Origin of the sequence: Achromobacter sp. ACM03 (genome assembly GCF_014851665.1) — a bacterium.
GTDB lineage: Bacteria > Pseudomonadota > Gammaproteobacteria > Burkholderiales > Burkholderiaceae_B > Achromobacter > Achromobacter aegrifaciens.
In genome coordinates this window covers 1-56,758 of the sequence record NZ_JACVAD010000013.1, presented here as the reverse complement: position 1 = coordinate 56,758, position 56,758 = coordinate 1, and the positions used below count along the sequence as shown (strand labels likewise).

The window sequence follows — 56,758 nt, the reverse complement described above, 5'->3', positions numbered from 1 at the left end:
GAAGCGTCAGCGAGGACAGGCGCAATTGGCCGGAACAGGATGCCTTCAGGTCGGCATCCAGCCCGTCCGGGCCGCCGACGAGAAAAGCAACATCCTGACCGCCGGCGCGCCATTGTTCCAGCTTCTGCGACAACGCCATGGTGGTGAGGTCGCGTCCGCGTTCGTCCAGCGCCAGGCGCAAGACGCTGGCGGGCAGGGCGGCGTCGATCCGCTTGGCTTCCGCCGCCATCATCTGGGCGGGCGTCTTGCCGGTGGTGCGGGGTTCAGGCTTGATTTCGCGCAGTTCCAGCGCGCAGTCGGCCGGCAGGCGCTTGGCGTAGTCGTCCCAGGCGGTTTGCACCCAGTCCGGCATGCGCGTGCCCACGGCCACGACGATCAGCTTCACGGCGCGCTCAGTACTCGGCGTCGTGCGCGCCGTCGTTGGCGACCGGCGCGGGGCGGGTGGACTCGGGCAGGAGCTTCACGCGCACCGGCTTGCCGCCCCAGATCTCTTCCAGGTTGTAGTACTGGCGGATGGCGGGCTGCATGATGTGCACGACCACGTCGCCCAGGTCGACCACGACCCATTCGCCCGTGTCTTCGCCTTCGATGGTGATGCCGGAGAGATCGAGCGCACGGCCGCGATCCGCCACGCTGGAAGCGAGGGCGCGGGTCTGGCGGTTGGAGGTGGCGCTTGCAATCACGACGCGATCGAACAGGCTGGTCAGATGCGTGGTGTTGTAGACCTTGATGTCTTGCGCCTTGACGTCTTCGAGGGCGTCGATGACGGCGCGTTGGAGTTTTTGTATATCCATAGTCAGTAAATATAACCCGCGGGCGGACAGCGGATGCTGGCCCCGTGGCGCTTTCAGCGCACCGCGGGTGTAGGTTTATCGGTAAAGATGGTGCGCCGCAATATACGCGGCCACCGGAGCGGCAAGCAGGCCTTCGGTGGATTCGCCTTGCGCCAGGCGCTGGCGGATCTGCGAGGCCGAAACCGGCATGGGAGCAAAAGGCAGTTCCTGCAGTTCGCGTCCCTGGCCGCGCAGGTGTTCGGCCAGCGCCGGCGGGGCGCTGAGCGCCGTGCCCGGGCGGGTGGCCACGGCCAGGTCCACCAGGCTGGCGATGTCCTGCCAGTCGCGCCAGGTACAGAAATTCGCCAACTGGTCGGTGCCCAGCAGCCAGACGTAGCGCGCGTCCTGGGGCAGGGCGCGCAGCGTGTCGATGGTGTAGGTCGCGCCGCCGCGGTCGATTTCGATGGGATTGACCACCAGGCCCGCATGGCCGGCGATGGCCAGTTGCAGCATGTCGCGGCGTTGTTCGGCCGTGGCGTGCAACGCTGCGCGTTGCCAGGGATTGGCCGCGGGGATGAGCTGCACCTCGGCCAGGCCCAACGTCTGCAAGGCGTTCTGCGCCAGGGCGATGTGCGCGACGTGGACGGGGTCGAAACTGCCGCCCAACAGGCCGATGCGCTTCAAACCCAGTCCCGCGGTTTGAGGTAGGCGGCCAATTCGGCCTCGGGCGTGCCTGCCTCGGGCTGCCAGTCGTAGCGCCACTGCGCCAGCGGCGGCATGGACAGCAGGATCGACTCGGTACGTCCGCCGGACTGCAGGCCGAACAGCGTGCCGCGGTCGAAGACCAGGTTGAATTCCACATAGCGGCCGCGGCGGTAGGCCTGGAAATCGCGCTCGCGCTCGCCGTAGGCCTGGTCGCGGCGGCGTTCCACGATCGGCATGTAGGCCGGCAGGAAGGCGTCGCCCACCGATCGGGTCAGCGCGAACGAGGCGTCAAAGCCGGGAGCGTTCAGGTCGTCATAGAAGATGCCGCCCACGCCGCGCGTTTCATTGCGGTGTTTTAGGAAGAAGTACTCGTCGCACCAGCGCTTGTAGCGCGGGTAGTAGTCGGCGCCATGGCCGGCCAGGGCATCGCGGCAGGTGGCGTGGAAATGGCGGGCGTCTTCCTCGTAGGGATAGTAGGGCGTCAGGTCGATGCCGCCGCCGAACCAGAAGACGTCGGCCTCGTCGTGGCCGGGCCGGGCTGCCGCCAGGAACATGCGCACGTTCATGTGCGTGGTGGGCACGTAGGGATTGCGCGGGTGCAGCACCATGGACACGCCCATGGCTTCCCAGGACCGGCCGGCCAGTTCCGGGCGGTGCGCGCTGGCCGAGGGCGGCAGCTTGCTGCCCTGGACATGGCTGAACAGCACGCCGGCCCGTTCGAACAGCGAGCCGCCTTCCAGCAGGCGCGACAGCCCGCCGCCGCCCTCGGGGCGGACCCATTCGTCGGTACGGAAGGCCGCGCCCTCGGCGGCTTCCAGGGCGCCGACGATGCGGGCCTGCAAGCCGGTGAGGTAGTCCCGGACGGAAGAGACGGGCAAGGCGTTCATCGACGGTTCCGGCTAGGCGTTGGGCTTGGACTTCTGCTGCGAAGGCTTGAGCGCGCGCCAGCCGATGTCGCTGCGATACTGGCGGCCGTCGAAGTGGATGCCGTCGATCGCTTCGTAGACGCGGTCGCGGGCCATCTTGACGGAGTCGCCCAGCGCCGTGACGCACAGCACGCGGCCGCCGGTGGTCTTGACTTCGTCGCCGTCGAGCTTGGTGGCGGCGTGGAACACCATGCAGTCCTCGGCGTCGGCGGGCAGGCCGCGGATGACGTCGCCGGTGCGCGGCGTGTTGGGGTAGTTGTGCGCGGCCAGCACGGCGCCCAGGGCGGTGCGGCGGTCCCAGGTGATGTCGGCCTGGTCGAGCGTGCCGTCGACGGCATGCTCCAGGGCGTCCAGCAGGTCGCTCTTGACGCGCATCATGATGGGCTGGGTTTCAGGATCGCCCATGCGGCAGTTGAATTCCAGGGTCTTGATCTCGCGGTCGGGGTCGTCGCCCGGGGCGATCATCAGGCCGGCGTACAGGAAGCCCGTGTACGGGATGCCATCGCGCGTCATGCCCTGCACGGTCGGCAGGATGATTTCGCGCATGATGCGGTGGTGCAGTTCCGGGGTGACGATGGGCGCGGGCGAATACGCGCCCATGCCGCCGGTATTGGGACCCTGGTCGCCGTCCTGCAGGCGCTTGTGGTCCTGGCTGGTGGCCAGGGCCAGCACATTGCGGCCGTCGCACATGACGATGAAGCTGGCTTCTTCGCCCACCAGGCATTCCTCGATGACGACGCGCGCGCCGGCGGCGCCCATGGAGCCGTCGCCCAGCATGGCGTCCACGGCGGCATGCGCCTCTTCCAGCGTGGCGGCGACCACCACGCCCTTGCCGGCGGCCAGGCCGTCGGCCTTGATCACGATGGGAGCGCCTTCCTGGTCGATGTAGGCGTGCGCCTTGGCCGGATCGGTGAAGGTTTCGTAGCGGGCGGTCGGGATGTTGTGCCGGACCATGAAGGCCTTGGCGTAGTCCTTCGAGCTTTCCAGCTGCGCTGCGGCCTTGGTGGGGCCGAAGATCTTCAGGCCGCGGGCGCGGAACACGTCGACGACGCCAGCGGCCAGGGGGGCTTCAGGGCCGACGACGGTCAGGGCGACGCCTTCGCGTTGCACGAAATCGGCCAATTCCTCGGCATTGGTGAACGGGACGTTCTCGATCTGTTCGGCGCGTTGCGTGCCGCCGTTGCCGGGAGCGACGTATACCTTGTGGACGCGCGGGGAGCGGGCCAGCCGCCAGGCGAGGGCGTGTTCTCGGCCGCCAGAGCCAATTACCAGGAGTTTCATGTTGCGAGGTTCTTTAGGTTGCCAGTCGAGCGCCGCAAGGCGCCAGCCCGTGGAGTAGGCCAGGATCCAGGCGGACCCGGATCCGGTGACAGCGTGGCGCCGGGCAGGCAAGGCCCGCCCGGCGCCGGGGTAATGGAGTTACTGCGCTTCGTCGAAAACGACGTTCGTATAGACTTCCTGCACGTCGTCCAGGCCTTCCAGGGCGTCGAGCAGTTTCTGCATCTTGATGGCGTCTTCCCCGGCGAGTTCGGTCTCGTTCAGGGCTTTCATGACGATGCCGTCCACTTCGGCCTTCAGGCCGGCGGCGTCGAAGGCGCCGCGCACGGCGGCGTAGTCAGCCGGGGCGCAGACCACTTCGATCACGCCTTCCTCGTCGGTCGTCACGTCTTCCGCGCCGGCTTCGAGGGCGGTTTCCATGACCTTGTCTTCCGAGGTTCCGGGGGCGAAGACGAATTGGCCGCAATGCTTGAACATGAAGGCGACCGAGCCTTCCTGGCCCAGGTTGCCGCCGTTCTTGGCGAAGGCGTGGCGCACTTCGGCGACGGTGCGGGTGCGGTTGTCTGTCATGCAGTCGACGATGACGGCTGCGCCGCCGATGCCATAGCCTTCGTAGCGGACTTCTTCGTAGGCCTCGCCGTCGGCGCCGCCCGCGCCGCGCTGGATGGCGCGCTGGATGTTGTCCTTGGGCATGTTGGCGTCGGTGGCCTTGTCCCAGGCCATGCGCAGGCGCGGGTTGCTGTCCGGGTCAGGGCCGCCGGCACGCGCCGCCACGGTGATTTCACGAATGATCTTGGTCCAGAGCTTTCCGCGCTTGGCGTCTTGGCGCCCTTTGCGGTGCTGAATATTGGCCCATTTGCTGTGTCCGGCCATGGCTTCCCAGGGTAATTTGTCTGCAAAAATGGCATTTTACCGTGCCAGCGCCCGGCGCGCCCGGGGGCGGACCGCATGTGTCCATATTGCCACGCGCACAAGCGGCGCGGCAGGCTCTACACTTGGGCATCCATCTGATTCCCTGGTCCGGAGAGCTGCACATGCCCAACCCCATCGTCATCGCCAAGAATGCACAGACCGAATTGGCGCTGCTACCCGCCCTGGCAAACCGCCACGGCTGCATCACGGGGGCCACGGGCACCGGCAAGACCGTCACCTTGCAGGTTTTGGCCGAATCCTTCTCCCGTATCGGCACGCCGGTGTTCATGGCCGACGTCAAGGGCGACCTGACCGGCATTTCCCAGGCCGGCGCCGCGACTCCCAAGCTGCTGGAACGCCTGAAGAACCTGGGCCTGAACGAACCGGCCTGGGCGGCCAGCCCCGTCACCCTGTGGGACGTGTTCGGCGAGCAGGGGCTGCCGGTGCGCGCCACGGTATCGGATATGGGGCCGCTGCTGCTGTCCCGCATCCTGGAATTGAACGACACGCAGGAAGGCGTGCTGACGCTGGTCTTCAAGGTTGCCGACGACGAAGGCCAGTTGCTGCTGGACCTGAAGGACCTGCGCGCCATGCTGCAGAACGTCGCCGACCGCGCTTCGGAGCTGAAGACACGTTACGGGAATGTGTCTTCCGCCAGCATCGGCGCCATTCAGCGCGGCTTGCTGGCGCTGGAATCGCAGGGTGCGGAGAAATTCTTCGGCGAACCCATGCTCGACGTGGCCGACCTGATGCGCACGGATGCGCAGGGCCGAGGCATGGTCAACGTGCTGGCCGCGGACAAGCTGATGCAGGCGCCGCGCCTGTATGCAATTTTCCTGTTGTGGCTGCTGGCGGACCTGTACGAGAAGCTGCCCGAAGTCGGCGACATGGACCAGCCCAAGCTGGTGTTTTTCTTCGATGAGGCCCACCTGCTGTTCAACGATGCGCCCGCCGCGCTGCTGAACAAGATCGAGCAGGTGGTGCGCCTGGTCCGCTCCAAGGGCGTGGGCGTCTATTTCGTGACACAGAACCCGCTGGACATCCCCGACACCGTACTGGGCCAATTGGGCAATCGCGTCCAGCACGCCTTGCGGGCATTCACGCCGCGTGACCAGAAGGCCGTGAAGACGGCGGCCCAGACGATGCGTCCCAATCCGGGGCTGGACATCGAGGCCGCCATCACCGAGCTGGGCGTGGGCGAGGCGCTGGTTTCCTTGCTGGATCCCAAGGGGCGGCCGATGCCGACCGAACGCGCCTATATCGTGCCGCCGGCCAGCCGGATCGGCCCGGCGACCGACGCGGAGCGGCAGGCGTTGCGCCAGGGCAGTCCGCTGGCGTCGAAGTATGAGAAATCCATAGACCGCGAGTCCGCCTATGAAGTGCTGGCCGGGCGTGCGGCCAAGCCGGCGGACCAGGCCGGCGCGGCCGGGAACGGTTCCGCGCAGCCCGCAGGCAAGGGCGCTGCCGAGGAATCGGGTGGCGGCCTCATGGACAGCCTGAACGAGGTCTTGTTCGGGTCGACGGGGCCGCGCGGCGGCAAGCGCGACGGCGTGGTGCAGACCATGGCCAAGAGCACGGTCCGGTCGATCGCGCGTGAACTGACCCGGGGCATTTTGGGCTCCTTGCTGGGCTCGAAAGGCCGGCGTTGAAATCCTGATCCTGCGTGCCTGCCAGCAGTGGCTGGCGCGTCCGATTCGGGGCCGTATCGAGTAACATTTCCGTGCAATGATATGGAGGCTGCGCGTGGCCGCTCAGACCCGCGGCGCGCATAGTGCATCCAAGGAAAACAAAGGAAGACGTGGTGGCAAAGAAACACAAGATTGCGGTGATTCCTGGAGACGGCATCGGCAAGGAAGTCGTGCCTGAGGGCTTGAAGGTGCTGGACGCGGTCGCAACGCGATTCGGCATCGATTTTCAGTGGGACCATTTCGACTGGAGCTGCGACTACTACGCCAAGCGCGGCAAGATGATGCCGGACGACTGGCAGGCGCAGATCGGCCAGCACGAAGCGATTTTCTTCGGCTCCATCGGCTGGCCCGCCACGGTGCCTGACCACGAAGCGCTGTGGGGCTCGCTGTTCAAGTTCCGCCGCGAGTTCGACCAGTACATCAACCTGCGCCCGGTGCGCCTGATGCCTGGCGTGCCCTCTCCGCTGAAGGACCGCCAGCCCGGCGAGATCGATTTCTTCATCGTGCGCGAGAACACCGAAGGCGAATACTCCAACAGCGGCGGCCGCCTGTTCGCGGGCACCGAACGCGAAGTGGTCATCCAGGAAAGCGTCTTCACGCGCATCGGCGCCGACCGCGTCCTCAAGTTCGCCTTCGAACTGGCGCAGAAGCGCGGCAAGCACCTGACCGCCGCCACCAAGTCCAATGGCATTTCCATTTCGATGCCCTGGTGGGACGAGCGCGTGGCCGAGATGGGCGAGAAGTACCCGGACGTGCGCTGGGACAAGTACCACATCGACATCCTGTGCGCGCATTTCGTGCAGCATCCCGACTGGTTCGACGTGGTGGTGGCTTCCAATTTGTTCGGCGACATCCTGTCCGACCTGGGACCGGCCTGCACGGGCACCATCGGCATCGCGCCTTCGGCCAACCTGAACCCGGAACGCAAGTTCCCGTCCCTGTTCGAACCGGTGCATGGTTCGGCGCCGGACATCTACGGCAAGGGCATCGCCAACCCGATCGGCCAGATCTGGAGCGGCGCGCTGATGTTGGACTTCCTTGGCTATCCGGACGCTTCGGCTGCGGTGGTCAAGGCCATCGAAACCGTCCTGGCGGAAGGTCCGCGTACCCGGGACATGAAGGGCACTGCCTCCACCGCCGACGTCGGCAGCGCGATTGCCGCGCTGATCGCGGCGGGCTGAGGCAAGTCCTCGCCAGACCCTTCGGCTAGTCAATGGACGAATCTGGCTTTTCCTTCTCCGCTGCCCACGTGGGTAGCGGGCGGGCCGACCGTTTCGTGCGCAAGCTGTACCGCGTGCTTCGGTCGCGCACGCAGAGGCATAACCAGCACTTGTGGCCTTTCGTCCGGATCCGCAGGGATAGGTCAGGCGCCATCTGCGGCTTTCGCGCCTTTGGCCGACCGCAGCCAGTCACGCCGTTGGCTCAAGGGTACGATTCCGCCGACCAGGAAGTACATCTGATCCTGAGCGGCCCGTCGGTCACGCAGATACCTTACGACCGGCTCGACATCCGGGTCGCGATGGGCGTGAATGGCGCCATCATGCTGGCGCGCAAGTTCGACCTGCCGTTCAAGTATTACTGCATCATCGACCAGAACTTCGTGCGCGAGCGTATCGAGCTGGTTCGCGAGATCGTGTCGCGCGACCTGACGCTGTACGTCTTGCCCGAGGTTCTGCGCTACATCATGCAGGGGCTGCCGCAGGAGTCGATCCGCTGCCGCATCTGCGTCATTGAACTGATCTCCGCACGGGCCTACCAACGCATCTCCGCGCCAGCCGTGCTCCAGCGCATGGCGGCGGCCTCGCCCGACGTGCAGTTGCTGGACGCAAAACAGGCCATGGGCTTCAGCTTCAACGTGGCCTTGGGCGTGTTCGACGCCGATACAGTGGCCTATGCCGCCTTGCAGGTGCTGGTGTCCAGCGGCGCCCGCAAGGTCTACGCGCACGGGCTGGATCTGACGTTGCAAAATGGCGTGCGCTTTTATGATGAAGGGACCTCGCGCCAGTCGAGCAGGCTAGCGCGCAAGTTTTCGCAGTTGATTGAGCCGTCGTTCCGCTTCGCCGCCGCGCAATGGCGCGCTCGTGGCATCTCGGTGTTCAACCTGTCGCCCACCAGCGCCTTGCCGGCCGACGTCATCGAGCGCGCCGACTGGCAGGTCTTGCTGAAGGAATAGCGTTCTTGTGCCGCCAGGCCCTGGACGCAGATCGGTCCGGGGCCTGGCGCTGCGCCTCAGTGGGCGCCGGCCGCCGCTTCGGCCGCGCCGCCGCCGCCCGCCTTGGCCGACCGGGGACGAGCGAACCAGACCAGGCCGGTGAGTGCCAGGAAGATGATCGCGGAGGCGTAGAACACGTCTACCGCGGACATCGTGAAGGCTTGCGCATTGATCAGTCCGTCCACCATCGTCAGCGCTTGCTGATGCGTCACGCCCAGCCCGTTCTGCAGCGTCGCCATGGTCTGGTCGAACGCCTGCTGGCCGGGCTTGGCGACTTCGGTGAGCTGCGCGTGATGCATGGTCGCGCGGTTTTCCCACAGGGTGGTGGCGATGGACGTGCCGAACGCGCCCGCGGTCAGGCGCAGGAAGTTCGACAGACCCGAGGCCGCGGGAATGCGCCACGGCTCGATGCTGGACAGCGTGATCGACGTAAGCGGCACGAAGAACGTCGCCATGGCCGCGCCCTGGATGATGGTCGGCACCATCAGCGTGCGGACATCGGTCTGGGTGTTGAAGCCAGAACGCATGAAGCACACCAGCGCGAAGATCAGGAACGCCACCGTCGCGATCTGCCGCGGATCGCGCGTGGCCAGCATCTTGCCGACGATGGGCGTCAGCAGGATCGCCAGCAGGCCCACCGGCGCGGTCACCAGCCCCGCGTAGGTCGCGGTGTAGCCCATGTTGCTTTGCAGCCATAGCGGCAGCAGCACCACGTTGCCGAAGAAGACGCCGTAGGCCACCGCCAGCGTCAGCGCGCCGACCGTGAAATTGCGGATTTTGAACAGGCGCAGATCCACCACGGGGTGGGCGTCGGTCAGCTCCCAGATCAGGAAGAAGACGAAGGCGACGAACGCGGTGGCGGCCAGCGCGATGATGGTGCCGCTGGCGAACCAGTCCAGCTCCTTGCCCTTGTCCAGCATGATCTGGAGCGCGCCTACCCATACCACCAGCAGCGCCAGCCCGACCTTGTCGATCGGCAGCTTGCGCGTGACCGATTCGCGGTCGCCATAGATGCGCCAGCTGATCCAGGCGGCCAGCAGGCCCACCGGCACGTTGATGTAGAAGATCCACGGCCAGGTGTAGTTGTCGGAGATCCAGCCTCCCAGCAAGGGCCCGGCGACGGGCGCCACCAGCGTGGTCATGGACCAGACCGCCAGCGCCATGCCCGCCTTGGACTTGGGGAAACTCGCCAGCATCAGCGCTTGCGACAGCGGAATCATGGGCCCGGCGACCGCGCCTTGCAGCACGCGGAACGCGATCAGCGCTTCCAGCGAGGGCGCAAAGCCGCACAGCCATGACGCCAGCACGAACAGCAGGGTGGAGATCAGGAACAGCCGCACCTGTCCAAAGCGCTGCGTGAGCCAGCCCGTGAGCGGCACTGTGATCGCGTTGGCCACGGCGAACGACGTGATGACCCAGGTGCCCTGGCTGGTGCTGACGCCCAGATCGCCGGAGATGGTCGGGATGGACACGTTCGCGATGGACGTGTCCAGCACGTTCATGAACACCGCCGTGGACAGCGCGATGGACCCGATGATGCGGGTCGCGCCTTCCAGCGGCGGGTGGGCGCCGGGCGGGGGCGCCGGCGCGGCGGCGGGCTGCTTGGCTGCGCTCATGATGCGAGGTTGGCCTCGATGATCTTGCTGATCATGGCGTCGACTTCGTCATGGGCCGGCTCGAAGGCGCGCGTCGACCAGGCCGGCTCCTTGCGTTCGGCCTGCGTCAGCGGTTCGCCTTCCTGCTTGCCCACGTCCACTTCCACGTCCATCGACAGGCCCACGCGCAGCGGGTGCTTCTTCAGGTCCTCGGGGTCCAGCGCGATGCGCACCGGCACGCGTTGCACCACCTTGATCCAGTTGCCGGTGGCGTTCTGCGCGGGCAGCAGGGCGAAGGCGCTGCCCGTGCCGGCGTCCAGGCCGGCGATGGTGCCGTGGTAGGTGACCGAGCTGCCGTACAGGTCGGCCACCATCTTGGCCGGCTGGCCGATGCGCATCTTGCGCAGCTGGCCTTCCTTGAAATTGGCCTCGATCCACACCTGGTCCAGCGGCACCACCGTCATCAGGGCCGAACCGGGCGCGACGCGCTGGCCGACCTGCACGCTGCGCCGGGCCACCACGCCACCCACCGGAGCGGGCAGCACGGTGCGCGATTGCGCCAGCCAGGCGTTGCGCAGGCCGGCTGCGGCCTGCTGCACGTCGGGGTGGTCGGCGACCGTGGTGCCCTGGGTCAACGCCTGGTTGGTGGCCAGCTTGGCGCGGGAGGCTGCCAGCGCGGCGCGGGCTTGCGCCAGGCCTGACTGGGCGGACTTCAGCGCGGCTTCGGCGTGCAGGATCTCTTCGCCGCTGACGCCGCCGGACTTGGCCAGTTGCTGGCGGCGGTTGACGTCGCTTTGCGCGCGGGTCAGTTCGGCCTGGGCGCGCAGGATGTCGGCGTTGCGCAGGTCGACGTCGGCGGCCAGGGCGTCGTTCTGGACGTAGATGGTGCGCACCTGGCGCACCGTTTGCGCAAGTTTGGCCTGGGCCTGCTGCAAGGCCACGTCGGTGTCGGCCGGGTCCAGGCGCACCAGCGGCTGGCCGGCGGCCACGGTTTCCGTGTCGTCGGCCTCGATGGCCACGACCGTGCCGGGCACTTGCGGCGTGATCTGCACCAGGTTGCCATGCACGTAGGCGTCGTCGGTGCTCTCGAAATGAGCGCCGAAGAGCGCCCACCAGATGCCGTAAGCGATCGCGATGAGGATGAAGGCGCCGGTTGCCAGCAGCAGCAGGCGTTTGCGGGCGGGATTGGCGGCGGGAGTGGCTGCGGTCATGACGTCTGAGTCCGGGGAGCGTTCAATGGGTGGAGTTCGTGGCGGGGGCCGGCTCGGCCGCGGGGGCGTAGCCGCCGCCCAGCGCATTGGCGAGAGTGGCGTCCAGCTGATAGGCGCGGATGCGCAGATCGGTGTCCAGTCGCGCCTGTGTCAGCACGCCGGTCTGCGCAATGAGCACGGAGATGTAGTTGCCCATGCCGGCCTTGTAGCGCTTGACCGCCAGGTCATAGGCGGCGTCGATGGCTTCGCGGGCCTGGCGCTGCTGGGCCTTTTCCTGGTCCAGCAGGCGCAGGCCGTCGAGCGCATCGGCCACCTGGTGCACGGCGTCCAGCACGGTCTGGTTGTAGTCCGACACCGCGAGGTCGGCGTCGGCGCGCCGGCCCGCCAGGTTGGCGTTCAATTCGCCGCCGTGGAAGATCGGCAGCGTGACCGCCGGGCCGAAGCCGGCCATACGGGCATCCGCGCCCAGCAGATTGCCGGTGCCCATGGCCTGGAAGCCGACGAACGCCGCCAGGTTCACATTGGGGTAGAACTCGGCCTTGGCGCTGTCGATGGCGTGGCGGGCGGCTTCGGCGCGCCATTTCGCAGCGGTGACGTCGGGGCGATGGCCCAGCAGGTCCAGCGGCACGTTGGCGGGCACGCCGCCGGCGGGAGCGGTCAGCGCCACCGGCTGCAAGGATTGCCCGCGTTGCGGACCGGCCCCGGCCAGTGCCGCGACCTGATTGCGCAGCTGCGCCAACGTGGTGTCGGTCTGGGTCAGTTCCACCTTGCCGGCGGCCAGCGACGATTCCGCCTGTTTGACTTCCACCTGGGTGTCCAGCCCGGCCGTGTAGCGGCCTTGGGTCAATGACAGCACCTCGGCGCGTTGGGCCAGCACGCGGTTGAGCACGTCACGCTGGGCAAAGGCGTTCTGCAGATTCAGGTAGGCGCGGACCAGGGCGCCGGCCAGCAGATTGCGCGCCGCCTGCGCATCGGCCGCGGCGGCGGCTTGCTGCGATACGGCCGCTTGCAGGCGCGACCGGTTCTTGCCCCAGAAGTCCAGCTCATAGCTGAAGTCCAGCGCCAGCCGGTTGTCGCTGACGACCGAGCCGCCCATGGGAGCGGGGTAGATGTAGTCCTTGGACAGGTGTTCGCGGGTCAGCGTGTAGTTGGCATCCACCCGGGGCAGCAGCGGGGCGCGTGCGATGCCGACGGCGGCATTGGCCTTGGCCAGGCGCGCTTGCGCCGCGCTCATCGAGGGGTTGTTGGCCAAGCCCTCGTCCAGCAAGGCATTGAGCTGCGGATCGCCGTAGCGCTGCCACCATTGGGTTTCGGGCCAGACGGTGTCCTGGCTGGTGAGCCCCAGCTTGGCGCCGTCCAGCGCGGCCACCGGCTCGGAGCCGGATTCCATCAATGCGCAACCGCTCAGGGCCAGCACCAATACGGTAGTGAGAAGGCGTTTCATCCTGACTGTTTGCTGAAAGTAATTGATTGATCTGTATTTGCCTAGGCAATTATTATGCCAAATAAAACCCCGAAAGCCGGGGTTCGTTGGCGGACCTTAGCGGTTTGGGGGGGCTGACGAGGCGGAGCCGTTGGCGATCATCCGGCGCAGCAGGTGCTTGAGCTGCGCGACTTCGTCGCTGGAAAACCCGCGCAGGTGGTAATTCAGTACCCGCGCGATATTGGGCGGGATCGCGCGCGCCTTGGCCTCGCCGATCTCGGTGAGTTCGATCTTGACGACGCGGCGGTCTGTCTGGCACCGGTTGCGGCGCAGCAGTCCCTTGGCTTCCAGCCGGTCCAACGCGCGGGTCATGGCGCCCGTGTCCATGCCTGTAAGCCTGGCGAGTTCAGCGGGCGTATCGGCGCGGCCCTGGAACACCAGCAGCACCGGACGCCATTGCATCGCGGTGAGTTCCAGCGGGGCCATTTCCTGGTCCAGCATCCGGTTCAGGGAATTGGAAACCAGTTTGATCAGGAAGCCGGCGTTTTCATCCATTACGCAGCTGGCGTCTGCGCGGTAATGGACGGGGCCGTCGGACGGAGAAGTGGGAGGCGCAGCAGTCATATGCGCCGAATTTTACTGCCTAGTCAGTTATTGTCAAGGCTGCGTTTTCGCCGCGATGTCCGGCTGTGCGGCGGGCGCCTGCTTGCGCAGGCCCGACCAGACGATGGCGGCCACGATCAGGGCGGCGCCCGCCATCATGCGCGGCGTGGGCTCCTGGCTGAACAGCGCCCAGGCGAAGGCGATGGCGTAGACCGGCTCCAGCGCGATGACCAATCCGGCGCTGCGCGCGTTCAGCCGCGTCAGGCTGGACACGAACAGATAGTGCGACAAGCCGGTGCAGAAAATGCCCAGCAGCGCCAGCCAGAACCAGTCCAGCGCAGGCAGCGCAGGCAACTGGGATACGGCGAAGGGCAGCATTACCAACGCCACGATCAGGTTCTGCCAGCAGGCCACCTGCATCGGGTCCATACCCGAGGCCGAACGGCGGTTGCTCAGCGCCAGCAGCGCGAAGCTCAGGCCCGACAAGAGGCCCCAGGCCAGGCCGATGGTGCCCTGGTCGGCCAGGTCGAACGCGGGCGTGACCAGCACCAGGCCTGCAGTCACCAGGCCCAGCAGCAGCCATTCGGTCGGACGGATGCGTTCCCGGAAGAGCAGGCCCTCGAACAAGGTGATGAAAGCGGGGAAGCTGGCGAAACCCAGCGTGGCGATGGCGATGCCGCCGACTTTCACGGCGATGAAGAAAGTGACCCAGTGGCCCGCCAGCAGGGCGCCGGACACCACCAGCACGAACAGCTGCGCCGGCGTCAGGGCGCCCAGGAGCGGCTTGCGGCGCATGCGGGCGAACAGCCCCAGCGCGAGCACCGCGAAGACGGCCCGGCCCAGCGTGATCACGGCGGCGCTGGCCTGGATCAATTCGCCGAACACGCCGGTCAGGCCGAAAAGCACTGCGGCAACGTGGATGTAGGTGAGGGCGCGGTGTCGGGTCATGCGTGAGGCAGGCGTATGGCGAAGAAAGCGTGGGTAAAGGCGTGCGGTGTTTTTGCACTGAACATAAAATCATCGCATGAATCGCCTTGCCAAGCTTTCGCCGTCCTTCCGCCTTTCCAACCGCACCGCCGGTTTTTTCCTGGCGACCCTGGGCGCAGTCCTGTTCTCGGCCAAGGCCATCGTGGTGAAGTTCACTTACCGCTACGGCATCGACGCGGTCACCCTCATTGCCTTCCGCATGCTGTTCGCCATGCCGTTCTTCGCTGCGGTGGCCTGGCATCAGTCGCGCCGCGCGGCGCGCGGCGAAATCCCCGTGATGACCTGGAAGGAGCGCGCGCAGGTCTGCGTGCTGGGCCTGCTGGGCTATTACCTGTCCAGCTTCCTGGACTTTCTGGGGCTGCGCTACATCACCGCCAGCCTGGAGCGCCTGATCCTGTTCCTGTCGCCTTCGCTGGTGGTGTTGCTGTCGGCGTTCTGGTTCAAGCGCGCGGTCGAGCGCCGCCAGTGGATGGCCATGGCGCTGTCCTATGCCGGGGTGGTGCTGGTGTTCGCCCACGACCTGTCCTTCGGCGGCGGCGAGGTGCTGTTAGGGTCTTTGTTCGTTTTCGGGTCGGCCGCAAGCTATTCTGTGTACCTGATCTGTTCGGGGGAACTGGTCAAGCGCTTGGGAGCGACGCGCCTGGTGGCGTATGCCATGCTGGTGTCTTGCGTGGCCTGCATCATCCAGTTCTTTGCCGTGCATCCCCCGTCCATGCTGATCCAGCCTGCCGGGGTCTACGGGTATTCGGTGATCCACGCCACGCTGAATACCGTCGTGCCGGTGTTCATGCTGATGTGGGCGGTGGCGCTGATCGGCGCGCCCACCGCGTCGCTGCTGGGCATGATCGGGCCGGTGTCGGTGCTGTTTCTGGCGTCGTGGTTTCTGCAAGAGCCCATCACTGTGTGGCAGATGGCGGGGACCGCGTTGGTGCTGGCAGGGGTATTCGTGCTGATGGGGGGCGGGGCCGGCAGGCTGGCGTCCGCCAGGCAGGACGGGACCCGGCCATCGCGTTGAATCTGATTTTTCTCGTTCAGGGGCCGCAGACAGGCTCTCGTTAGCATTTTTTCCAATGAAAGGAGGCCAGCATGGCCAGCAATCTCGTCAAGGCAATTCGTATCGAGCAGCACGGTGGTCCTGAAGTCCTGAAGCTGGTCGAGGTGGAAGTGCCTCCGCCCGCCGCCAATGAAGTCACGATCGAGCAGCACGCCGCCGGCCTGAACTTCATCGATATCTATTACCGCACGGGCTTGTATCCCCACGCGTTGCCGCACGGCCTGGGCTTCGAGGGCGCGGGTGTCGTGACCGCGGTCGGCGCCGACGTCACGCATCTGAAAAAGGGCGACCGCGTCGCCTACGGCCAGAGCCCCATCGGCGCCTACGCCAAGGCGCGCAACGTTCCGTCCGCGCAGGTCGTCAAGGTGCCCAAGGGCATCGGCTTTGACGAAGCGGCGGCTTTGATGCTCAAGGGCCTGACGGTGCAATACCTGTTCCGCCAGACCTACCGTCTGCAAGGCGGCGAGACCATCCTGTTCCACGCGGCCGCAGGCGGCGTGGGCCTGATCGCGTGCCAATGGGCCAAGGCCCTGGGCGTGAAGCTGATCGGCACCGTCTCCAGCCCCGAGAAGGCCGAACTGGCCCGCGCCAATGGCGCCTGGGAAACCATCGACTACTCGCGCGAGAACGTGGCCGAGCGCGTGCTCGAGCTGACTGGCGGCAAGAAGGTGCCGGTGGTGTATGACGGCGTGGGCAAGGACACCTGGGAAACCTCGCTGGACTGCATCGAGCCGCGCGGCCTGATGGTGAGCTTCGGCAATGCGTCCGGCCCCGTGTCTGGCGTCAACCTGGCGACGCTGAACCAGAAGGGCTGCCTGTACGTGACGCGCCCGTCGCTGGGCCTGCACGTGAACACGCTGGCCAAGCTGCAAGCCGCCTCCGAGGAGCTGTTCGACCTGGTCCTGAAGAAGAAGATCAAGGTCCGCATCGACCAGCGCTACACGCTGGAGCAGGCCGGCGAGGCCCAGACCGCGCTGGCCGCGCGCAAGACCACCGGCGCCACGGTGCTGATGCTGGACTGATCCGACGTCCGCGATGCGCGGGCCCCACAAGGGCGCCGCGCCAGGCCCGGCACCGCGCTGCGCGTTGCCGGGTTTTTTTTGCCGTGCGCAGAATGACAAAACGCCATGCACGGTCCGACAAGCCTTCCGGGAAGGCCGTTGCTATCCTGGCTTCAACCATTTCGTTGGAGCTTCGAATGTCTTCAGCAAGCGCAAGCGCCGCCGGCCACGCCGGTTCTGACCGCCCGGAACTGGCCGCCATCCGGGAAGCCATGCTCATCGATGGCAAACCGGTGCGCGAAGGACAAGGCGCGCCCATTGCCGTCCATGATCCGGCCACGGGCGACGTCATCGCCCATCAGCCCGACGCCGGGCCGCAGCAGGTGGACCTGGCGGTGCAGGCCGCCAGGCGCGCCTTCGGATCCGGTCCCTGGCGTGACATGCTGCCTGCCGGGCGCGAACGCCTGTTGCTGAAATTGGCCGACCTGATCGAGCAGCACGGCACCGAACTGGCCCGTCTGGAAACCCTGAACAACGGCAAGCTGCTGGGCGTGGCGCAGGGCCTGGAAGTCGGGTCGGGCGCGCAGTGGCTGCGCTACATGGCGGGGTGGGCGACCAAGATCACGGGCGACACCCTGTCGCTGTCCATACCGTTTCCGCCGGGCGTGCGGTACAGCGCCTATACCTTGCCGCAGGCGGTGGGCGTGGTGGCCGCGATCATTCCGTGGAATTTTCCGCTGTTGATGGCGATCTGGAAGATCGCGCCCGCCTTGGCGGCGGGCTGCACCGTGGTGCTCAAGCCTGCCGAGGAAACGCCGTTGACGGCGCTGCGCCTGGCCGAGTTGGTGCTGGAGGCGGGCTTTCCGCCCGGCGTCGTCAACGTCGTGACCGGCCGGGGCGAGACCGCTGGCGCCGCGCTGGTTGCGCATCCCGGCGTGGACAAGATCGCGTTCACGGGGTCGACCGAAGTCGGCAAGCTCATCGGGCGCGCCGCGATGGACGACATGAAGCGGGTTTCGCTGGAGCTGGGCGGCAAGTCCCCCGTGATCGTGCTGGACGACTGCGACGTCGACCGCGCGGTGCAGGGCGCCGCGGCCGCCATTTTCTTCAACCAGGGCCAGGTTTGCACGGCGGGTTCGCGCCTGTATGTGCAAAAAGGCCTGTATCCCAAGGTCGTCCAGGGACTGGCGGACCTGGCCGCCGGCATGAAGCTGGGGTCCGGATTCGACCCCGCCACCCAGGTCGGCCCGCTGGTGTCGGCCCGCCACCAGAAGCGCGTCATGGACTACATCGGCCTTGGACGCAGCGAAGGCGGACGGGTGCTGGCGGGAGGAGGCAGCGGCAGCGGCTCGGGCTACTTCGTGCAGCCCACCGTTTTCGCGGACGTGCCGCCGGGGGCGCGTATCGTTCGCGAGGAGATCTTCGGACCTGTCGTGGTGGCGCAGCCCTTCGATACGCTGGACGATGCGGTGCGGCTGGCCAACGACAGCGCCTACGGCCTGGGCGCCAGCCTCTGGAGCAACGATCTCTCCCGCGTGCAAGGCCTGATCCCGCGCATCGATGCCGGCACCGTCTGGGTGAACACGCACAACATGCTGGATCCCAACATGCCTTTCGGCGGATTCAAGCAGTCCGGCATCGGCCGCGAACACGGCCGCGCCGTGCTGGAGATGTACCTGGAGCGGAAGTCCGTTTGCATCGCTTACTAGAACGATGAGCGCGCGGCCCAAGCCGGGAAATACCGGTGGCCGCGCTTTCATGACACCAAGGGGAAGACATGGCAGGCAGGACAGGTAGCCGGGGCCGCCGACGGGCCACGCTGTTGCTCGCGTGCGCGGCAGCATCGCAGGCGGCATGGGCAGGAGACCCCAGCGCGCGGGATTGGATACCCGCGCCGGTGGGCACCAATATCATCGCCGGGTATCTGGCGGGATTGCGATCCTCGGGCTTGTATGCCGAGGGGCAGCGGGTGGACGGCGCGTCCGTCGACGTGAATGCGCTGGTGTACCGCCAGATGCACTATCGCGACTTCTACGGCAAGACGATGCAGCTCGAATTCATCGTGCCGATGTACCGGACCTCGCTGGACCTGCCGGGCGCGCCCGGCGACCACCAGACCGGTATCGGCGACGTGACGCTCGGGTCGGCCATCTGGCTGTACAACAACGAGCAGACCAAGACCTGGTTCGCCTGGGAGCCCTTTGTGGTGGCGCCGGTGGGCCGTTATGACGGTTCGCGTCCCGACGTGTCTCCGGGCAAGAACCGCTGGTCCACCATCCAGGATTTCGCGTTCGTGCAGGGCTTCGGCGAATCCACCTATCTCGAAGCCATCGCCGAGGTGGAGATCTACGGCCGCAATACGGACTGGTATGGGCAGACGCTGAAGAAGGATCCCTCGTTCCGTTTCTTCGCGCTGGCTTCGACCAACCTGACGCCCGATACCTACACCGGCATCCGTTACCGCTACGAGACTGGCGGCAAGGAAACCTCGTCCGGCGAGACCGTCGCCACGCGGGCGCGCAATCACCAGCTGGCCGTCGAACTGACGCATCAGATCAACGACGCCAACCAGATTCAGATGCAGTACATCCACGACCTGAAGGTCGAGAACGGACCGCGGATGCGTGGCGTGCAGTTGCGCTACGTCTATGCGTTCTAGGAGAACCGGACCATGAGACCAGGAGAATATCGATGAACGCGCCTAGCGCCAGAACATGCGCATCGCGGGCCGGACGGTGGGCGCTATGCGCCGTCCTGGCGGCGTCGGCGGGGCTAGCCCGGGCGGATCTGCCCGTGGAAGAGCTCAAGGGCGGCACCCGCCTGCCGCCGGCCACGCCGCACCGGCTGTACGTGATGGATGCCGTCTTCAATCACCTGGTCGACAGCCGGGTCAACATCTATGACGGCGACTCCTTCAAGTTCCTGGGCATGGTGCCCGCGTCGTTCAACGGCCACATGACCGTGTCCGCGGACGGCAAGGACATCTACGTCATGACGACCTACTACGAGCGCTTGAACCGCGGCAAGCGCACCGACGTGGTGGAGGCCTGGGACGCCGAAACGCTCACGCCCAAGTACGAGGTGCCGATCCCGCAGAAACGCGCGCAGGCGCTGAATTACCGCAACTATCTGCAGCAGAGCACGGACGGGGAACTGCTGTTCGTGCAGAACGCCACGCCCGCGTCCTCGGTCACGGTGGTGAACCTGAAGACGCGCCAGTTCGCGGACGAGGTCACCGCGGCGGCAGGGTGCTGGAGCATCATCGTGCTGCCGTCGCGCCCGCGCAGCTTCGCCAGCATCTGCGGCGACGGCGCGCTGCTTACCGTGGACCTGGACCAGGCCGGCAAGCCGGCGGGGCAGCAGCGCAGCCAGCCCATGTTCGATCCCGAAAAGGACCCCATCTTCACGCACACCGAGAACCTGGGCGACACCTACTACTTCGTGTCCTACAACGGCAATGTCTACAGCGCCGACTTCAGCGGCAAGGACGCGGCTTTCGGCAAGCCCTGGTCCCTGCTGGACGCTTCGGGCAAGGACCAGGGCTGGCGCCCTGGCGGCTACAACCTGCTGGCCATCAACAAGGCCGCCAAGCGGCTGTATGTGGGCATGCATCCCAACGGCGCCGAGGGCTCGCACAAGACGCCGGCCGCCGAGATCTGGGTCTACGACCTGGCCACGCACAAGCGGGTGGCGCGGGTGCCGGGCCAGAATGCCTTGTCGATGTCGGTCTCGCAGGACGACCAGCCGCGCCTGTACACGATCGACGGCGGCAACGTGAACGTCTACGACGCCGCGCCGGCCGCGCCGGTCCTCAAGGGCACGATCCAGGCCGCCGGCGAAACCGCGCTGCAGGTCGAACCGCAACCGCGAGGTGCGCGATGAACGATCCCGTGCTGCTGTATGCCGCGAGCGCGGCGCTGGCCTGCGTGCTGCTCCTGGGGGCGCTGGAAAAGTTGAGGGACATGGCGGGCTTCGCCGCTATCGTGTCGGCCTACCGCATCCTGCCGGCGGGGTGGAGCGGCGCGTTCGCGTGGCTCTTCGTGCTGGGCGAAGCGCTGTCCGGCGCCTTGCTGCTGGCGCCGGCACGACAGGCGGCGGGCGCGCAACTGGCGCTGCTGGTGTTGGCGGCGGCGACGCTGGCGCTGGCCTTCAATCTGCTGCGCGGGCATCGCGACATCGATTGCGGCTGCGGCGGCCCCGCCGCCGGCGGGCCGGGGCGCGGCGCGCAGCGTGGCGGGCTGTCGTGGTGGCTGGTGCTGCGCAACGCGGCGCTGGCGCTGTGGGCTGCGCCCGCGCTGATCTCCGCGGCGGGCCAATCGCGCGGTCTGCAGTGGGCCGACTCCGCCGCCGTCTTCGGCCTGGCGATGGCTGCCGTGGGCCTGTACTTCACCGCCAATCACCTGTTGGCCTCCCATCTCAAATTGCGCAATCTCTGAAGGAAACTCACATGGATGCCTTGATCATTTCCAATTTTCTGTTGTGGGGCGTGGTGCTCTGCCTGGTGCTGGTCATCCTGGCGCTGTCGCGGCAGATCGGCGTGCTGTACGAGCGCGTGGCGCCGATGGGGGCGCTGACGATGGATAAGGGCCCTGGCGTGGGCGAGCCCGCTCCGCGCTTCGAACTGCCGGATCTGCTGGGTCGCCGTATCGTCATCGGCGAACGCGGCCAGCACAGCCAGCTGCTGTTCTTTCTTTCCCCGACCTGCCCGGTTTGCAAGAAGCTGCTGCCTATCCTCAAGTCGGTGGCCAGCACGGAAAGCGCCTGGCTGCGCATCGTGCTGGCCAGCGATGGCGAAATGCCCGAGCACCTGGCGTTCTACAAGCAGGCGGGCCTGGAGCGTTTTCCGTACTTGCTGTCGACCGAACTGGGCATGAAGTTCCAGATCAGCAAGCTGCCCTATGCCGTGCTGATCGATGAAACCGGAACCTTGCGCGCCAAGGGCCTGATCAACTCGCGCGAACAGCTCGAAAGCCTGTTCACCGCGAAGGAGCTGGGCGTCGCTTCGGTGCAGGAATTCCTGGCCGCCGGCGCGTTGGAAGAAACCCGGATTTCCCGCAAGGAGAGCGGCAATGCAATGGCTGGATAAACTCGCGGAGCGCGCCGCGCGCTCGGTTGCGCACACCACTTCCCGGCGCAGCGTGCTCAACCGCATCGGCCGGGCGCTGGTTGGAACGGCATTCCTCATGCCGGTGCTGCCGGTGGCGCGGTCAGCGCCCGCTGATCCCAAGAAACCGCAGATGGACGACACGGCGTGCGACTACTGGCGCTATTGCGCGGTGGACGGCTTTCTGTGTTCATGCTGCGGCGGCAGCATGACGTCCTGCCCGCCTGGCACCTCGCCTTCGGCCGTGTCGTGGGTTGGCACCTGCCACAATCCGCTGGACGGCAAGGACTACCTGATCAGCTACAACGACTGCTGCGGCAAGGCTGCTTGCGGCAAATGCATGTGCGCATCCGCCGAGCGCGAGCGGCCCGGCTATCAGATGTTCCTGCACAACGACGTGAACTGGTGCATGTCCAACGAGTCCTCCATCTTCCACTGCACGACCTCGGTGATCGTGGGCCTGGCCAAGCCGAAGCCGAAATCATGAGGCCAGAAGGGCGACCGCCATGGCGCGGGTGGCGCGGGTTGTGCGCCGCCGTCCTGCTCTGCGTGGGCCGGACGGCCGCCGCAGAGCAGGCGGCCGCTGACGCCGCCGACGCCGACAGGCTGCGTCTGGCCGTCCGCGCCGACTACGTGCTGCAATGCGCGGGCTGCCATCGCGTGGACGGCCGTGGCAGCGGCCGCCACGGCATTCCTGATTTCCGCAATTCGGTGGGCGCGTTCGTGCATCTGCCGCAGGGCCGCGAGTATCTGGTCCGCGTGCCGGGCGCCGGGCAATCGCAGCTCAGCAATGCCGAACTCGCGGCCGTGCTGAACTGGGTGGTGCGGGAATTCAGCCCGGCGCAGTTGCCGGCGGATTTCCGGCCGTACACGGAACAGGAAGTCGCGCAGGTCCGGCCGCGCCGCTACGAGGACGTGGTGCCGGTGCGTCATGGCCTGGCTCAGGCGCTGGCGCGGCTCGGCTTCCAGTTGGCGGACTATTCTTATGGCAGCGACAGAAAACCGTAGAGGAACAGGCACTTAGGGGTTGTCACCGATATTCCCTGGCGCCGACCGATGCTAGAAAGAGGCAGCATTCCATTCAACGCTGTAGCTGTGTCGCCAGGCAGGCCGTTCCAGGCAAACAGGCACGCCGTTTCGAGACGCCGGAGTCGCCATGTCCCCATCCCTTCTGCGCAGCGAGCCCAGGCACTTCCTGGACTGCGCAAGCTGGCAGGAAAATGTCAGCGATACCTTCGTTCCCCTGGAAGTGTCCGCGGTGTTTCCGGCCCGTTTCCGCAATAGCGTGGCGGTGGATTCGCTGGGCTGGATGCAGGTCTGCGAGTTGCGCAGCAGCGCCCAGCGCGTGCGCCGCAGCAAGCTGCTGGCCAACCGTTCCGAGTCGTCCGGCTACAAGGTGACGCTGCAGCTCGCTGGCCGCAGCGAGATCCGCCAGTCGGGGCGCAGCGCCTTGCTGGTGCCGGGCGAATGGAGCATCTACGACACCACCCGGCCGTACGAAGTCGACGTCGACGATGGCGCGCACTTCCTGGTCATGCAGGTGCCCGGCAAGCATTTCGAGGCCTGGCAGTCTTTCATGCAGAATGCCGTGGCGCGCAGCTTCAGCGCGCGCCAGGGGTGCGGGCGCATGGCGATGGACCTGCTGCGCGTGGCGCTGACCGAGCACGCGCATCTGTCCGAAAGCGCCTCGCGCGATGCCGCCAATGCGGTGCTGCAGATGATGGGACTGGATATCAGCGAGCGGGCAGGCGGGCAGGCCGAACATGACCAGGCCGAACTGCGGCAGGCGCAATTGCGCCGGGTGCAGCAGCACATGCTTGAAAACCTGCATGATCCGGCGCTGTCGCCAGCGGCCGCTGCAGCGGCCTTCCGGATGTCGCGCCGCTATTTGTACAACCTGTTCGCGCAGGCTTCCACGACCCCGGCCGATTTCATCCTCAGCGCGCGGCTGGAGCGTTGCTGCGATACGCTGTGCGACCCCGCTCAGGCGGCGCGGCCGATAGGCGACATCGCCTACAGATTCGGGTTCTCAGATGCGGCGCGTTTCAGCCATGCGTTTCGCAAGCGTTTCGGCGTGTCGCCGTCGGAATACCGGCGCCATGGACGCCCGTCCTGATCAGAGCTGTTCCTCGTTGATCAGGTCTTCCTTGCCGTAGAACTTCACGCCGATGCGGATGCGTTCGCGGCCCTGCGAGCGGCGATGGCGGTTGGTGTCGCGCAGCGAATAGACGCAGCCGCAATATTCCTGCTGGTAGAAGTTTTCGCGCTTGCTGATTTCGATCATGCGGGCCGAGCCGCCGCCCTTGCGCCAGTTGTAGGTCCAGTAGATCAGATCGTCGTAGCGCGCCGCGGCGCGTTCGCCACAGCCGTTGATCTGGTTCATGTCCTTCCAGCGCGAAATGCCCAGCGAGCTGGTGATGGTGTCAAAGCCATGCTCGTGCGCGTAGAGCGCCGTGCGTTCGAAGCGCATGTCGAAGCAGGCCGTGCAGCGCTCGCCGCGTTCGGGAGCGTTTTCCATGCCCTTGACGCGGTCGAACCAGTTGTCCATGTCGTAGTCGGCGTCGATGAATTCGATGCCGTGCTGCTCGGCGAAGCGGATGTTCTCCTGCTTGCGGATTTCGTACTCTTTGACCGGGTGGATGTTCGGGTTGTAGAAGTAGATGGCGTAATCGATGCCTGAGGCGGTCATCGCTTCCATGACTTCGCCGGAACAGGGCGCGCAGCACGAGTGCATCAGCACCTTGCGGCGGCCGGCGGGCAGGTCGAGTTTGGGGCGCACGAGTTCGGACATGGCTTGCAGGAAACAAATAAGGCGGAAAACTCCTTATTTTACGCTGAGTTGCCGCTGAAGGGTGCGCCCCCGTCCCCCAATACGCTCAGCCCAGCACGGCATCCCAGAGCTCGCGCACGGCGGCGCGCTCTTCCTGCAGCTGGTCCTGCGGGACGCGCGCCTTCTCCACCCCCTGCAGGCGCATCTGGTGCTGGACGCGGCGCAGGGTGCGGTAGGCGTCGCCGGCGCGCGCGGCCAGTTCGGGAGCAATCAGGCCCGCCTCGCCGGACAGGCGCAGCAAGGCGATATTGCCCAGGTTGCGCACCAGCACCGGATGCGTGCCCGAATGGCACAGCACCAGATATTGCGTGACGAACTCCACGTCGACCATGCCGCCGCGGTCGTGCTTCAGATCGAACAGCGGGCTGCTGTTGGGGTGGCCAGCATTGATCTTTTCGCGCATCGCCAGCACTTCCTCGCGCAGCCTGGCGGCGTCGCGTGGCAGTACCAGGATGTCTGCGCGGATCTGCTCGAAACGCGCGCCGACGCTGGCGTCGCCCGAGGCGTAGCGGGCGCGGGTCAGCGCCTGGTGTTCCCAGGCCCAGGCGTGCTTGTGCTGGTATTGCTCGAATGCTTCCACGGATACCGCCAGCAGGCCGGCGTCGCCATCCGGCCGCAGGCGCAGGTCGACTTCGTACAGTCGGCCCGAAGAGGTCATGGTCGAGAGCCACGACGTCATGCGCCGGCCCAGCTTTGCGTAGACCTCGGCGGCGTCGTCGCGCGGGTCATCGAACAGGAACACCAGATCCAGGTCCGAGGCATAGCCCAGTTCCTTGCCGCCCAGCTTGCCGTACGCGATGACGGCGAAGCGCGGTTCGGCGCCCTCGGCCTTGTTGACCAGCGGCCAGGTGCGGCGGATGGTTTCGGTCAGCAACAGGTCGGCCAGCGCGGACAGCTGGTCGGCCAGCTTCTCCACGGTGAGTTCGCCTTCCAGATCCTGCGCCAGCAATTGGAAGCTGGCCTGGCGCTGCATGTCGCGCATCAGGTTCATCTGGCGCTCGATGTCCGGATCGCCGTCGGGCAGCCGGCAGGCGTCCAGGTCGGCGGTCAGCTGGCGCGCGATCTGGCCGAAGTCCAGCGGCTCGAACAGGGTGCGCCAATCGATCAGGCTGTCCAGCAGCAGAGGGTGCTGGGTCAGGTATTGCGCGGCCCAGGGGCTGGCGGCGACCATGCGCGCCACGCGCGCCAGGGTGTCGGGGTATTCGGCCAGCAGGGCCAGGTAGGCGCTGCGCTGGGCGATTTTCTCGATCAGGTCGAACAGCCGCACCGTGGCTTGCAGCGGGGCTGGGGTTTGCAGGGCCGCTCGCAGGGCGGCCGGCAGCAGCGCGTCCATGCGCTTGCGGCTGCTCTCGGGCAGACTGCGCACCCGGTGGCTGCCCAGCAGGGTCTCGGTACGGCGCAACAGGTCCTGCGCGTCGTCGCCGAAGGCTTGGCTGATTTGTTCGGCGAGCTCGCAGCTGCTGTCTGGCTCGTCCGGGCCGGACCCGGGGTCGGTGGCGCCGGGCGCGGGCGCCGGCACTTCGGCGTCGCCCATGCCCACCAGCCGGAACACGTTGCGGAAGGTCTGCGAGACGAATTGGCGGTGCGCGGCCAGCGTGCTTTCGAAGTCAGCGGGGCTCATGCCCAGCGCTGCGGCCAGGCCGGCGCGTTGTTCGGGGTCGCCCGGCAGCAAATGGGTCTGGGCGTCCTCGCGGTATTGCAGGGCATGCTCGGTGCGGCGCAGGTAGCGGTACGCCTCTTCGAGCCGGCGCGCGTCTTCCTCGGGCACCAGGCCGGCGGCGCTCTCCGCGTGCAGCGCTTCCAGCAGGCCGCGTTTTTGCAACGCGGGCATGCGGCCGCCGCGGATCAACTGGGCAAGCTGCACCACGAATTCGATTTCGCGGATGCCGCCATCGCCCAGCTTGATGTTGTTGGCGCTGTCGATGCCGTTGCGCGCGCTGGCGCGCCGCTGCCAATCCTGGCGGATGCGTTCGCGCAGGGCGCGCAGGGCCGAGAGCGCATCGAAGTCGAAATACTTGCGATAGACGAACGGCACGCGCAGGCTTTCCAGCTGGCGCGCCTGGGCGGCACTGTCGCTGCCTTCGAAGGCCTGGGCCGGGATCAGCCGGGCCTTGAGCCAGGCGTAGCGTTCCCATTCGCGGCCCTGGCCGATCAGGTAGTGCTCCAGCGCGTCCAGGCTCCAGGCCAGGGGACCGGCGTCGCCGTCGGGGCGCAGGCGCAGGTCGGTGCGGAACACCTGGCCGTTGGCGTCGACTTCGGACAGCACCGGCATCATGCGCCGCGTCAGGCGGCCGTAGAACTCGTGATGGCTGATACGGCGCGGACCGTCGGTTTCGCCTTCTTCGCCGTACAGCATGATCAGGTCGATGTCGGACGAGACATTCAATTCGCAGCCGCCCAGCTTGCCCATGCCCACTATCAGCATTTCCTGCGGCTGGCCGGTGGCCGGATCGCGCGGCACGCCATGCACGGCGGCGAGGTCCGCCGCCACGCTGCGATAGGCCGCGGCCACCGCAGTGTCGGCCAGCGCGGTCATGGCGCCCACGACTTCTTCCAGATCGGCGTGGCCGGTCAGGTCGCGCACGATGAGTGTGTTGAAGACCCGTTCGCGCAGCTTGCGCAGCACCATGCGGCAGACCTCCACGGGTAGCGTCTCGCCTGCCTGCGGTCCGGCCAGCTCCGCCTGCCAGCGCGCGATCTGCGCGGGCGTGACGGGTTCGCGCACGGCATCGTTCAGCCAGGCGGCCAGATCTGGGTGGGCATCCAGGCGGCGGCGCAGATGGCCGGACCAGGCGAGGGCGGGGGCAAGCGTAGAGGGCGTGGACATGGCGAAAGGGGCGGCGCGATGGGCGCGTTTCAGGTATAAGTGGGGACGATACTGCAAGACCTCTTCTCCTGCCCACCGATCCGTGTCTGTTTCAAAAAAAGTGCTCTGTTGGGTGTTCTGGGCCGTGCTGACCGTCTATTGCGTCGTGGCCCTCGGACTGCTGGGCGTGCGCTATTGGGTTCTGCCCCGCGCGGACCAATGGCGTCCCCAGATCGAAGCCTACGCCAGCAAGGCGCTGGGCTCCCGAGTGACCATCGGCTCCATCCAGGCGAACTGGCAAGGCCTGAACCCCAAACTCGATCTCACCTCCGTCCAAGTCTACGACGATGAGGTGGACCCGGTGTTGTCCTTGCCTTCCGTTTCGGCGGTGCTGGCCTGGCGCAGCATTCTGGTCCTGTCGCCCAAGCTGCTGCGGTTGCAGCTCGACCGGCCCGAACTCCTGTTGCGGCGCGATCCCGAAAATCATCTATGGGTCGCGGGCCAGGACATCGACCTCAATGACGACGATCAGCGTTCCGACCTGGACCATCCAGCGCTGCGCTGGCTGGGCGCGCAGCGCGAGCTGCGCATCCGCGGCGCGACCATACGCTGGCAGGACGAGTTGCGCCGCGCGCCGGAGCTCACCCTGACGGGCGTCGACTTCCTGGCGCGCAACGGCAGTTTGTCGCATCGTTTCGTGCTCAAGGCCGCGGCGGGCGAGGCGCTGGCGCGCAACGTCGAGCTGCGCGGCGAATTCAATCGCAGCCTGTTTTCGGTGAACGCGGCGAATCCCGGCAATTGGGGCGGCCAGCTATATGTACAGCTGGACGACGCTGAACCCTTGGCCTGGCAGCCTTGGTTCGAGGTCCCGGCGGTGGCGGGCCGCCTGAGCGGGCGGGCATGGCTGCAGTTGGAACGCGGCAAGTTCACCGATCTGACCGCGGACGCCGCCGTGCGCGGCCTGCAATGGACCGAGACCGCGCAAGGGACCGCTGCCCCAGGCTTCAGGGCCGGGTACGTCCAGGCCCGCGTCCAGGGCTTGCCGGGCGACTTCATGCAGCTGGACAGCGTGCCGCTGGCGCGCAGCCCTGGCGCCCCGGCGGTGTCGGTCAGCGCCAAGGCCGAACAGCTCACTCTGTCCTTGCCGGGCGTCTTCGAGCAACCCACGCTGGCTGTGCGCGACGTGGCGCTGGATGCCGCCGTCAAAGGGCCCGATGCGAAGCACTGGTTCGTGGACGTAGGCCAACTGCAACTGGTCAACGACGATCTCGACGTGCGCGTGCAAGGGCAGTGGCGGCCAGAAGGCAGGACCGCGGCGGGCAGCGTCGACATGCACGGCGTGATGGCGCGCGGCTCCATGTCCGCCATCCATCGCTACCTGCCGCTGGAGGTCAACGCCGATGCGCGCGAATGGCTGGCCATCGGCTTGCCCGCGGGCGAAATGCAATCGGCCTCCATCACGCTCAAGGGCGATCTCGACGAATTTCCTTTTGGCGCGCCTGGGGCTCAGGGCGATTTCGTGATCGCCGGCGCATTCAGCGGCGCCAAGGTCGATTACGCGCCGGCGCGCGAGCGCCGCAAGGGCTGGCCGATGCTGGAGAACCTGTCCGGCAATTTCCGCATCGACAAGGTCAGCCTGGCGCTGGACAGTCCGGGCGGCGCGGTCGCGCATGCCGGATCGGGACATACCGTGACGCTGGGGGCGGTTTCCGCAACCATTCCCAACATGGAAGAGAACTCCGAACTGCTGCTGACCGGCGAGACGTCCGGCGCCGTGCCGGCCTATCTGGCGCTGGCAGCCAACTCGCCCTTGGGCGAGTTGCTGGATGGCGCGCTGGACGAGGCGCGCGGCACCGGCGACTGGCGGGTGGGGCTCAAGCTCAAGGTGCCTCTGTTGAACACCGATGACACCCAGGTCCAGGGGAACATCCTGTTCGCGGGCAACTCCTTCACCTTCATGCCGGAGATGCCGCTGCTCAGCCAGATGCACGGCGACCTGGAGTTTTCGGAGAAGGGCGTCGAGGCCAAGGACTTGCGGGCCCTGTTCCTGGGCGGCCCGGCGCGGATTTACGGACGCCTGGCGCAGAGCACGGACGCCTTGCGCTTCGAGGGTACGCTGGCCGGGCCGGCGCTGACTCAATTAAGCAACACGCCGTCCATGTCGCGCTTTTCGGGCAAGGCGGCCTACAAGGGCAAGGTGGGCTATCAGCGCGGCGGCGCGGTGGACATTTCCGTCGAGTCCGATCTGGTGGGCATGGCGATCGACATGCCCGCTCCGGTCGGCAAGGCCGCCCAGGCTTCGCAGTTGCTGAAGGTGCAATGGTCGCCCGCGCAGGACCGCGGAGCGCAGAACCGGCGCTGGCTCACCGCAAGCCTGGGAGATGCCGTCAACGCGCTGTTCGAACGGGCGCCGTCCGAAGGGTCGCCGTCCTACTTCGCGCGCGGCGCGCTGGGCATCAACCGTCCGGCAAGCCTGCCGGAACGCGGGTTCAGCCTGAACGCGAGCCTGCCTGAACTGGACCTGGATGCCTGGGAAAGCGTGTCCGACGGCTTCAGCGCGCCTGCTGGCAAGGGCCGTGCCGCGCCCAAGCCCATGCTGCCCGCGGCCGAACGCATCAGCCTGGCGGCCGGCGTCTTGCGGACTGGCGGCTTTACCCTGAACGACCTGACGCTGTACGCGACCCGGCCGGGACCCGCCCAATGGCGCGTGGATCTGCAATCCAAGCAGGCCACGGGTTCGCTCGAATGGCGCGAGGCCTCGGGCGCCATCGCCGGCCAGATCACCGCGCGCCTGAAGCATCTGTCCCTGGGCGGCGAGGGCGACACCAACAAGGCCGACGAGGCGCTGTCCTCCGGCAACGACCTGTCAGACATCCCGGCGATCGACCTGCAAGCCAAGGAATTCCTGCTGTACGGCAAGAACGTGGGCGAACTCCAGGTGCAGGGCACGAACCTGCAGCGCGGCCGCCAATGGCGCCTGGACAAGCTGTCCATCGTCAACGACGCGGCCTCGCTCAACGCCACCGGCAACTGGAACCTGGAAGGCCAGAGCCGCGGCCTGACCGTGGACGCTTCGGTCAAGTTCGAAGACGTGGGCAAGTTCCTGGACCGCATCGGCTTCGAAAAGGTGGTGTCGGGTGGCAAGGGCACGATGCAGGGCAAGGCCACCTGGCGCAATCTGCCCTGGACCCACAAGATCGAAGACCTGACGGGCGAGGTCGACGTCAGCCTGGACAAGGGCCGCTTCATGCACGTCAACTCCCGCACCGCGCGGCTGCTGGAGCTGCTGTCCCTGCAATCGCTGCAGCGGCTGGCGCGGCTGGACGTAAATCCCACCAATCTGCTGCGCGACGGCTTCCCCTTCGACACCATCCGCGGCAAGGTCAAGCTGGCCGACGGCACGGCTTCGACCGAAGGCTACAAGATCAACGGGCCGGTGGCGACCATCGTGCTGGCCGGCGGGGTCAACATCATCCGCGAACGCTGGGACATGAAGGCCGTGGTGATTCCGAACCTGGACGCCAGCGGGGCGGCCATGGTGACGGCGCTGGCGGTCAATCCGCTGATCGGCCTGGGAGCCTTCGTGACGCAGTGGCTGCTGAAGCAGCCGCTGGCGCGGGCCATGACCATGGAATACGCCGTCACCGGCAGCTGGGACGATCCCAAGATCGAGCCGATAGACGCGTCCGGCAAGCCGGCCGGCAACAAGCAGACCCCGCGTCCGGCGCCGCAGCCTGGCATGCTGGAGGAGTTCATGGGAGGGCAGTGAGCCGCCTGTTCGGCCCATGAAAAACGCCCTGGGCGCAAGCGCGCTCCAGGGCGTTTTTCATGGCCGGGTCCAAGGCGCGGGCGCCGCGGACCGCAGGCTCTGACCAGGCTTACTTCTTCTTCATCATGTCGAAGAATTCGGCGTTGGTCTTGGTGGCGCGCATCTTGTCCAGGATGAATTCCATCGACTGGACTTCGTCCATGTCGTGGATGAACTTGCGCAGCACCCAGACCTTCTGCAGCAGGTCGGGGGCGATCAGCAGCTCTTCGCGGCGGGTGCCGGACTTGTTCAGGTTGATCGACGGGTAGACGCGCTTTTCGGCCAGGCGGCGCTCGAGGTGGACTTCGGAGTTGCCGGTGCCCTTGAATTCTTCATAGATGACTTCATCCATGCGGCTGCCGGTTTCGATCAGCGCCGTGCCCAGGATGGTCAGCGAACCGCCTTCTTCCAGGTTGCGGGCCGCGCCGAAGAAGCGCTTGGGACGTTGCAGCGCGTTGGCGTCCACGCCGCCGGTCAGCACCTTGCCGGAGGCCGGCACCACGGTGTTGTAGGCGCGGGCCAGACGGGTGATCGAGTCCAGCAGGATCACCACGTCCTTCTTCATTTCGACCAGGCGCTTGGCCTTCTCGATGACCATTTCCGCGACCTGCACGTGGCGGGTGGCGGGTTCGTCAAAGGTCGAGGCGACCACTTCGCCGCGCACGGTGCGCTGCATTTCGGTCACTTCCTCGGGGCGTTCGTCCACCAGCAGGACGATCATGACCGCGTCGGGGTAGTTGGTGGTGATGGCGTGCGCGATGTGCTGCATCATCACCGTCTTGCCGGACTTGGGGCTGGCGACGATCAGGCCGCGCTGGCCCATGCCGATGGGGGCGAAGACGTCAAGAATGCGGCCCGTGAGGTTTTCCTCGCTCTTGATGTCGCGTTCCAGGCGGATGTTGCGGTTCGGGTGCAGCGGCGTCAGGTTTTCGAACATGATGCGATGCTTGATCGCTTCAGGCGCCACGCCGTTGACCTTGTCCACCTTCACCAGGGCGAAATAGCGCTCGCCGTCCTTGGGCGTGCGCACTTCACCTTCGATCGAGTCGCCGGTGTGCAGGTTGAAGCGGCGGATCTGCGAGGGCGAGATGTAGATGTCGTCCGTGCTGGCCAGATACGAGGTCTCGGGCGAGCGCAGGAAGCCGAAGCCGTCGGGCAGGACTTCCAGAACGCCGTCGCCGAAGATCTGCTCGCCTTGCTTGGCGCGCCGTTTCATGATGGCGAACATCAGCTCCTGCTTGCGCAGGCGGTTGGCGTTCTCGATTTCCAGGCCGGCGGCCATTTCCAGCAGCTGCGAGACGTGCAGCGCCTTCAGTTCGTTGAGGTGCATCGCGGTGGATTTTTGGGGGAAAGTGAAGGAGAGTTCTGGCGGCGCGCCACGGACGGGCACACGCGGTATTGAATGAGCGCCGCCCCGAGGGCGGCGCCTTCGTTCACGGCACGCGGCTTACAGCGCGCCGTCCAGGAATGCGGTCAGTTGCGACTTCGACAGCGCGCCAACTTTGGTGGCGGCAGCTTGGCCGTCTTTAAAGAGCATAAGGGTGGGAATGCCGCGGATGCCGTACTTGGTGGCGGTACCCTGGTTTTCATCGACGTTCAGCTTGGCGATCGTCAGGCGGCCAGCGTACTCCGTGGCGACTTCTTCCAGGATCGGGGCAATCATCTTGCAGGGGCCGCACCAGGCAGCCCAGTAGTCCACCAGCACCGGCTGGCCGGATTTCAACACATCGGCATCGAAGCTGGCGTCACTGACGTTCTTGATTTGGTCGCTCATGATGGTGATTCTCGGTTCGGCAGCAAAAGGCGCGTAAAAAGGGACGCGCCCCGCCGTTGTTCTTGTTTGTGGATGGACTCAAGCATACCACTGTCAATATCAACAGGCATACCACTGTTAATAACAACAGGAGTTGCTGGATTTGTGTAGGATGTTGCGGCGCAGTTGTCGCGATCCGGGCGGTACCGACCCGATGCGCTGGCTGTGACTGTCATCATCCTACCGAATTCGGAGCTGGTCAGGTCGTGCTCATCCCACTGGGAGCCGCGCAGAATCTGGACTTATCCGTAAAATGTCGGTTTTTTTCCACAGATGTTGGGGATAACTTGGCCACTCCACGTTACACCGAGGCGTCCATTCGCGTCCTGAAGGGACTGGAGCCCGTGCGCCAGCGCCCGGGCATGTACACCCGAACCGAAAACCCCCTGCACGTCGTGCAGGAGGTCATTGATAACGCCGCAGACGAGGCATTGGCCGGATACGGCAAGCAGATCCAGGTCACGCTGCACGTCGACGGCAGCGTTTCCGTCGAGGACGACGGGCGCGGCATTCCCGTTGGCCTGCACCCTGAAGAGAACGCTCCCGTGGTGGAGCTGGTATTCACGCGCCTGCACGCAGGCGGCAAGTTCGACAAGGCGGGCGGCGGCGCCTACGCCTTTTCCGGCGGCTTGCACGGCGTGGGCGTGTCCGTCACCAACGCCCTGGCCACGCGCCTGGAAGTGGTGGTGTGGCGCGATGGCGCCGTCAACCGCCTGGTCTTCAAGGGCGGCGACGTGGCCGAGCCCCTGGCGCCCTACGACCAGGGTGGCCGCAAGAAGTCCGGTACCCGCGTGCGCGTCTGGCCGGACGCCAAGTATTTCGACAGCCCCAACATTCCGCTGGGCGAGCTGACGCACCTCCTGCGCAGCAAGGCCGTGCTGCTGCCGGGCGTCAAGGTTTCCCTGGTCAACGAGAAAACCGGCGACACCAAGACCTGGCAGTACCAGGACGGCCTGCGCGGCTATCTGTCCGAGGCGCTGGCCGGGGGGGAGCTGATGGTGCCGTTCTTCGAAGGCGAACAGTACGCCGGGGCCGACCACGAGAACTTCGCCGAAGGCGAGGGCGCCCAGTGGGTGGTGGCCTGGACCGAGGACGGCAACGCCGTGCGCGAGTCGTACGTGAACCTGATTCCGACGCCTGCCGGCGGCACCCATGAATCGGGCCTGCGCGAAGGCCTGTTCGGCGCGGTCAAGGGTTTCGCCGAGCTGCACAGCCTGCTGCCCAAGGGCGTCAAGCTGCTGCCGGAAGACGTGTTCGCCCGCGCCAGCTTCGTCTTGTCGGCCAAGGTGCTGGATCCGCAGTTCCAGGGCCAGATCAAGGAACGCCTGAACAGCCGCGACGCGGTGCGCCTGGTCGGCGGCTTCTCCAAGAGCGCGCTGGACCTGTGGCTGCACAGTAACGTCGAATACGGCAAGAAGCTGGCCGAACTGGCCATCCGCCAGGCCCAGGCGCGCCAGCGCTCGGCCCAGAAGGTCGAAAAGCGCAAGAGCTCGGGCGTGGCCGTGCTGCCGGGCAAGCTGACCGATTGCGAATCCAGCGACGCGACCCGCACCGAAGTCTTCCTGGTCGAGGGCGACTCCGCGGGCGGTTCGGCCAAGATGGGCCGCGACAAGGAATTCCAGGCCATCCTGCCGCTGCGCGGCAAAGTGCTCAATTCCTGGGAAGTGGATCGCGACCGGCTCTTCGCCAACAACGAAATCCATGACATTTCCGTCGCCATCGGCGTGGACCCGCACGGTCCCGGCGATACCCCGGACCTGTCGGGCCTGCGCTACGGCCGCATCTGCATCCTGTCCGACGCCGACGTCGACGGTTCGCACATCCAGGTGCTGTTGCTGACGCTGTTCTATAAGCACTTCCCCAAGCTGGTCGAAGCCGGCAACGTGTTCGTGGCCAAGCCGCCGCTGTTCCGGCTGGACGTGCCGGCGCAGGGCAAGCGTCCGGCGCGCAAGATCTACTGCCTGGATGAAGGCGAACTTGAAGCCGCGCAGGACAAGCTGCGCAAGGAAGGCGTGCGTGAAGGCGCCTGGGCCGTCAGCCGCTTCAAGGGCCTGGGCGAAATGAATCCCGAGCAACTCTGGGAAACCACCATGAATCCGGACACGCGCCGCCTCCTGCCCGTGGGCTATGGCGACCAGACGCCCGAAGACACCACCCGCATGTTCGACATGCTGATGGGCAAGGGCGAGTCCTCGCAGCGCCGCGCCTGGATCGAAGAGAAGGGCAATCTGGCGGAGCTGGACATCTGATGGCCGGGTCCGCGCCCGGCTCGGCCCGCATGGACGTCCAGATGACTGCCGACGACTACGCCGACTTCGCCGCTTACGTGTACAAGCGGCCGGAGCTGCGCCGCCGCCGCTACCGCTCCCATCTGCGTTTCGCGGTCCTGATGATCGTGGCCCTGCTGGCCTACCTGATCTGGCAGACCTGGGACGGCAATACGCCGAACTGGGGGCGGATCCTGCCCGTGTATTTCCAGGGCTTGGCGGTGGGCCTGGGCATTCTTGCGCTCCTGGCGCTGGCTTACGAGTACGTCCTGCCCTCGCTGGTCAGGATGAACACGCGCCGCATGCTGAAGCGTCAGCCCGACGAGCTGTTCCTGGGACGGCATCAGCTGGACTTCGGCCCCGACGGCATCACGGATACCACTGCCACCGCCTCCGGACGCATGGACTGGTCCGATGTGCGGCGGGTCGAGGAAACCCCGCAGCATCTCTATGTCATTCTCGGCACCTTGCAAGGCGTGATCATCCCCAAGCGCGGGCAGGACGCCGCCACGTTGGATGCGGTGCGGACCCAGTTGCGCGCGCATGTCGCCGATACGCAGCTGATGTCGTCCGCGCAGGCGCTTTGACGCCGTTTCGATGAAATTGTCTACCTGAATACATCATGACCGACAGCAATCAACCCGGCTTGTTCGATTCCAATCCGCCCGGCGGCGATGGCGGTGGCGATGGCGACGCCGCCATCACCCTGGCGCGCTACGCCGAGCAAGCCTATCTGGACTACGCGGTGTCCGTGGTGCGCGGCCGCGCCCTGCCGGACGTGGGCGACGGGCAGAAGCCCGTGCAGCGGCGCATTCTCTTCGCCATGCAGGCGATGGGGCTGGCCGCTGGCGCCAAGCCCGTCAAGTCCGCGCGCGTCGTGGGCGACGTGCTGGGCAAGTATCACCCGCACGGCGACCAGGCCGCCTATGACGCCATGGTGCGCATGGCGCAGGATTTCTCGCTGCGCTATCCGCTGATCGACGGCCAGGGCAACTTCGGTTCGCGCGACGGCGACAACGCCGCCGCCATGCGCTACACGGAAGCCCGCCTTACCCCCATCGCCAAGCTGCTGCTGGACGAGCTGGACGAAGGCACCGTGGACTTCGTGCCCAACTACGACGGCAGCCAGCAAGAGCCGCAAATGTTGCCGGCGCGCCTGCCCGTGATGCTGCTCAACGGCGCCTCGGGCATCGCGGTCGGCATGGCGACCGAGATCCCGCCGCACAACCTGCGCGAAGTGGCGCAGGCCTGCGTGGCGCTGCTGAAGCATCCGCAGATGCCGGACGCCGAGCTGCACGCCCTGATCCCAGGTCCGGATTTCGCGGGCGGCGGGCAGATCATCACGCCGGCCGAGGACATCGCCCAGATCTACGCGGGCGGCCGCGGTTCGCTCAAGGTGCGAGCGCGCTGGCAGTTCGAGGAAATGGCGCGCGGCCAATGGCAACTGGTGGTCACCGAGCTGCCGCCGGGCACCTCGGGCCAGAAGGTGCTGGAAGAGATCGAGGAAATCACCAACCCCAAGGTCAAGACCGGCAAGAAGAGCCTGACGCCCGAGCAGACGCAGGCCAAGGCGGTGATGCTGAACCTGCTGGACGCCGTGCGCGACGAGTCGGGCAAGGACGCCGCCGTGCGCCTGGTCTTCGAACCCAAGACCTCGCGCGTGGACCGCGACGAATTCGTCAACACGCTGCTGGCGCAGACCAGCATGGAAAGCAGCTCGTCCATCAACCTGGTGTGCATCGGCACCGATGGCAGGCCGCGCCAGAAGGGGCTGCGCGACATCCTGGTCGAGTGGCTGGCGTTCCGCACCAACACCGTGGTGCGCCGCACGCGCTTCCGCCTGGACAAAGTCATCGACCGCATCCACGTGCTGGAAGGCCGCATGGTCGTCTACCTGAACGTGGACGAAGTCATCCAGACGATCCGCGAATCCGACGAGCCGCGCGCCGCGCTGATGGAACGCTTCAAGCTGTCCGAACGCCAGGCCGAGGACATCCTGGAAATGCGCCTGCGCCAGTTGGCCCGCCTGGAAGGCTTCAAGATCGAGCAGGAACTGGCCGACAAGCGTGACGAACAGGTGCGCCTGCAGGAACTGCTGGACAATCCCGCTTCGCTCAAGCGCCTGCTGGTCAAGGAAATCGAGGCCGACGCCAAGCAATACGGCGACGACCGCCGCACGTTGATCGAGACCGCCGAACGCGCCGTGCTCGAAACCAAGGTGCTGGACGAGCCCGTCACCGTGATCGTGTCGCAGAAGGGTTGGCTGCGCGCCCGCCAGGGCCACGGCCACGATGCGTCGCAATTCGGCTTCAAGCAGGGCGACGATCTGTACGGCGCCTTCGAGTGCCGCACCACCGACACGCTGATCGCCATGGGCGACAACGGCCGCGTCTATTCGGTGCCGGTCGCCGGGCTGCCTTCGGCCCGCGGCGACGGCCAGCCGGTCACCACCATGATCGACCTGGGCAGCGGCACGCGTATCGTCCACACGATCGCGGCCGCGCCCGACAGCCGCTGGCTGCTGGCTACGCGCGGCGGCTACGGCTTTGCCGCCAAGCTGTCCGACATGGTCAGCCGCCAGCGCGCCGGCAAGCAGTTCATCACCCTGGAAGAGGGCGACGAACTGCTGCGTCCGGTGCCGCTGTTCGACGGCGCCAAGCAATTGGCGCTGCTGTCGCACAAGGGCAAGTTCCTGGTGTTCGGCCTGGACGAGGTCAAGACGCTGTCCGGCGGCGGCCGCGGCACCATCCTGATGGGGCTGGACGGGACCGACAAGCTGGACCAGACCGTGCCCATCGGCGCGGGCGGCCTGCGCGCGGCCGGCATCTACCGCAACAAGCACACCGAGGACATCCTGGCGGGCGACGCGCTGGCGCCGTACATCGGCAAGCGCGCCCGCAAGGGGCGGGCGCTGGATGTGCGGCCCAAGCAGCCGGTGGTGCTGTCGCCGGTGCTGGGCTAGGTTCCGGGCGGGCAGACAAGAGAATGGCGGGCTGCGGCCCGCCATTTTTTTCGTCTGTTGACCGGCTGTGCGATCCCGGTATTTAATAGATAGATCATTCAGTCTATTAATAGCATGCGCAAGATCGACCCCATCAAGCAGCAGGAACGGCGCACCCAGATATTGGCCGCCGCAGCGGATTGCTTTGCCGAGCACGGCTTCCATTCGACCTCGACGGCGCAGATCTGCGCCCGCGCCGGCATGAGCCCCGGCAACCTGTTCCACTACTACGGCAGCAAGGCGGAAATCATCGAAGCGATGATTGCGTCGGATACCGAGTCCGCGCGCGAACGCATGCGGCAAGCGTGCGCCGCGCCCGACGCGAGGCGGGCGTTGACGGATTGGGTCGCCGCGCAGTTGGCGCAGCATCAAGACCCGGCCTACGTCAGGCTGGGCATGGAGATCCTGGCCGAAGCCGTGCGCAACCCGCGCGTGCACGCGCTGGTGCTGGAGAACGAGGCGGCGCGCAAGGCCGGGTTGATGGCCTTGCTGGAAACGGTGTGGGCACAACGCACGCCGCCGCAGGCGGCAGCCGAGATGGCCGATACGCTGTTGTTGCTGCTGGACGGCGTCTACAGCCGGTCGGTGGTCGACCCCGCCTTTGGCGCGGCGGCCGGCAGCCGTCTCCTGGAACAGGCCTTGTCGCGGTGCCTGCCTGGCGACGCGCAACAAGGCGCAGCCGCAGGGGGGCAGGCATGAACGCGGCGGCAACCCATGCGCGGCTGGAGCAGGTCGATGCGCTGCGCGGCTTCGCGCTCTTCGGCATCCTGGTGGTCAACATCGGCGTGTTCTCGTCGCCGTTCTATGGCGCCGGCGTGGCCGACCCGGCGTACTCGCAGCCCTTGGACCTGGCCGTGCGCTGGCTGATCGCGTGGCTGTTCGAGACCAAGTTCTACCTGCTGTTCTCTTTCCTGTTCGGGTACAGCTTCACCTTGCAGATGACCGCTGCCGAACGCAGCCAGGCGGCTTTTGCGCCGCGCTTCCTGCGCCGCTTGGCGGGCCTGGCTTTGCTGGGGCTGGCGCACGCGGTGCTGTTCTACCAGGGCGACATACTGCTGACCTACGCATTGCTGGGCCTGGCGCTGCTGCTGTGCCGGCGGATGGAGCCGCGGCGGGCGCTGCGCATTTCGCTGTGGCTCATCGTGCTGACGGCCTCGTTGTGGGCCATTCTGGGCGCATTGAGCTATCTGGACCCGGTGTCGCCCGGGTACGAGGCGCAGTACCACGCGGACGCCCTGGCGGCGATCGACGCCTACCGGGGCAGCATAGGCACGACCATCGCGCAGCACTGGAAAGAGCTGACCGGGGGCGTGTGGTTCACGGTGCTGTGTGTGCAAGGGCCGTTCGCGTTCGCAATGTTCCTGGCTGGCTACGCGTTGGGCCGCCGTAACGCGCTGGCCGATCCCTGGCGTCAGCCGCGTTTGCTGTGGTTGCTGTGCGCGCTGGGCCTGGCGCCTGGCCTGGCCGGTTCTGCGGCCTACGCCTTCAGCACGCTGCCGTCAGCGGGGGCCGCCTGGGAACTGCCGGGCCTGGCGGTGGACCTGCTGACCGCGCCGTTGCTCAGCATGTCGTACGCGGCGGCCTTGCTGCTGGCCATGCGCACGCAGCCGGGGGCGCGGCTGGCGGGCTGGCTCGCGCCCGCCGGGCGGATGGCATTGAGCAACTACCTGATGCAATCCGTGGTCTGCGCCTTTCTTTTCACCGCTTGGGGCCTGCGCCTGTTCAGCTCGGTCTCGCCGCTGGCGACGTTCTGCATTGCCGTCGCGATATTCGCGGCGCAGTTGCCGCTGTCCGCCTGGTGGCTGCGGCGCCACGCCTACGGCCCGGTCGAGTGGTTCCTGCGCGCGCTCACCATCGGCGCCTGGCCGGCCTGGCGGCGCGCGCGGGCTGACTGATCAGACCGGCTTGGCGCGCAGCCGGCCGACGGGGGCGCCGCCGTCGCGCCGGCCCTGGCGCGCCCACATGCCTGCCAGCAGCAGCAACGCCGGCACATATACCCAGAAGTCGGACCAGCGCTGCGGGTTGGGCGCCTTCACTTCCAGCACGTCCCAGCCTTGTTCCCAGCCGGCGCGCTGGGCGCGGCTGCCGAAACGCACGCCGCCGATCTGCGTCTGCTCGCCCAGGCTCATCAGTGTCAGTCCGGCCTCGGCCAGGCGCTTGCGGCCCGCGTCCTGCCCGCCCGGGTTGTCCGTCAATTCGGGCAGGGCAACGGCCACCGTCTTGGTCAGTTCGTCGCCTTCCAGGTTGATGCCACGCAGCACCACCGTCAGCCTTCCATTGTCGGGCAGCGCGCCCGCGATGGCCTGCATCTCGGAGGCCGGACGGCTTTCATGGCGCGGCGCGAAATGGTCCATGAACCAGTCCGGACGGAACAGCATGAACGTGACCAGCAGCAGCACGCCGACTTCGGCCAGCGTGCAGCGCACGCGGAACCAGCGCATGGTGGCGGCGGCGAAGGTCAGCGAGGCGATCGTGGCGCCCGTCACGACCAGCGCCAGTTCCCAACCGTAGGTGACGTCGATCAGCAGCAGCATGGGGTTGAACACGAACATGAATGGCAGGATGGCCGTGCGCGCCGCGTAGGTCACGCCCTGGATGCCGGTCTTGATCGGGTCCTCGCCCGAGATGGCGGCGGCCGCGAAGGTCGCCAGGCCGACGGGTGGGGTGATGTCGGCCATGATGCCGTAGTAGAAGACGAACATGTGCACCGCGATCAGCGGAATCACCAGGCCGCTCTGCGCGCCCAGCTCCACCACCACGGGCGCCATCAGCGTCGCCATCAGGATGTAGTTGGCCGTGGTCGGCATGCCCAGGCCCAGGATCAGGCACACCACCGCCGTGAAGATCAGCATCAGCAGCACGTTGCCCATGGACACCAGTTCGACGAAGGCCGTCATGCGCAGGCCCAGGCCGGTCAGGGTGATGGCGCCCACGATCAGCCCGGCGGTGCCGCAGGCGATGGCGATGCCTATCATGTTGCGGGCGCCGTCCTCCAGGCCGCCGATGGCGTCGCGCCAGCCGTGGCGCCAGGCCGCGGACACCGGCTGCTTGCGGAACCAGGCGATCAGCGGACGCTGCGTCACCATCTGGAACAGCATCGCCATCGCCGCCCAGAACGCCGACAGTCCGGCCGACAGCTCTTCCACGCTCAGGCACCAGACCAGGATGCCGATGGGAATCAGAAAGTAGAGCCCGGCGCGCACCGTGGGCCAGGGTTGCGGGCGCACGGGGTGGTTGATGTCGATGTCCTGCGGCAAGTCGGGGTGGCGCGCCGCCACGCGCAGCAGCCACAGATAGAGCACGGCCAGGATGGCCAGCAACACCCAGATGGCCGCGGCGCCTGCCACGGCCTGCACGCCCGTGCCTATCCAGTAGACCGCGCCCATCACCAGCAAGGTGCCGCTGATGCCCATGCCCCATCCGGCCAGCTTCTGCAGCGGCGTGCGCGCGGGGCCCGAGGCCATCATGGGCTGGATGCCCAGTTTCAGGGCTTCCAGGTGGACGATGTAGAACAGCGCGATGTAGGAGATCGCGGCCGGCAGGATCGCGTGGCGGATGATGTCGGTGTAAGGAATGCCGACATACTCGATCATCAAAAAGGCGGCTGCGCCCATCACGGGCGGCATGATCTGGCCGTTGACGGACGAGGCGGTCTCGATGGCCCCGGCGCGCACGCCGCCGTATCCGGCCTTCTTCATCAGCGGAATCGTGAAGATGCCGCCCGTCACCACATTGGCCACCGACGACGCCGACACCAGGCCGTTGACGGCGGAGGACACCACCGCCACCTTGGCCGGCCCGCCGCGCAGGTGCCCCAGCAGCGCGAACGACACCTGCATCATGTAGTTGCCCGCGCCGCACTTGTCCAGCATCGAGCCCAGCAGCACGAAGATGAAGATGTACGACACCGATACGCCCAGCGCCACGCCATAGACGCCTTCCGTTGTCAGCCACATGTGCGACATCAGGCGTTCCAGCGACGCGCCGCGGTGCGCCAGCACGTCGGGCAACCAGGGACCGGCCAGCGCGTAGGCCACGAACACCAAGCCCAGCACGGTCATGGGCAGGCCGAGCGCGCGGCGCGTCACCTCCAGCAGCAGCGCCAGGCCAATCGCGGCAGTGGCCACGTCCATGGTGGTCGGCTGGCCGGGACGGCCCGCCAGCTCGTTGTAGAAGACGTACAGATAGCTGCCGCAGAAGCCCGCCATCAGCGCCAGCGCCCAGTCGTACCAGGGCATGCGGTCGCGCGCCGAGCGCTTGCTGGCGGGGTAGGCCAGATAGCCCAGGAACATGGCGATGCCCAGGTGCAGGGCGCGCGCCTCGGTGTCGTTGAAGATGCCCCAATTCAGGGAGAACGGCAGCGGCGACGCGTACCAGAGCTGGAAGAGGGACCAGATCAGCGCGCCCGCCGCCAAGGTGGCGCCCGCCAGGCCGCGCACATTGCGGCCTCCGCGGTCGGCGTCGGCGACCAGCTGTTCCAGGTCCGGGGCCGGCGTATGCGGCTCTTTATTCATGAAATTCCCCTACGTGTCATGGCGCGCGCCGGCGGCGCGGCGCGCGTTGAGCCCCCGCGCTTGCTGTGCGCAGGGGACGGCAGCCTGCGTGGCGGGATTAGACCCGGCCACACATGCGTGCCGTTTCAGCGGCCCTTGGGCCTGGGCCTCAGAGCAGGCCCTTTTCCTTGAAGTACTTCTCGGCGCCCGGATGCAGCGGCGCCGACAGTCCGTTCTTCACCATGTCCGCCGCCTTCAGGTTGGCAAACGCGGGGTGCAGCTTCTTGAAGTCGTCGAAGTTGTCGAACACCGCCTTGACCACGGTGTAGACCGTCGCCTCGGGCACGTCGGCGGAAGTGACGAAGGTAGCGGTCACGCCGTAAGTCTTGGTTTCCGTCGGGTTGTTCGGATACAGCCCGGCCGGAATCGAGGCGTGGGCGTAGTACGGGTACTTCTCGACCAGCTTGTCCACGGCGGGACCGGTCAGCGACACGAGCTTGGCGCCGCAGCTGGTGGTGGGGTCCTGGATGTTGGCCGAGGGGTGGCCCACGCCATAGAAGAAGCCGTCGATCTTGCCGTCGCACAGCGCGGAACCGTGCTCGTCGGGACGCAGTTCGGACGCCAGCGAGAAGTCCTTCAGCGTCCAGCCCATGGTGCTCAGCAACTCCTCCATCGAGGCGCGCGTGCCCGAGCCGGGGTTGCCGACGTTGAAGCGCTTGCCCTTGAGGTCTTCGAAGCTCTTGATGTTCGCTTCCTTGCGCGTCACGACGGTGAAGGGCTCGGGGTGGATGGAGAACACCGAGCGCAGCTTGGTGTACGGTCCGGCCTGCTTGAACTGGCCTTCGCCCTTGTAGGCGTTGAAGCCGACGTCGGATTGCACCACGCCCAGGTCCAGCTCGCCGGCCTTGATGGTGTTGGCGTTGAAGACCGAGCCGCCGGTCGATTCGACCGAGCAACGGATGCCGTGGCTGGAACGATCCTTGTTGACCAGGCGGCAGATGGCGCCGCCGGCGGCATAGTAGACGCCGGTGACGCCGCCCGTGCCGATACTGACGAACTTCTGTTGGGCGGCAGCGGGTGCCGGCGCCGTGGACAGCAATGCCGTGGCAAGGCCCGCGGCTGCGAGCGTCCAGGCGTTGCGATGGCCCAAGGGGTGTTTGACGGACGTGGTCATGCAAACTCCTTTTGGGGTTTTTCCCCGTGATATTGCCGGTCTTGGCCGGCGGTTGGTGCGCCCCGCGAGCCGCGGAGCACCCTGTGCGTATCATCGCGAGCCCGCGCCAGGCGGGCGGCACGGCGCAATCGCTTGCGCCGCGCTTGCAGCAGGCGGCTAGGCGCGCGCCTGCGCGATGGCGGCGTCGATGGCGCCGCTCAGACGTTCGGTCAACTGGTCCAGTTCATCGTCGGAGATGATGAAGGGCGGGGCGAGCAGCACGTGGTCGCCGTGGCGGCCGTCGATGGTGCCGCCCATCGGGTAGACCATCAAACCGAGCGCCATGGCTTCGCGCTTGATGCGCGCGTGCAGCGACAGCGCGGGGTCGAAGGTCTGCTTGCTGGCGCGGTCCTGCACCAGCTCGATGCCCATGAAGAGGCCGCGGCCGCGGATGTCGCCGACGTGCGGATGCGCGCCCAGCGCGCTCTCCAGCCGCTGGCGCAAGCCTGCGCCCTGCGCTTGCACGCGCGCCAGCAGGCCATCGCGCCGGATCACCTCCTGCACGGCGAGCGACGCGGCGCAGGCGATCGCATGGCCCAGATAGGTGTGGCCATGCTGGAAGAAGCCGCTGCCTTGCTGCATGGCATCCACGATGCGCTGCTGCACCATCACCGCGCCGATCGGCTGATAGCCGCCGCCCAGGCCCTTGGCGATGGTGATCAGGTCAGGCGTGACGCCTTCCTGTTCCACTGCGTACAGCGTGCCGGTGCGGCCCATGCCGCACATGACCTCGTCGGCGATCAGCAGCACGCCGTGACGGTCGCAGACTTCGCGGACGCGGCGGAAATAACCCGGCACAGCCGTGACGGCGCCGGCGGTGGCGCCGACCACGGGTTCGGCCACGAAAGCCATCACCGTGCCCGGACCCAGGCGCTCGAAGGTCTGTTCCAGTTCCTGCGCCAGGCGCTCGCCGTATTGCTCGGGGCTTTCGCCCTCGCGCTGGTCGCGGTAGGCGTAGCAGGGCGACACGTGCTCGACCTCGATCAACAGCGGCGCGAACTGCGCGCGGCGCCAGGCATTGCCGCCCACCGCCAGCGCGCCCAGCGTGTTGCCGTGATAGCTCTGGCGCCGCGCGACGATGTGGCGGCGTTCCGGCTGGCCGATTTCCACGAAGTACTGCCGCGCCATTTTCAGCGCGGCTTCGACCGCTTCCGAGCCGCCCGAGACGAAGTAGGCATGGGAAATGCCCGGCGGCGCATCGGCCACCAGGCGCTCGGCCAATTGCTCCGCGACCTCGGTCGTGAAAAAGCTGGTGTGGGCATAGGCCAGCGCGTCGATCTGCGCATGCATGGCGGCCTGGATATCGGGGTGGTTGTGTCCCAGGCAGGAGACCGCCGCGCCGCCCGAACCGTCGAGGTAGGAGCGGCCGGCGCTGTCGTAGACCCACACGCCCTGGCCGCGGACCGCGACGGGAGGCGTCTGGCGCAATGAACGATGCATGACATGGGTGTGGCTCATGGGGCAATTCCGCAATGCAGGAGGTTGAAGGCGAATCCGGACGGGATGTCAGGCGGGGCGGCGCGGCGGCGCGCTCCAGTAAACGTTGTCGTTGAGCAGGCGCTGTTCCACTTCGGTCAGCCGGTTCAGCACCTCCTCGCCGCCGCGCGCGGTCAGGCGGGCGATCAGGTGCTCCGCCAGGCCCAGCAGGCCGGCGGTGGTGTGGAAGAACGACCCGGGCCCCTGGCGCGCCGGGCGGGCCCGCACGCCTTCGCGGTCAGGAGGCGCGAAGCGCAGGGTGTGGCGGGCGTCGACCGCCAGCGGCGACAAGGGGTCATCGGTCAGCGCGATCAGCGCCACGCCGCGCTGCGCGGCCTGGCGGGCCAGTTGCACGGTGGCGGTGGGATAGGGCGCCTGCGAGATCACGATCAGCGCGTCGCCGGGTCCCAGGTTGTCGGCTTGCTCGGCGGGCGCGCCGCCCAGGCCGTCTATGAGCACGCTGTTGCGCCGCACCAGCTGGTAGGCGTAGCGCATCTGGAAGGCAATGCCGAAGGCTGAGCGCGTGCCCAGGAAGCCGACCTGCCTGGCTTCCAGCAGGGTCTGCACCGCGGCGTCGAAGGCGGAGGGCGGGTTCAGCGCGCAGACGGAGCTCATGGCCCGAACCTGATAGTCGGTGAGCACGTCGTGCCCGGGCGCCGCGGGTTCGCCCGCCGCGGCCTGCAGCGCGGCAGCGCGCTCGCGCAGTCCCGGCGCGGCCTGCCCTGCCAGGGCCTGCTGGAAGGGCTGACGGAAATCCTCGTAGCTGGAAAAGCCGACGGCCCGCGCCAGCCGCAGCATGGTTGCCGGCGCCACGCCCAGGGTCTGGGCCTGGCGCCGCATGGACCACAGGCCGACCTCGGCGGGGTGCGCCACGACCCAATGCGCCGCCCGCTGCAGTTCCGGCGGCAGTTGTTCCAGTTTTTCCTGGAGGGTCAGGAGGAGGTCGGACGGCAAGGACATGTACGGCGGGAAGAGGCTGTAAAAAAACAGATGATAAATCTTGAATCAATAAAAAAACATATGTTTTTATAAGGGGTTCCACCTAGAGCGCCTGACGGTTCAGGCAAGCTCGCTCGCAGGTAAGTCCTTGAAATTCGCTGCCAATTCCCGCAAATCGGCGCTCATTTACTTACATCACGCAACGGGATTTTTGTTTGACGGGAATGAATCGTGCGCATATCATTTGTGTAGAAATGAATTTGACCGAACACGTTTTCCCATGACTGACACCGCGAAATCCGACCCTGCACAGCAATACGATTTGCGCATCTTGCGGGCCCTGCGCCGCATCACGCGTTCCATCGCCTTGCATTCGCGCCAGTTGTCCGCCGTCAGCCACATTACGGCGCCGCAACTGATGTGCCTGCGCACCGTGATCGCCAACGGTCCGATGACGGCCACCGCGATCAGCCGCGAAATGCACGTCAGTCCCAGCACCGTGGTCGGGATCCTGGATCGCCTGGAAGACAAGGGCTTGATCCGCCGCGAACGCGGCCGCGAAGACCGTCGCATCGTATTCGTCACGGCCACGGACGCGGGCCGCGAACTGGCGCAAGGCGCGCCGTCGCCGCTGCAAAAGCATCTGGCCGACGCGCTCAATGCCTTGCCCGAACTGGAACAGGCCACCATCACGCTGTCCCTGGAGCGCATCGTGGCGCTCATGGAGCAGGACGGCCAGGCCGCCGTCGACACGCATGGCGACGTGTCTTCGCCCATCCTTGAAGTGCCCACGGGCGGGGCACCCCCTGAATCGGGAATCGTTGCATGAAGAAAACCGAACTGGATACCCCAACCCTCTCAAGTGCCGTGGCGCCGGCGGTCAGCGCGCAGACCCATACCATGCGTCTGCCCGACCGCAAAGACGGCGCCGCCATCCACCGCCTCATTTCCGAGTGCCCGCCGCTCGACCTGAATTCCCTCTACGCGTACCTGCTCCTCGCTGAGCATTTCCGCGACACCTGCGTCCTGGCCGAAAGCGCCGGCGGACGCATCGACGGTTTTATCTCCGCATACGTGATCCCGGACCGGCCCGACACCTTGTTTGTCTGGCAGGTCGCGGTGCACACCCGCGCACGCGGCCATCGACTGGGCCGCGCCATGCTCCGCGAGCTCTTGCGCCGCAAGGGTCTCGAGCATGTCCGCTATCTCGAAACCACGGTGGGGCCTGACAACCAGGCATCGCGCCGCAGCTTTGCCGGCTTGGCCAGCGAACTCGGCGCCCACGTCTCCGAGCAGCCGTTCTTCGACCGGCAGCTTTTCGGCGGCGCGGACCATGACGACGAGATGTTGTTGAGGATAGGTCCGTTCGCCTTGCCAGCCCCCTAGGGGCGGCGCAAGCCCAGCGGTCTTATCGAATTACCGGGATGGTTGGCCGATCCGGATGCGCAAGCGCACCCGGAAGGGTTCTGGCCGTCCGTCCACTCATGAGATGAAAAGGGAGGATTAATCATGGACTTGAAGATCTTTGACCGGATGGAGTCGGAGGTACGGGGCTACATCCGGTCGTTCCCCGTGATATTCAGCCAGGCCAGGGGCTCGACCCTGATCGATGAGGACGGCACCGAATACATCGATTTCTTCAGCGGCGCCGGCACGCTGAACTATGGCCACAACAATCCTGTTCTCAAGGAAAAGCTGCTGGAGTACGTCCAGTCGGACGGCGTGGTGCATGGCCTGGACATGGCCACCAGCGCGAAGAAGCGTTTCCTGGAGACGGTGGACCGCGTGCTGCTCAAGCCGCGGAACTGGCAATACACCTTGCAGTTCACCGGTCCCACCGGCACCAACGCGGTTGAAGCTGCGCTGAAGATCGCGCGCCAGGTCAAGGGACGTCCCAACGTCATCTCTTTCACCCATGGTTTCCATGGCGTGAGCGGCGGCTCGTTGGCGGTGACGGCCAATATGAAGTTCCGCGACGCGTCCGGCTATGCGCTGGGCAACACCACCTTCATGCCCTACGACGGATACTTCGGTCCGGACGTGGACACCATGGCCTATCTTGAACGCATGCTGGAAGATCCCAGCAGCGGCATGGACAAGCCGGCGGCCGTCATCGTGGAAACGGTGCAGGGCGAAGGCGGCGTCAACGTGGCGACGCTGCGCTGGCTGAAGGAACTGGAAAAGCTGTGCAAGCGCCACGACATGCTGCTGATCGTGGACGACATCCAGGTTGGCTGCGGGCGCACCGGCACGTTCTTCAGTTTCGAGTCCGCGGGTATCCGCCCCGACATCATTACCCTGTCGAAATCGCTGTCGGGCTTCGGCCTGCCGATGTCGCTGGTGCTGATGAAGCCCGAGCTGGACATCTGGAAACCCGGCGCCCACAGCGGCACCTTCCGCGGCAACAACCTGGCCTTCGTCACGGCCGCGCAGGCGCTGGAAACCTATTGGGCCAACACCGCCTTCGCCACCGAAATCCAGCGCAAGGAGCGCCAGGTGCGCGACTGGCTGGAGAACCTGGTTCACAGCTATCCCAACGCCGGCCTGTCGGTGCGCGGCCGCGGCCTGATCCAGGGCCTGGTGTGCAACGCCACGCCCGCGCTGGCCAACCGCATCGCGCAGAACGCCTTCAAGAAAGGCGTCGTGATCGAGACCTCGGGCGCGCACGATGAAGTGCTCAAGCTGCTGCCCGCGCTGACCATCGAGGAAGAGCTGCTCGGCAAGGGCCTGGACGTGATCGAAGCCAGTGTCGCGGAAGCGCTCGCCGAAGAAGGGCAGTCCGCCCGCATCCTGAAATTTGGAGGAAAACGTCAATGATCGTACGCAATGTCAAAGATGTGATCGGCACCGCCGACGAAGTCCGCACCGACACCTGGGTCAGCCGCCGCGTGCTGCTCAAGAAGGACGGCATGGGCTTCTCCTTTCATGAGACCACCATCTTTCCGGGCGGCCGCACCCACATCCACTACAAGAACCATCTTGAAGCGGTGTGGTGCATCGAAGGCGACGGTTCCATCGAGACCATCGCCGACGGCAAGAAGTACGAACTGGGGCCCGGCGTGGTCTACGCCCTGAACGAACACGACGAGCACTGGCTGTGCGGCGGCAAGGAGCCGCTGCGCGTCATCTGCGTCTTCAACCCGCCGCTGACCGGCCAGGAAGTGCATGACAAAGAAGGCGTCTACGCCTTGCCTGAAGCCGAAGCCCAAGCGGCCTGAAACACAAGGAGGTTCGCATGATCTCACCTGCACAGGATCCGTACGCCTCCCGTACGGATCGAAGTTCCGCCATCATCGCCCGCCAGGACCCGGTGGTCTATGAAAATGGCCAGTACGCCAGCGCATTGAACGCCGGCCAGGTCGAGCAATACGAGCGCGACGGCTTCATCCTGCTGGAGAACCTGTTTTCCGAAGATGAAATCCGCGCGCTGTCCACCGAGGTCGAGCGCATGACGCGCGATCCCTCTATCGTCCGCCGCGAAGAGTCCATCACCGAGCCCGGCAGCAATGCGGTGCGCTCGATCTTCATGGTGCACGTGCTCAATCCCATCCTGTCGCGCCTGGTGCGCGATCCGCGCCTGGTCAATGTGGCGCGGCAGATCCTGGGGTCCGAGGTGTACATCCACCAGTCGCGCGCCAACATGAAGCCCGGTTTCAAGGGCAAGGAGTTCTACTGGCACTCCGACTTCGAAACCTGGCACGTCGAGGACGGCATGCCGGCGATGCGCGCGCTGAGCTGCTCGGTGCTGCTGACCGACAACAACGAGTGCAACGGCCCCTTGATGCTGGTGCCCGGATCGCATCGCCAGTTCATCTCGTGCGTGGGCGAGACGCCGAATGAACACTACAAGCAGTCGCTGAAGAAGCAGGAATACGGCGTGCCGGATCCGGTCAGCCTGCAGCTGCTGGTGGAGCAGGGCGGTATCCGCTCCATGACGGCCAAGGCCGGCTCGGTGGTGTTCTTCGACTGCAACACGATGCACGGATCCAACAGCAACATCTCGCCGTGGCCGCGCGCCAACGTGTTCATGGTCTACAACAGCATGGAAAACACGCTGAACCCGCCCAAGTACGGCCTGACTCCGCGTCCCGAGCACATCGCGACGCGCAAGGGATTCAAGGCGGTCACCCCGCTGGATACCTTGAAGCTGGTGGGGGGCTGAGCCTCCTGTGAAAATGCCCAGGCGCTGCCTGGGCATTTTTTCTTCCGGGCGTCTGCTATTCTCTGCGCACTTCGCCCCATCGAGACTCCGCACGCCATGTCCGCCCGCATCCTCAGCCTGCACATCTACCCGGTCAAATCCTGCGCGGGCATTGCCCTGGACGAATCGCCCATCGACCGCGCTGGGCTGGCCCACGACCGCCGCTGGATGCTGATCGGCGCCGATGGCCAGTTCATGACGCAGCGCCAATGGCCTGCGATGGCCCTGATCCGCACGGCGCTCACGGCCGACACGCTGCGCCTGTCAGCGCCGGGCATGTCCGATCTGGACGTTGCCCTGGACGGATCGGGACTGGAACAAGAGGCGCAGTCCGTGGCCGTGTGGAGCGATACCACGTCCGGCCGGCGCGAAAGCGCGGCGGCCGGGCAGTGGTTTTCCGACTTCCTGAAGACGCCGTGCCGTCTGTACAAGGTGGACGCGGCCGCGCAACGCAACGCCAAGCCGGACTGGGTGTCGCGCTGGGTGGACGCGCATCCAGACCTGGCCGAACCGTTCGCGGGCCAGCACTGCTTTGGCTTTGCTGACGGCTTCCCGCTGCTGGTGGCCAACCAGGCCTCGCTGGACGACCTGAACGCCCGCCTGCAGGCCAAGGGCGTGGCGCCGGTGCCGATGGACCGCTTCCGACCCAATATCGTGGTCCAGGGCGAATGGGAAGCCTTCGAGGAAGACCACACCGCCCTGATCGAAGCCGCGGGCGTGAAGATGGCTTTCGTCAAGCCTTGCACCCGTTGCTCGATTCCCGATATCGACCAGAACACCGCCCAGCAGTATGAAGAGCCTGGCCGCACACTGGCCGGCTACCGCAATCTGGAAATCGGCGTGGTGTTCGGCCAGAACGCCATCCTGGACGCGCCCGAGGGCGCGCGTCTGAAGGTCGGCGACGAGGTCGGGATCGAACTGGATTTCTGAATCCGGGGCCTCGCCGCCGGGGCCTTAGGCCGAGGACAGCTTCAGGCCCACCAGGCCGAGCACGATGAGGGCGACGCTGGCGATGCGCATCCAGCTGGTGGATTCGCCGAACAGCACGATGCCGGCCACGAAGGCGCCGATCGTGCCGATGCCTACCCACACCGCATAGGCCGTGCCCAGGGGCAGGGATTTCATGGCGACCGCCAGCAGCCAGACGCTGATGGCCATGCCTCCCGCGGTGATGGCCGAAGGCCAGAAACGGGTGAATCCGTGGGTGTATTTCAGGCCTACGGCCCAGACGATTTCAAACAGGCCTGCGAGTACCAGGATGATCCAGGTCATTACGACTCCTACCTTGTGCTGCCGGCGTGCCGCCGGCGCGAGGGGCCGTCCCCAGAATCAAACGCGCCAGCCTTGTCGCCGCGCGCGGCAGCGGGCCGTCCCGCTGCGGCAAAAATTATAGAATACCGGGTTCATACGGCAAAACCGGGTGCCGGGCATCACTCTTGCAACACTTCGCGTTCCGGGCCGCGAAACCAGGATATTTATCATGCAACGCATCATGCTGCGGGCAAAACTGCACCGCGTCACGGTCACCGAAGCCGACCTCCACTACGAGGGGTCTTGCGGCATCGACGAAGACTTGCTGGACGCTGCCGGCATGCGCGAGTTCGAACGCATCGAGCTCTATAACGTCACCAACGGTGAACGTTTCGACACCTACATCATCAAGGCGGCCCGCGGCAGCGGCGCCATCTCCTTGAACGGCGCCGCCGCGCGCCGCGCCCAGGTCGGCGACCTGATGATCATCTGCACCTACGGCCCGATGTCCGAGGCCGACTCGGCCACGCACAAGCCGCTGGTGGTGCTGGTGGACGACGCCAACCGCGTCAAGGAAATCCGCAAGTTCCCGGCCTGAGGCCGGGCCGGGCGGAGCGCCTCGCGAACGAGGCGCTCCGCTAACACCCTGAACCGTTTCATCATGAGCTTCCAGGTCATCATCCAACCCAGCCAGCATCAATTCCCGGTCGAACCCGGCCAGACCGTGCTCGATGGCGCGCTGGCCGCTGGCATCGTCCTGCCGTACAGCTGTCGCAACGGCGCCTGCTCCACCTGCAAGGGCCGCGTGGTGTCCGGGGAGTTCGACGCGGGGCAGTATCCCGCGCAGATTCTTTCGCCCGAGGAACTGGCCGGCGGCTACACGTTGTTCTGCCAGGCCCGGCCTGAATCCGACATGGTGGTCGAATCCACCGAAGTCCGCCTGGCCAGCGATATCCAGATCCGCAAGCTGCCTTCGCGCGTGCAGGCGCTGGAACGCGTGGCCCCGGACGTCACCGTGATCAAGCTGCAGTTGCCCGCCTCCGAGCAGTTCCGCTACTACGCCGGCCAGTACATCGAAGTCATCCTGAAGGACGGCCGCCGGCGCAGCTATTCGATGGCCGGCGCGCCCCACACCGGCAGCCCGCTTGAACTGCACATCCGGCATATGCCCGGCGGCGTGTTCACCGACCACGTGTTCGGCGCCGGCGACACGCAGATGAAAGAGCGTGAGATCCTGCGCCTGGAAGGGCCGTTCGGTTCCTTCTTCCTGCGTGAAGACAGCGACAAGCCAGTCGTGCTCCTGGCCAGCGGCACGGGCTTTGCCCCGGTCAAGGCCATTGTCGAGCACATGATCCACAACAACATCAAGCGGCCCGTGGCGCTGTATTGGGGCGGACGCCGTCCGCGCGACCTCTACATGGACGCGCTGGCCCAATCGTGGACCGGCATGCTGCCCGATTTCCGCTACGTGCCGGTAGTCTCCAATGCCGTACAGGAAGACGGCTGGACCGGGCGCACCGGCTTTGTCCACGAAGCCGTCATGCAGGACATCGCCGACCTCTCGGGCCATCAGGTCTATGCCTGCGGCACGCCCCTGATGGTGGACGCCGCAAGGCGCGAATTCAGCGCCCAGAACGGCTTGCCGCCCGAAGAGTTCTACGCCGACGCCTTCACGTCCGAAGCGGACCTGGCCAAGGCTGCAACCCAGTCTTGAGTAACAGGGCATGAGCGAATCGGGGTGGAACGAGCGGGCCTGGAAAGGTTTGTGACTTCCGCCCCTTTTTATTCCATAGGCGCGGGCAAAGCGCCGGGGTAAACTGCCGGGCAGCAGCTTGCCATGGGGCGCGGACATCGGGTCGGCGGACCGAGCTGGCACGCAAGGAGCAATGCGGGCATGAAAGTAGCGGTATTGGGTGGCGGCATCATCGGAATCTCCAGCGCCTGGTGGCTGAACCAGGCCGGCCATGACGTCGTCGTCATAGATCGCTGCACCGGTCCCGCCCAGGAAACCAGTCTGGCCAATGGCGCGCAGATCTCGGTCTCCTACGCCGAACCCTGGGCCAATCCGCAAGCCCCGCTCAAGCTGCTCAAATGGATGTTCCAGGACGACGCCCCGCTGCTGTTCCGTCCGCAACTGGACTGGCGGCAATGGATGTGGGGGCTGGCGTTCCTGCGCGAGTGCCTGCCCAGCCGCCTGGCTCCCAATATCCGCGCCATGGTCCGCATGGCGGAATACAGCCGCGCGACCCTGCGCAGCATGCGCGCTGAACTGGGCATCCAATACGATCACCTGGAACGCGGCATCCTCAATTTCTACCGCGATCCGCACGAATTCGAAAACTCGCAGCGCGCCGCGGGCCTGATGCGCGACTTCGGCGTGGAACGCCGTGTGGTATCGACCGACGAGGTCATCGCCATCGAGCCCGCGCTGGCGCCGCACCGCCAGACCATCGTCGGCGGCGATTACACGCCCGAGGACGAGAGCGGCGACGTGCACCTGTTCACCGTGGCCCTGGCCGAGCGTTGCGCCCGGGCCGGCGTCGAATTCCGCTACAGCACGCGCGCCACGCGCCTGCTGACCACCGGCGGCACGGTGCAAAGCGTCGAGATCATCGAACCCGATGGCCGTTACGGCGCCTTGTCGGCCGACGCCTACGTCGTGGCGATGGGCAGTTTCAGCCCCTACCTGCTGCGGCCGCTGGGCGTGCCCTGCAACGTCTATCCGGCCAAGGGCTATTCCGCGACTTTTCCGGTGATCAAGCCGGACGCCACGCCCACGGTCAGCCTGACGGACAGCAGCCACAAGGTGGTTTTCTCGCGCCTGGGCGACCGCCTGCGCATGGCCGGAACCGCCGAGCTGTCGGGCTATTCCCGCAGCCTGAACACCGGACGTTGCGAAGCCATGACCCGCTTGGCGCGCGAACTTTTTCCCGACGCGCTCGATTTCGAGCGCGTCAGTTATTGGTCGGGCTTGCGCCCGTCCACTCCCTCGAACGTGCCCATCATCGGCCGCAGCCGTATCCCCAACCTGTACGTCAACACAGGACACGGTACGCTCGGCTGGACGATGGGCGTTGGCTCGGGCCGGGCATTGGCCGATCTGCTCAGCGGAAGGCGGCCGGAACCGGAATTTCCTTTTCTTGGTCTGTGAACCTATGAAGAATCTGCAATTGGCGGGCGTTGCCCGCGCGATGTTCGCCAGCCGGCGCGCATGGTTGTTCGGCGCCGCCATGGCGATGGCGGGTGCGGCGAATGCCGCCGCGGTCGAGATCCAGGTCTGGCACACGCTGACCGACGCAAACAAGGCCGAGTTCGAAAAGCTCGCCAAGCAATACAACAAGGAGCAGGACGAGGTCCGCGTGACGCTGCGCGGCTTCGCCTCGCCCAGCGCGCTGGAACAGGAAGCCGTCACGGCGGTCAAGGCCAAGAAGGGCCCGAACCTGCTGCAGTTGACCGATAACCATTCGCCTGAAGTCGTCGCCCAGCACAAGGCCGTGCTGCCGCTGTACGAACTGCTGGCCAAGTACCCGATCAAGGACCTGAACTGGTTCGTGCCGGCCACCAGCAGCTTCACGCGCGACAGCAAGGGCCGCCTGCTGGCCTTCCCCTGGATGGCCGAAGTGCCGGTGATGTTCTACAACACCGCCGCCTACAAGAAGGCCGGCCTGGATCCCAACAAGCCCGCGCGCACGTGGACCGCTCTGCAAGGCGAGCTGCTGAAGCTGCGCGACGTGGCGGATATCGACTGCCCCTACGCCTCCAGCGACCAGGTCACGGTCCACCTGGAGAACCTGGCGCCGATCAACAACCAGCAGTTCACCAGCAACAACAACGGGCTGGACGCGGTCACCAAGAAGTCGGCCGCGCCGGCCATGCAGTTCGACACGCTGTACATGCGCCACATCTCGCTGATGGTCAGCTGGAAGCGTTCGCTGCTGTTCATGGCGCATTCGGGCGACAACGCCAGCGACAAGCTGTTCGCCAAGGGTGAATGCGCCGTGCTGACCGCCAACACCGGCGCGTTCGGCCAGTTCCTCAACACCAAGTCGCTGTCCTTCGGCGTGGCGCCGCTGCCTTACTACGAGCAGGCCACCAAGGACGGTGGCAAGCCCTTCGTGAGCGGTTCGGCGCTGTGGGCGCTGGAAGGCCATCCCCAAGCCGAGGAAAAGGCCACCGCCCAGTTCCTGGCCTGGCTGTCCAAGCCCGTCATCGCCGCGGAATGGCACCAGCGCACCGGCTACCTGCCCTTGACCGAGGCCGCTTTCCGCGCCTCGGACGTGTCGTTCTATAACCGCATTCCGGGCGTCCAGGCGCTGATTGCCTCCATGCGCACCAACCCCACGGCAAACAGCCGCGGTTTCCGCATGGCCAACTACACGCGCATCGAGCCCGTGCTGAACCAGCAACTGAACGATGCCTTCGAAGGCAAGGTGCCGCCGGTGGCGGCGCTGAACAACGCCGCCACCCAGGCACGCAGCATCGCGGCGCAACGCTGATCCAGGCAGGCGGCGCAGACGCCGCCGAATCCTGATGCAAACCCGGTCCCTGGACCGGGTTTTTTTTCGTCCGTCCGCCGCGCGACCAAACCATCCATGCGTACATGCCAGTCTGGTGACGCTGGGGCCGCTCGTCCACCATGCCTCTCATGCGTATCGATTCCGGTGCGCCTTTTGCTCGCGGTGAGGCATGGTTCGTTTCTTCTTTCTGGCGGCAGGGCTGTCCTGCCTGGGGGCCTGCACAGGGGCCGGCAAGAGTCCGGCCGCAACGTCATGGGAAGCCTCGCGGCAGGCGGCCCAAGGCTTCCGCTTCGATTGGCAATTGTCCGGCGATCCCTCGGTTGCGCCCATGCAGGTGTTCGACGACGGCAAGGAAACCTGGCTGCAATTCGCGCCGGGCCAGCCGCTCCCGGCGATTTTCGGCGTAGGCAGCGACGGCGAGCGCGCCTTGCCCTACTTGCGGCGCGACCCCTATGTCGTGCTGGCGGGTGGGTGGAGCGGGCTGCTGTTTCGCGGCGGGCGTCTGAGCGCCCGCGCGCAGCGACTGCAACCGGTCGCCGACGCCCGGGCGGGGAGCAGGCCGCAGGATGAGCCTGCGCCGCTGGCGCCAGCTGTCGTGGCTGAGCGCATCGGTCCGGCGCGGCCCACCGAACCGGCGCTGCCCGCCATCGGCGCGCTGCAAGCCGCCGGGC

General features: G+C 66.4%; 50 protein-coding genes (1 of these 50 cut by a window edge). 30 read left to right on the top strand and 20 right to left on the bottom strand.

Annotated features, from left to right (window positions below; genetic code table 11):
- The 6 genes from rlmH to IB257_RS31150 form a co-directional block, all read right to left on the bottom strand.
- Positions 1 to 385: the 5' portion of a 23S rRNA (pseudouridine(1915)-N(3))-methyltransferase RlmH gene (gene rlmH, locus IB257_RS31175; protein ID WP_175164216.1), read on the bottom strand. It extends 86 nt beyond the left edge of the window; 385 of the gene's 471 nt are visible here — the first part of the coding sequence; it begins with the start codon at positions 383 to 385; its stop codon lies off the left edge, out of view.
- 7 nt (positions 386 to 392) lie between these two features.
- Positions 393 to 794, bottom strand: a complete 402-nt coding sequence (gene rsfS, locus IB257_RS31170) for a ribosome silencing factor (RefSeq protein ID WP_013392761.1) — start codon at positions 792 to 794, stop codon at positions 393 to 395.
- A gap of 75 nt (positions 795 to 869) precedes the next feature.
- Positions 870 to 1,457: a nicotinate (nicotinamide) nucleotide adenylyltransferase gene (nadD, locus tag IB257_RS31165; protein WP_054458761.1), complete on the bottom strand. Its 588-nt coding sequence runs from the start codon at positions 1,455 to 1,457 to the stop codon at positions 870 to 872.
- Positions 1,454 to 2,365: an oxygen-dependent coproporphyrinogen oxidase gene (gene hemF, locus IB257_RS31160; protein ID WP_054458759.1), complete on the bottom strand. Its 912-nt coding sequence runs from the start codon at positions 2,363 to 2,365 to the stop codon at positions 1,454 to 1,456. The genes nadD and hemF overlap by 4 nt, the downstream gene beginning before the upstream one ends.
- A gap of 12 nt (positions 2,366 to 2,377) precedes the next feature.
- On the bottom strand, positions 2,378 to 3,685 hold the full coding sequence (gene purD, locus IB257_RS31155; RefSeq protein WP_054458757.1) for a phosphoribosylamine--glycine ligase: 1,308 nt from the start codon (positions 3,683 to 3,685) through the stop codon (positions 2,378 to 2,380).
- A 138-nt stretch (positions 3,686 to 3,823) separates the two neighbouring features.
- The gene (locus tag IB257_RS31150; RefSeq protein ID WP_054458755.1) at positions 3,824 to 4,555 is read right to left on the bottom strand and encodes a YebC/PmpR family DNA-binding transcriptional regulator; all 732 of its coding nucleotides are present in this window, start codon (positions 4,553 to 4,555) and stop codon (positions 3,824 to 3,826) included.
- Positions 4,556 to 4,716: 161 nt separating this feature from the next.
- Here IB257_RS31150 and IB257_RS31145 point away from each other — a divergent pair, with 161 nt between their 5' ends.
- From IB257_RS31145 to IB257_RS31135, 3 genes are all read left to right on the top strand, one after another.
- Complete coding sequence (locus IB257_RS31145) at positions 4,717 to 6,243, top strand: helicase HerA-like C-terminal domain-containing protein (protein ID WP_054458783.1); 1,527 nt, start codon at positions 4,717 to 4,719, stop codon at positions 6,241 to 6,243.
- A gap of 152 nt (positions 6,244 to 6,395) precedes the next feature.
- Positions 6,396 to 7,463: a tartrate dehydrogenase gene (locus tag IB257_RS31140; RefSeq protein WP_192493327.1), complete on the top strand. Its 1,068-nt coding sequence runs from the start codon at positions 6,396 to 6,398 to the stop codon at positions 7,461 to 7,463.
- Positions 7,464 to 7,495: 32 nt separating this feature from the next.
- A complete protein-coding gene (locus IB257_RS31135) occupies positions 7,496 to 8,455 on the top strand; it encodes a hypothetical protein (RefSeq protein ID WP_192355251.1) in 960 nt (319 codons plus the stop codon).
- A 56-nt stretch (positions 8,456 to 8,511) separates the two neighbouring features.
- Here IB257_RS31135 and IB257_RS31130 read toward each other — a convergent pair whose 3' ends face one another.
- The 5 genes from IB257_RS31130 to IB257_RS31110 form a co-directional block, all read right to left on the bottom strand.
- The gene (locus tag IB257_RS31130; protein ID WP_054458751.1) at positions 8,512 to 10,110 is read right to left on the bottom strand and encodes a DHA2 family efflux MFS transporter permease subunit; all 1,599 of its coding nucleotides are present in this window, start codon (positions 10,108 to 10,110) and stop codon (positions 8,512 to 8,514) included.
- Positions 10,107 to 11,300, bottom strand: a complete 1,194-nt coding sequence (locus tag IB257_RS31125; RefSeq protein ID WP_119451017.1) for an efflux RND transporter periplasmic adaptor subunit — start codon at positions 11,298 to 11,300, stop codon at positions 10,107 to 10,109. The genes IB257_RS31130 and IB257_RS31125 overlap by 4 nt, the downstream gene beginning before the upstream one ends.
- A gap of 22 nt (positions 11,301 to 11,322) precedes the next feature.
- On the bottom strand, positions 11,323 to 12,744 hold the full coding sequence (locus IB257_RS31120) for an efflux transporter outer membrane subunit (RefSeq protein WP_192493326.1): 1,422 nt from the start codon (positions 12,742 to 12,744) through the stop codon (positions 11,323 to 11,325).
- 96 nt (positions 12,745 to 12,840) lie between these two features.
- The gene (locus IB257_RS31115) at positions 12,841 to 13,347 is read right to left on the bottom strand and encodes a MarR family winged helix-turn-helix transcriptional regulator (protein ID WP_125473726.1); all 507 of its coding nucleotides are present in this window, start codon (positions 13,345 to 13,347) and stop codon (positions 12,841 to 12,843) included.
- A 33-nt stretch (positions 13,348 to 13,380) separates the two neighbouring features.
- Positions 13,381 to 14,274 (bottom strand): DMT family transporter, encoded by an 894-nt coding sequence (locus IB257_RS31110; protein WP_054458744.1) that lies wholly within the window; start codon positions 14,272 to 14,274, stop codon positions 13,381 to 13,383.
- Between the two features lie 76 nt (positions 14,275 to 14,350).
- Between IB257_RS31110 and IB257_RS31105 the strand changes: the two genes are divergently transcribed.
- The 10 genes from IB257_RS31105 to IB257_RS31060 all read left to right on the top strand — a co-directional run bounded on the left by IB257_RS31105 (position 14,351) and on the right by IB257_RS31060 (position 23,588).
- A complete protein-coding gene (locus IB257_RS31105) occupies positions 14,351 to 15,328 on the top strand; it encodes a DMT family transporter (protein WP_175164228.1) in 978 nt (325 codons plus the stop codon).
- 71 nt (positions 15,329 to 15,399) lie between these two features.
- Positions 15,400 to 16,389 carry a quinone oxidoreductase gene (locus IB257_RS31100; protein ID WP_192493325.1) on the top strand — a complete coding sequence of 330 codons (990 nt, stop codon included), beginning with the start codon at positions 15,400 to 15,402 and terminating at the stop codon, positions 16,387 to 16,389.
- Positions 16,390 to 16,565: 176 nt separating this feature from the next.
- A complete protein-coding gene (gene styD, locus IB257_RS31095; RefSeq protein ID WP_175164230.1) occupies positions 16,566 to 18,077 on the top strand; it encodes a phenylacetaldehyde dehydrogenase StyD in 1,512 nt (503 codons plus the stop codon).
- A 68-nt stretch (positions 18,078 to 18,145) separates the two neighbouring features.
- The gene (locus IB257_RS31090) at positions 18,146 to 19,027 is read left to right on the top strand and encodes a transporter (RefSeq protein WP_054458738.1); all 882 of its coding nucleotides are present in this window, start codon (positions 18,146 to 18,148) and stop codon (positions 19,025 to 19,027) included.
- Positions 19,028 to 19,059: 32 nt separating this feature from the next.
- A complete protein-coding gene (locus tag IB257_RS31085) occupies positions 19,060 to 20,250 on the top strand; it encodes an amine dehydrogenase large subunit (protein WP_125473272.1) in 1,191 nt (396 codons plus the stop codon).
- Entirely contained in the window at positions 20,247 to 20,804 is a 558-nt protein-coding gene (locus IB257_RS31080) for a MauE/DoxX family redox-associated membrane protein (RefSeq protein ID WP_119451019.1), read from the top strand. The genes IB257_RS31085 and IB257_RS31080 overlap by 4 nt, the downstream gene beginning before the upstream one ends.
- 11 nt (positions 20,805 to 20,815) lie before the next feature.
- Positions 20,816 to 21,454 carry a methylamine dehydrogenase accessory protein MauD gene (gene mauD, locus IB257_RS31075; protein ID WP_054458732.1) on the top strand — a complete coding sequence of 213 codons (639 nt, stop codon included), beginning with the start codon at positions 20,816 to 20,818 and terminating at the stop codon, positions 21,452 to 21,454.
- Positions 21,438 to 21,959 carry a methylamine dehydrogenase light chain gene (locus tag IB257_RS31070; RefSeq protein WP_054458730.1) on the top strand — a complete coding sequence of 174 codons (522 nt, stop codon included), beginning with the start codon at positions 21,438 to 21,440 and terminating at the stop codon, positions 21,957 to 21,959. Before mauD ends, IB257_RS31070 begins: the two co-directional genes overlap by 17 nt.
- Positions 21,960 to 21,997: 38 nt before the next feature.
- Positions 21,998 to 22,480: a cytochrome c gene (locus IB257_RS31065; protein WP_225589330.1), complete on the top strand. Its 483-nt coding sequence runs from the start codon at positions 21,998 to 22,000 to the stop codon at positions 22,478 to 22,480.
- A 148-nt stretch (positions 22,481 to 22,628) separates the two neighbouring features.
- Positions 22,629 to 23,588 (top strand): helix-turn-helix domain-containing protein, encoded by a 960-nt coding sequence (locus tag IB257_RS31060; protein ID WP_054458728.1) that lies wholly within the window; start codon positions 22,629 to 22,631, stop codon positions 23,586 to 23,588.
- Here the strand turns inward: IB257_RS31060 and IB257_RS31055 are convergent, their stop codons facing one another.
- Both IB257_RS31055 and glnE read right to left on the bottom strand, forming a co-directional pair.
- Positions 23,589 to 24,263: an epoxyqueuosine reductase QueH gene (locus IB257_RS31055; RefSeq protein ID WP_192493323.1), complete on the bottom strand. Its 675-nt coding sequence runs from the start codon at positions 24,261 to 24,263 to the stop codon at positions 23,589 to 23,591.
- Positions 24,264 to 24,348: 85 nt separating this feature from the next.
- Positions 24,349 to 27,129 (bottom strand): bifunctional [glutamate--ammonia ligase]-adenylyl-L-tyrosine phosphorylase/[glutamate--ammonia-ligase] adenylyltransferase, encoded by a 2,781-nt coding sequence (gene glnE, locus IB257_RS31050; RefSeq protein WP_054458725.1) that lies wholly within the window; start codon positions 27,127 to 27,129, stop codon positions 24,349 to 24,351.
- Positions 27,130 to 27,211: 82 nt separating this feature from the next.
- Here glnE and IB257_RS31045 point away from each other — a divergent pair, with 82 nt between their 5' ends.
- Positions 27,212 to 30,877: a YhdP family protein gene (locus tag IB257_RS31045; protein ID WP_370540142.1), complete on the top strand. Its 3,666-nt coding sequence runs from the start codon at positions 27,212 to 27,214 to the stop codon at positions 30,875 to 30,877.
- A 109-nt stretch (positions 30,878 to 30,986) separates the two neighbouring features.
- Here the strand turns inward: IB257_RS31045 and rho are convergent, their stop codons facing one another.
- Positions 30,987 to 32,246 (bottom strand): transcription termination factor Rho, encoded by a 1,260-nt coding sequence (gene rho, locus IB257_RS31040; RefSeq protein ID WP_054458721.1) that lies wholly within the window; start codon positions 32,244 to 32,246, stop codon positions 30,987 to 30,989.
- 117 nt (positions 32,247 to 32,363) lie between these two features.
- Positions 32,364 to 32,690, bottom strand: a complete 327-nt coding sequence (gene trxA, locus IB257_RS31035; protein WP_006218534.1) for a thioredoxin TrxA — start codon at positions 32,688 to 32,690, stop codon at positions 32,364 to 32,366.
- 326 nt (positions 32,691 to 33,016) lie between these two features.
- On the opposite strand from trxA, the gene IB257_RS31030 reads away from it, so the two are divergent.
- The 5 genes from IB257_RS31030 (at position 33,017) to IB257_RS31010 (ending at position 39,892) form a co-directional block, all read left to right on the top strand.
- A complete protein-coding gene (locus tag IB257_RS31030; protein ID WP_192493322.1) occupies positions 33,017 to 34,978 on the top strand; it encodes a DNA topoisomerase IV subunit B in 1,962 nt (653 codons plus the stop codon).
- Positions 34,978 to 35,583, top strand: a complete 606-nt coding sequence (locus tag IB257_RS31025) for a YcxB family protein (protein WP_054458717.1) — start codon at positions 34,978 to 34,980, stop codon at positions 35,581 to 35,583. Before IB257_RS31030 ends, IB257_RS31025 begins: the two co-directional genes overlap by 1 nt.
- Positions 35,584 to 35,618: 35 nt before the next feature.
- A complete protein-coding gene (gene parC, locus IB257_RS31020) occupies positions 35,619 to 37,958 on the top strand; it encodes a DNA topoisomerase IV subunit A (RefSeq protein WP_054458716.1) in 2,340 nt (779 codons plus the stop codon).
- A gap of 114 nt (positions 37,959 to 38,072) precedes the next feature.
- Positions 38,073 to 38,696, top strand: coding sequence for a TetR/AcrR family transcriptional regulator (locus IB257_RS31015; RefSeq protein ID WP_054458714.1), 624 nt, complete (start codon positions 38,073 to 38,075; stop codon positions 38,694 to 38,696).
- Positions 38,693 to 39,892: a DUF418 domain-containing protein gene (locus tag IB257_RS31010; RefSeq protein ID WP_192493321.1), complete on the top strand. Its 1,200-nt coding sequence runs from the start codon at positions 38,693 to 38,695 to the stop codon at positions 39,890 to 39,892. Before IB257_RS31015 ends, IB257_RS31010 begins: the two co-directional genes overlap by 4 nt.
- Here IB257_RS31010 and IB257_RS31005 read toward each other — a convergent pair whose 3' ends face one another.
- The 4 genes from IB257_RS31005 to IB257_RS30990 all read right to left on the bottom strand — a co-directional run bounded on the left by IB257_RS31005 (position 39,893) and on the right by IB257_RS30990 (position 46,139).
- Positions 39,893 to 42,511 (bottom strand): TRAP transporter fused permease subunit, encoded by a 2,619-nt coding sequence (locus IB257_RS31005; protein ID WP_175182326.1) that lies wholly within the window; start codon positions 42,509 to 42,511, stop codon positions 39,893 to 39,895. It abuts the gene before it with no gap.
- 148 nt (positions 42,512 to 42,659) lie between these two features.
- Entirely contained in the window at positions 42,660 to 43,664 is a 1,005-nt protein-coding gene (locus tag IB257_RS31000) for a TAXI family TRAP transporter solute-binding subunit (protein WP_054458708.1), read from the bottom strand.
- Between the two features lie 156 nt (positions 43,665 to 43,820).
- On the bottom strand, positions 43,821 to 45,161 hold the full coding sequence (locus IB257_RS30995; protein WP_175163896.1) for an aspartate aminotransferase family protein: 1,341 nt from the start codon (positions 45,159 to 45,161) through the stop codon (positions 43,821 to 43,823).
- A gap of 48 nt (positions 45,162 to 45,209) precedes the next feature.
- Positions 45,210 to 46,139 (bottom strand): MurR/RpiR family transcriptional regulator, encoded by a 930-nt coding sequence (locus tag IB257_RS30990; RefSeq protein WP_054458705.1) that lies wholly within the window; start codon positions 46,137 to 46,139, stop codon positions 45,210 to 45,212.
- A 259-nt stretch (positions 46,140 to 46,398) separates the two neighbouring features.
- Here IB257_RS30990 and IB257_RS30985 point away from each other — a divergent pair, with 259 nt between their 5' ends.
- From IB257_RS30985 to IB257_RS30960, 6 genes are all read left to right on the top strand, one after another.
- The gene (locus IB257_RS30985; RefSeq protein WP_054458703.1) at positions 46,399 to 46,947 is read left to right on the top strand and encodes a MarR family winged helix-turn-helix transcriptional regulator; all 549 of its coding nucleotides are present in this window, start codon (positions 46,399 to 46,401) and stop codon (positions 46,945 to 46,947) included.
- The gene (gene ectA, locus IB257_RS30980; protein ID WP_054458701.1) at positions 46,944 to 47,504 is read left to right on the top strand and encodes a diaminobutyrate acetyltransferase; all 561 of its coding nucleotides are present in this window, start codon (positions 46,944 to 46,946) and stop codon (positions 47,502 to 47,504) included. Before IB257_RS30985 ends, ectA begins: the two co-directional genes overlap by 4 nt.
- A 123-nt stretch (positions 47,505 to 47,627) precedes the next feature.
- Positions 47,628 to 48,935 carry a diaminobutyrate--2-oxoglutarate transaminase gene (ectB, locus tag IB257_RS30975; protein WP_054458699.1) on the top strand — a complete coding sequence of 436 codons (1,308 nt, stop codon included), beginning with the start codon at positions 47,628 to 47,630 and terminating at the stop codon, positions 48,933 to 48,935.
- Positions 48,932 to 49,336 carry an ectoine synthase gene (locus IB257_RS30970; RefSeq protein WP_006387829.1) on the top strand — a complete coding sequence of 135 codons (405 nt, stop codon included), beginning with the start codon at positions 48,932 to 48,934 and terminating at the stop codon, positions 49,334 to 49,336. The genes ectB and IB257_RS30970 overlap by 4 nt, the downstream gene beginning before the upstream one ends.
- Positions 49,337 to 49,353: 17 nt before the next feature.
- Positions 49,354 to 50,280, top strand: a complete 927-nt coding sequence (thpD, locus tag IB257_RS30965) for an ectoine hydroxylase (protein ID WP_054458697.1) — start codon at positions 49,354 to 49,356, stop codon at positions 50,278 to 50,280.
- Between the two features lie 96 nt (positions 50,281 to 50,376).
- On the top strand, positions 50,377 to 51,249 hold the full coding sequence (locus IB257_RS30960; RefSeq protein WP_175163894.1) for an MOSC domain-containing protein: 873 nt from the start codon (positions 50,377 to 50,379) through the stop codon (positions 51,247 to 51,249).
- A 24-nt stretch (positions 51,250 to 51,273) separates the two neighbouring features.
- On the opposite strand, the gene sugE is transcribed toward IB257_RS30960, so the two are convergent.
- Entirely contained in the window at positions 51,274 to 51,591 is a 318-nt protein-coding gene (sugE, locus tag IB257_RS30955) for a quaternary ammonium compound efflux SMR transporter SugE (RefSeq protein ID WP_013392803.1), read from the bottom strand.
- A 208-nt stretch (positions 51,592 to 51,799) separates the two neighbouring features.
- Here sugE and panD point away from each other — a divergent pair, with 208 nt between their 5' ends.
- From panD to IB257_RS30930, 5 genes are all read left to right on the top strand, one after another.
- Entirely contained in the window at positions 51,800 to 52,168 is a 369-nt protein-coding gene (gene panD, locus IB257_RS30950) for an aspartate 1-decarboxylase (RefSeq protein WP_013392804.1), read from the top strand.
- A 63-nt stretch (positions 52,169 to 52,231) separates the two neighbouring features.
- Entirely contained in the window at positions 52,232 to 53,284 is a 1,053-nt protein-coding gene (locus IB257_RS30945; RefSeq protein ID WP_054458694.1) for a CDP-6-deoxy-delta-3,4-glucoseen reductase, read from the top strand.
- 180 nt (positions 53,285 to 53,464) lie between these two features.
- Positions 53,465 to 54,721 carry a D-amino acid dehydrogenase gene (locus IB257_RS30940; RefSeq protein ID WP_054458692.1) on the top strand — a complete coding sequence of 419 codons (1,257 nt, stop codon included), beginning with the start codon at positions 53,465 to 53,467 and terminating at the stop codon, positions 54,719 to 54,721.
- Positions 54,722 to 54,725: 4 nt separating this feature from the next.
- Positions 54,726 to 56,066, top strand: coding sequence for an extracellular solute-binding protein (locus tag IB257_RS30935; RefSeq protein WP_054458690.1), 1,341 nt, complete (start codon positions 54,726 to 54,728; stop codon positions 56,064 to 56,066).
- Between the two features lie 190 nt (positions 56,067 to 56,256).
- Positions 56,257 to 56,758 (top strand): TrbG/VirB9 family P-type conjugative transfer protein (locus IB257_RS30930; protein ID WP_192493320.1); only part of this gene is annotated, 502 nt, incomplete at its 3' end.

Excerpts from the sequence above, each read along its gene's own strand:
- IB257_RS31090 (WP_054458738.1), top strand. The coding sequence starts at position 18,146 with ATGGCAGGCAGGACAGGTAGCCGGGGCCGCCGACGGGCCACGCTGTTG.
- IB257_RS30945 (WP_054458694.1), top strand. The coding sequence starts at position 52,232 with ATGAGCTTCCAGGTCATCATCCAACCCAGCCAGCATCAATTCCCGGTC.
- IB257_RS31100 (WP_192493325.1), top strand. The coding sequence starts at position 15,400 with ATGGCCAGCAATCTCGTCAAGGCAATTCGTATCGAGCAGCACGGTGGT.
- panD (WP_013392804.1), top strand. The coding sequence starts at position 51,800 with ATGCAACGCATCATGCTGCGGGCAAAACTGCACCGCGTCACGGTCACC.
- IB257_RS30970 (WP_006387829.1), top strand. The coding sequence starts at position 48,932 with ATGATCGTACGCAATGTCAAAGATGTGATCGGCACCGCCGACGAAGTC.
- mauD (WP_054458732.1), top strand. The coding sequence starts at position 20,816 with ATGGATGCCTTGATCATTTCCAATTTTCTGTTGTGGGGCGTGGTGCTC.
- IB257_RS30985 (WP_054458703.1), top strand. The coding sequence starts at position 46,399 with ATGACTGACACCGCGAAATCCGACCCTGCACAGCAATACGATTTGCGC.
- glnE (WP_054458725.1), bottom strand. The coding sequence starts at position 27,129 with ATGTCCACGCCCTCTACGCTTGCCCCCGCCCTCGCCTGGTCCGGCCAT.
- IB257_RS31080 (WP_119451019.1), top strand. The coding sequence starts at position 20,247 with ATGAACGATCCCGTGCTGCTGTATGCCGCGAGCGCGGCGCTGGCCTGC.
- trxA (WP_006218534.1), bottom strand. The coding sequence starts at position 32,690 with ATGAGCGACCAAATCAAGAACGTCAGTGACGCCAGCTTCGATGCCGAT.
- IB257_RS31105 (WP_175164228.1), top strand. The coding sequence starts at position 14,351 with ATGAATCGCCTTGCCAAGCTTTCGCCGTCCTTCCGCCTTTCCAACCGC.
- IB257_RS31055 (WP_192493323.1), bottom strand. The coding sequence starts at position 24,263 with ATGTCCGAACTCGTGCGCCCCAAACTCGACCTGCCCGCCGGCCGCCGC.
- ectB (WP_054458699.1), top strand. The coding sequence starts at position 47,628 with ATGGACTTGAAGATCTTTGACCGGATGGAGTCGGAGGTACGGGGCTAC.
- hemF (WP_054458759.1), bottom strand. The coding sequence starts at position 2,365 with ATGAACGCCTTGCCCGTCTCTTCCGTCCGGGACTACCTCACCGGCTTG.
- IB257_RS31015 (WP_054458714.1), top strand. The coding sequence starts at position 38,073 with ATGCGCAAGATCGACCCCATCAAGCAGCAGGAACGGCGCACCCAGATA.
- IB257_RS31130 (WP_054458751.1), bottom strand. The coding sequence starts at position 10,110 with ATGAGCGCAGCCAAGCAGCCCGCCGCCGCGCCGGCGCCCCCGCCCGGC.
- IB257_RS31085 (WP_125473272.1), top strand. The coding sequence starts at position 19,060 with ATGAACGCGCCTAGCGCCAGAACATGCGCATCGCGGGCCGGACGGTGG.
- IB257_RS30960 (WP_175163894.1), top strand. The coding sequence starts at position 50,377 with ATGTCCGCCCGCATCCTCAGCCTGCACATCTACCCGGTCAAATCCTGC.
- IB257_RS31060 (WP_054458728.1), top strand. The coding sequence starts at position 22,629 with ATGTCCCCATCCCTTCTGCGCAGCGAGCCCAGGCACTTCCTGGACTGC.
- ectA (WP_054458701.1), top strand. The coding sequence starts at position 46,944 with ATGAAGAAAACCGAACTGGATACCCCAACCCTCTCAAGTGCCGTGGCG.
- sugE (WP_013392803.1), bottom strand. The coding sequence starts at position 51,591 with ATGACCTGGATCATCCTGGTACTCGCAGGCCTGTTTGAAATCGTCTGG.
- IB257_RS31145 (WP_054458783.1), top strand. The coding sequence starts at position 4,717 with ATGCCCAACCCCATCGTCATCGCCAAGAATGCACAGACCGAATTGGCG.
- IB257_RS31010 (WP_192493321.1), top strand. The coding sequence starts at position 38,693 with ATGAACGCGGCGGCAACCCATGCGCGGCTGGAGCAGGTCGATGCGCTG.
- IB257_RS30935 (WP_054458690.1), top strand. The coding sequence starts at position 54,726 with ATGAAGAATCTGCAATTGGCGGGCGTTGCCCGCGCGATGTTCGCCAGC.
- IB257_RS31110 (WP_054458744.1), bottom strand. The coding sequence starts at position 14,274 with ATGACCCGACACCGCGCCCTCACCTACATCCACGTTGCCGCAGTGCTT.
- styD (WP_175164230.1), top strand. The coding sequence starts at position 16,566 with ATGTCTTCAGCAAGCGCAAGCGCCGCCGGCCACGCCGGTTCTGACCGC.
- IB257_RS30940 (WP_054458692.1), top strand. The coding sequence starts at position 53,465 with ATGAAAGTAGCGGTATTGGGTGGCGGCATCATCGGAATCTCCAGCGCC.
- parC (WP_054458716.1), top strand. The coding sequence starts at position 35,619 with ATGACCGACAGCAATCAACCCGGCTTGTTCGATTCCAATCCGCCCGGC.
- rsfS (WP_013392761.1), bottom strand. The coding sequence starts at position 794 with ATGGATATACAAAAACTCCAACGCGCCGTCATCGACGCCCTCGAAGAC.
- IB257_RS31125 (WP_119451017.1), bottom strand. The coding sequence starts at position 11,300 with ATGACCGCAGCCACTCCCGCCGCCAATCCCGCCCGCAAACGCCTGCTG.
- rho (WP_054458721.1), bottom strand. The coding sequence starts at position 32,246 with ATGCACCTCAACGAACTGAAGGCGCTGCACGTCTCGCAGCTGCTGGAA.
- IB257_RS31005 (WP_175182326.1), bottom strand. The coding sequence starts at position 42,511 with ATGAATAAAGAGCCGCATACGCCGGCCCCGGACCTGGAACAGCTGGTC.
- IB257_RS31025 (WP_054458717.1), top strand. The coding sequence starts at position 34,978 with ATGGCCGGGTCCGCGCCCGGCTCGGCCCGCATGGACGTCCAGATGACT.
- IB257_RS31120 (WP_192493326.1), bottom strand. The coding sequence starts at position 12,744 with ATGAAACGCCTTCTCACTACCGTATTGGTGCTGGCCCTGAGCGGTTGC.
- purD (WP_054458757.1), bottom strand. The coding sequence starts at position 3,685 with ATGAAACTCCTGGTAATTGGCTCTGGCGGCCGAGAACACGCCCTCGCC.
- IB257_RS31135 (WP_192355251.1), top strand. The coding sequence starts at position 7,496 with ATGGACGAATCTGGCTTTTCCTTCTCCGCTGCCCACGTGGGTAGCGGG.
- IB257_RS31000 (WP_054458708.1), bottom strand. The coding sequence starts at position 43,664 with ATGACCACGTCCGTCAAACACCCCTTGGGCCATCGCAACGCCTGGACG.
- IB257_RS31070 (WP_054458730.1), top strand. The coding sequence starts at position 21,438 with ATGCAATGGCTGGATAAACTCGCGGAGCGCGCCGCGCGCTCGGTTGCG.
- IB257_RS31115 (WP_125473726.1), bottom strand. The coding sequence starts at position 13,347 with ATGACTGCTGCGCCTCCCACTTCTCCGTCCGACGGCCCCGTCCATTAC.
- IB257_RS31150 (WP_054458755.1), bottom strand. The coding sequence starts at position 4,555 with ATGGCCGGACACAGCAAATGGGCCAATATTCAGCACCGCAAAGGGCGC.
- IB257_RS30995 (WP_175163896.1), bottom strand. The coding sequence starts at position 45,161 with ATGAGCCACACCCATGTCATGCATCGTTCATTGCGCCAGACGCCTCCC.
- thpD (WP_054458697.1), top strand. The coding sequence starts at position 49,354 with ATGATCTCACCTGCACAGGATCCGTACGCCTCCCGTACGGATCGAAGT.
- IB257_RS30990 (WP_054458705.1), bottom strand. The coding sequence starts at position 46,139 with ATGTCCTTGCCGTCCGACCTCCTCCTGACCCTCCAGGAAAAACTGGAA.